At 37.5% G+C, this 57,671-nt stretch carries 48 protein-coding genes and 1 tRNA gene (2 of these 49 only partly in view); 32 read left to right on the top strand and 17 right to left on the bottom strand.

Annotation, left to right across the window (positions count from 1 at the left end; genetic code table 11):
- The 3 genes in view from L2586_RS08955 to L2586_RS08945 are tightly spaced (each overlapping or abutting the next) and all read left to right on the top strand, a layout consistent with a single transcriptional unit that may run on beyond the window.
- Positions 1-946: the final stretch of a T9SS type B sorting domain-containing protein gene (locus L2586_RS08955; protein WP_235292541.1), read on the top strand. Its footprint begins 3,239 nt before the window's first position; 946 of the gene's 4,185 nt are visible here — the last part of the coding sequence; its start codon lies beyond the left edge, outside the window; the stop codon is at positions 944-946.
- On the top strand, positions 947-1,849 hold the full coding sequence (locus L2586_RS08950; RefSeq protein ID WP_235292540.1) for a histone deacetylase family protein: 903 nt from the start codon (positions 947-949) through the stop codon (positions 1,847-1,849).
- A complete protein-coding gene (locus L2586_RS08945; RefSeq protein WP_235292539.1) occupies positions 1,849-2,415 on the top strand; it encodes a pseudouridine synthase in 567 nt (188 codons plus the stop codon). Before L2586_RS08950 ends, L2586_RS08945 begins: the two co-directional genes overlap by 1 nt.
- A 237-nt stretch (positions 2,416-2,652) precedes the next feature.
- Here the strand turns inward: L2586_RS08945 and L2586_RS08940 are convergent, their stop codons facing one another.
- On the bottom strand, positions 2,653-3,660 hold the full coding sequence (locus tag L2586_RS08940) for a glycine-rich protein (protein ID WP_235292538.1): 1,008 nt from the start codon (positions 3,658-3,660) through the stop codon (positions 2,653-2,655).
- A 296-nt stretch (positions 3,661-3,956) separates the two neighbouring features.
- Between L2586_RS08940 and L2586_RS08935 the strand changes: the two genes are divergently transcribed.
- From L2586_RS08935 to L2586_RS08925, 3 genes are read left to right on the top strand one after another with little or no spacing between them, the layout of a single operon-like run.
- The gene (locus L2586_RS08935) at positions 3,957-5,441 is read left to right on the top strand and encodes an alpha-L-fucosidase (protein WP_235292537.1); all 1,485 of its coding nucleotides are present in this window, start codon (positions 3,957-3,959) and stop codon (positions 5,439-5,441) included.
- Positions 5,442-5,464: 23 nt separating this feature from the next.
- Entirely contained in the window at positions 5,465-8,140 is a 2,676-nt protein-coding gene (locus L2586_RS08930) for a glycoside hydrolase family 3 N-terminal domain-containing protein (protein ID WP_235292536.1), read from the top strand.
- Between the two features lie 36 nt (positions 8,141-8,176).
- Positions 8,177-8,827, top strand: a complete 651-nt coding sequence (locus L2586_RS08925) for a class I SAM-dependent methyltransferase (RefSeq protein ID WP_235292535.1) — start codon at positions 8,177-8,179, stop codon at positions 8,825-8,827.
- Positions 8,828-9,058: 231 nt separating this feature from the next.
- On the opposite strand, the gene L2586_RS08920 is transcribed toward L2586_RS08925, so the two are convergent.
- Both L2586_RS08920 and L2586_RS08915 read right to left on the bottom strand, forming a co-directional pair.
- The gene (locus L2586_RS08920) at positions 9,059-9,535 is read right to left on the bottom strand and encodes a nucleoside deaminase (protein ID WP_284283279.1); all 477 of its coding nucleotides are present in this window, start codon (positions 9,533-9,535) and stop codon (positions 9,059-9,061) included.
- 96 nt (positions 9,536-9,631) lie between these two features.
- Positions 9,632-10,405, bottom strand: a complete 774-nt coding sequence (locus L2586_RS08915; RefSeq protein WP_235292534.1) for a BRcat domain-containing protein — start codon at positions 10,403-10,405, stop codon at positions 9,632-9,634.
- Between the two features lie 290 nt (positions 10,406-10,695).
- Here L2586_RS08915 and priA point away from each other — a divergent pair, with 290 nt between their 5' ends.
- The 4 genes from priA to rimK all read left to right on the top strand — a co-directional run bounded on the left by priA (position 10,696) and on the right by rimK (position 14,982).
- Positions 10,696-13,158, top strand: a complete 2,463-nt coding sequence (priA, locus tag L2586_RS08910; protein ID WP_235292533.1) for a replication restart helicase PriA — start codon at positions 10,696-10,698, stop codon at positions 13,156-13,158.
- A 9-nt stretch (positions 13,159-13,167) separates the two neighbouring features.
- On the top strand, positions 13,168-13,482 hold the full coding sequence (locus L2586_RS08905) for a DUF6787 family protein (protein WP_235292532.1): 315 nt from the start codon (positions 13,168-13,170) through the stop codon (positions 13,480-13,482).
- A 161-nt stretch (positions 13,483-13,643) separates the two neighbouring features.
- A complete protein-coding gene (locus L2586_RS08900) occupies positions 13,644-14,102 on the top strand; it encodes an ATP-dependent zinc protease family protein (protein ID WP_235292531.1) in 459 nt (152 codons plus the stop codon).
- Position 14,103: 1 nt separating this feature from the next.
- Positions 14,104-14,982, top strand: coding sequence for a 30S ribosomal protein S6--L-glutamate ligase (gene rimK / locus L2586_RS08895; protein WP_235292530.1), 879 nt, complete (start codon positions 14,104-14,106; stop codon positions 14,980-14,982).
- Between the two features lie 56 nt (positions 14,983-15,038).
- On the opposite strand, the gene truA is transcribed toward rimK, so the two are convergent.
- From truA to L2586_RS08870, 6 genes are all read right to left on the bottom strand, one after another.
- Complete coding sequence (truA, locus tag L2586_RS08890; RefSeq protein ID WP_235292529.1) at positions 15,039-15,791, bottom strand: tRNA pseudouridine(38-40) synthase TruA; 753 nt, start codon at positions 15,789-15,791, stop codon at positions 15,039-15,041.
- 882 nt (positions 15,792-16,673) lie between these two features.
- Complete coding sequence (locus L2586_RS08885) at positions 16,674-17,015, bottom strand: PadR family transcriptional regulator (protein WP_235292528.1); 342 nt, start codon at positions 17,013-17,015, stop codon at positions 16,674-16,676.
- Positions 17,015-17,710, bottom strand: a complete 696-nt coding sequence (locus tag L2586_RS08880; protein WP_235292527.1) for a hypothetical protein — start codon at positions 17,708-17,710, stop codon at positions 17,015-17,017. The genes L2586_RS08885 and L2586_RS08880 overlap by 1 nt, the downstream gene beginning before the upstream one ends.
- Before the next feature lie 1,045 nt (positions 17,711-18,755).
- Positions 18,756-18,965 carry a PadR family transcriptional regulator gene (locus L2586_RS24810; protein ID WP_394804399.1) on the bottom strand — a complete coding sequence of 70 codons (210 nt, stop codon included), beginning with the start codon at positions 18,963-18,965 and terminating at the stop codon, positions 18,756-18,758.
- Positions 18,966-19,132: 167 nt separating this feature from the next.
- Complete coding sequence (locus tag L2586_RS08875; protein WP_235292526.1) at positions 19,133-19,906, bottom strand: enoyl-CoA hydratase/isomerase family protein; 774 nt, start codon at positions 19,904-19,906, stop codon at positions 19,133-19,135.
- A gap of 10 nt (positions 19,907-19,916) precedes the next feature.
- On the bottom strand, positions 19,917-21,941 hold the full coding sequence (locus L2586_RS08870; protein ID WP_235292525.1) for an NADPH-dependent 2,4-dienoyl-CoA reductase: 2,025 nt from the start codon (positions 21,939-21,941) through the stop codon (positions 19,917-19,919).
- Positions 21,942-22,088: 147 nt separating this feature from the next.
- Here L2586_RS08870 and L2586_RS08865 point away from each other — a divergent pair, with 147 nt between their 5' ends.
- Genes L2586_RS08865 through L2586_RS08850 form a run of 4 tightly spaced genes read left to right on the top strand, consistent with a single transcriptional unit; the run spans position 22,089 to position 26,540 of the window.
- Positions 22,089-23,297, top strand: a complete 1,209-nt coding sequence (locus tag L2586_RS08865; RefSeq protein ID WP_235292524.1) for a T9SS type A sorting domain-containing protein — start codon at positions 22,089-22,091, stop codon at positions 23,295-23,297.
- 32 nt (positions 23,298-23,329) lie between these two features.
- On the top strand, positions 23,330-23,914 hold the full coding sequence (locus tag L2586_RS08860) for a hypothetical protein (RefSeq protein ID WP_235292523.1): 585 nt from the start codon (positions 23,330-23,332) through the stop codon (positions 23,912-23,914).
- Positions 23,911-24,378 carry a (2Fe-2S)-binding protein gene (locus L2586_RS08855; RefSeq protein ID WP_235292522.1) on the top strand — a complete coding sequence of 156 codons (468 nt, stop codon included), beginning with the start codon at positions 23,911-23,913 and terminating at the stop codon, positions 24,376-24,378. The genes L2586_RS08860 and L2586_RS08855 overlap by 4 nt, the downstream gene beginning before the upstream one ends.
- Positions 24,375-26,540: a xanthine dehydrogenase family protein molybdopterin-binding subunit gene (locus L2586_RS08850; RefSeq protein WP_235292521.1), complete on the top strand. Its 2,166-nt coding sequence runs from the start codon at positions 24,375-24,377 to the stop codon at positions 26,538-26,540. Before L2586_RS08855 ends, L2586_RS08850 begins: the two co-directional genes overlap by 4 nt.
- Before the next feature lie 313 nt (positions 26,541-26,853).
- On the opposite strand, the gene L2586_RS08845 is transcribed toward L2586_RS08850, so the two are convergent.
- The 3 genes from L2586_RS08845 to L2586_RS08835 form a co-directional block, all read right to left on the bottom strand.
- On the bottom strand, positions 26,854-27,342 hold the full coding sequence (locus L2586_RS08845; RefSeq protein ID WP_235292520.1) for a cupin domain-containing protein: 489 nt from the start codon (positions 27,340-27,342) through the stop codon (positions 26,854-26,856).
- Positions 27,343-27,455: 113 nt separating this feature from the next.
- Positions 27,456-28,004, bottom strand: a complete 549-nt coding sequence (locus L2586_RS08840; protein WP_235292519.1) for a hypothetical protein — start codon at positions 28,002-28,004, stop codon at positions 27,456-27,458.
- Between the two features lie 94 nt (positions 28,005-28,098).
- Positions 28,099-28,458, bottom strand: coding sequence for a hypothetical protein (locus L2586_RS08835; protein WP_235292518.1), 360 nt, complete (start codon positions 28,456-28,458; stop codon positions 28,099-28,101).
- Positions 28,459-28,557: 99 nt separating this feature from the next.
- Here L2586_RS08835 and L2586_RS08830 point away from each other — a divergent pair, with 99 nt between their 5' ends.
- On the top strand, positions 28,558-29,460 hold the full coding sequence (locus L2586_RS08830) for an oxidoreductase (protein WP_235292517.1): 903 nt from the start codon (positions 28,558-28,560) through the stop codon (positions 29,458-29,460).
- 673 nt (positions 29,461-30,133) lie between these two features.
- Here the strand turns inward: L2586_RS08830 and L2586_RS08825 are convergent.
- Positions 30,134-33,397: a S41 family peptidase gene (locus L2586_RS08825; RefSeq protein WP_235292516.1), complete on the bottom strand. Its 3,264-nt coding sequence runs from the start codon at positions 33,395-33,397 to the stop codon at positions 30,134-30,136.
- Positions 33,398-33,650: 253 nt separating this feature from the next.
- On the opposite strand from L2586_RS08825, the gene L2586_RS08820 reads away from it, so the two are divergent.
- On the top strand, positions 33,651-34,079 hold the full coding sequence (locus L2586_RS08820; protein ID WP_235292515.1) for a hypothetical protein: 429 nt from the start codon (positions 33,651-33,653) through the stop codon (positions 34,077-34,079).
- A gap of 120 nt (positions 34,080-34,199) precedes the next feature.
- Here L2586_RS08820 and L2586_RS08815 read toward each other — a convergent pair whose 3' ends face one another.
- Positions 34,200-34,916 (bottom strand): hypothetical protein, encoded by a 717-nt coding sequence (locus tag L2586_RS08815; RefSeq protein ID WP_235292514.1) that lies wholly within the window; start codon positions 34,914-34,916, stop codon positions 34,200-34,202.
- A 295-nt stretch (positions 34,917-35,211) separates the two neighbouring features.
- Between L2586_RS08815 and L2586_RS08810 the strand changes: the two genes are divergently transcribed.
- The 13 genes from L2586_RS08810 (at position 35,212) to L2586_RS08750 (ending at position 51,205) form a co-directional block, all read left to right on the top strand.
- A complete protein-coding gene (locus L2586_RS08810) occupies positions 35,212-35,718 on the top strand; it encodes a pyridoxamine 5'-phosphate oxidase family protein (protein WP_235292513.1) in 507 nt (168 codons plus the stop codon).
- A 295-nt stretch (positions 35,719-36,013) separates the two neighbouring features.
- Positions 36,014-37,543 carry a tetratricopeptide repeat protein gene (locus tag L2586_RS08805; protein ID WP_235292512.1) on the top strand — a complete coding sequence of 510 codons (1,530 nt, stop codon included), beginning with the start codon at positions 36,014-36,016 and terminating at the stop codon, positions 37,541-37,543.
- Between the two features lie 349 nt (positions 37,544-37,892).
- The gene (locus L2586_RS08800; protein WP_235292511.1) at positions 37,893-40,781 is read left to right on the top strand and encodes a T9SS type A sorting domain-containing protein; all 2,889 of its coding nucleotides are present in this window, start codon (positions 37,893-37,895) and stop codon (positions 40,779-40,781) included.
- Positions 40,782-41,048: 267 nt separating this feature from the next.
- Complete coding sequence (locus L2586_RS08795) at positions 41,049-41,198, top strand: DUF2256 domain-containing protein (RefSeq protein ID WP_317218953.1); 150 nt, start codon at positions 41,049-41,051, stop codon at positions 41,196-41,198.
- Entirely contained in the window at positions 41,195-42,676 is a 1,482-nt protein-coding gene (locus L2586_RS08790; protein WP_235292509.1) for a cryptochrome/photolyase family protein, read from the top strand. Before L2586_RS08795 ends, L2586_RS08790 begins: the two co-directional genes overlap by 4 nt.
- 471 nt (positions 42,677-43,147) lie before the next feature.
- Positions 43,148-46,153 carry a SusC/RagA family TonB-linked outer membrane protein gene (locus tag L2586_RS08785; RefSeq protein WP_235292508.1) on the top strand — a complete coding sequence of 1,002 codons (3,006 nt, stop codon included), beginning with the start codon at positions 43,148-43,150 and terminating at the stop codon, positions 46,151-46,153.
- Between the two features lie 23 nt (positions 46,154-46,176).
- Positions 46,177-47,583, top strand: a complete 1,407-nt coding sequence (locus tag L2586_RS08780; protein ID WP_235292507.1) for a RagB/SusD family nutrient uptake outer membrane protein — start codon at positions 46,177-46,179, stop codon at positions 47,581-47,583.
- A gap of 203 nt (positions 47,584-47,786) precedes the next feature.
- Positions 47,787-47,860, top strand: a tRNA-Ala gene (locus L2586_RS08775).
- Positions 47,861-47,904: 44 nt separating this feature from the next.
- A complete protein-coding gene (locus tag L2586_RS08770) occupies positions 47,905-48,291 on the top strand; it encodes a DoxX-like family protein (protein WP_317218952.1) in 387 nt (128 codons plus the stop codon).
- Positions 48,278-49,012 carry a DUF2071 domain-containing protein gene (locus L2586_RS08765; protein ID WP_235292505.1) on the top strand — a complete coding sequence of 245 codons (735 nt, stop codon included), beginning with the start codon at positions 48,278-48,280 and terminating at the stop codon, positions 49,010-49,012. Before L2586_RS08770 ends, L2586_RS08765 begins: the two co-directional genes overlap by 14 nt.
- Positions 49,003-49,755 (top strand): class I SAM-dependent methyltransferase, encoded by a 753-nt coding sequence (locus tag L2586_RS08760; protein WP_348535532.1) that lies wholly within the window; start codon positions 49,003-49,005, stop codon positions 49,753-49,755. Before L2586_RS08765 ends, L2586_RS08760 begins: the two co-directional genes overlap by 10 nt.
- A gap of 8 nt (positions 49,756-49,763) precedes the next feature.
- On the top strand, positions 49,764-50,159 hold the full coding sequence (locus L2586_RS24805) for a hypothetical protein (protein WP_348535529.1): 396 nt from the start codon (positions 49,764-49,766) through the stop codon (positions 50,157-50,159).
- A gap of 107 nt (positions 50,160-50,266) precedes the next feature.
- Positions 50,267-51,205: an alpha/beta hydrolase gene (locus L2586_RS08750; RefSeq protein WP_235292502.1), complete on the top strand. Its 939-nt coding sequence runs from the start codon at positions 50,267-50,269 to the stop codon at positions 51,203-51,205.
- A 125-nt stretch (positions 51,206-51,330) separates the two neighbouring features.
- Here the strand turns inward: L2586_RS08750 and L2586_RS08745 are convergent, their stop codons facing one another.
- Entirely contained in the window at positions 51,331-52,698 is a 1,368-nt protein-coding gene (locus tag L2586_RS08745) for a fasciclin domain-containing protein (RefSeq protein WP_235292501.1), read from the bottom strand.
- Positions 52,699-52,875: 177 nt separating this feature from the next.
- On the opposite strand from L2586_RS08745, the gene L2586_RS08740 reads away from it, so the two are divergent.
- A complete protein-coding gene (locus L2586_RS08740; RefSeq protein WP_235292500.1) occupies positions 52,876-53,748 on the top strand; it encodes a MerR family transcriptional regulator in 873 nt (290 codons plus the stop codon).
- A gap of 130 nt (positions 53,749-53,878) precedes the next feature.
- Here the strand turns inward: L2586_RS08740 and L2586_RS08735 are convergent, their stop codons facing one another.
- Positions 53,879-55,054, bottom strand: a complete 1,176-nt coding sequence (locus L2586_RS08735; protein WP_235292498.1) for a hypothetical protein — start codon at positions 55,052-55,054, stop codon at positions 53,879-53,881.
- Positions 55,055-55,424: 370 nt separating this feature from the next.
- Here L2586_RS08735 and L2586_RS08730 point away from each other — a divergent pair, with 370 nt between their 5' ends.
- Together L2586_RS08730 and L2586_RS08725 are read left to right on the top strand one after the other, a co-directional pair.
- Entirely contained in the window at positions 55,425-56,225 is an 801-nt protein-coding gene (locus tag L2586_RS08730; RefSeq protein WP_235292497.1) for a DUF1853 family protein, read from the top strand.
- A 223-nt stretch (positions 56,226-56,448) separates the two neighbouring features.
- A complete protein-coding gene (locus L2586_RS08725) occupies positions 56,449-56,937 on the top strand; it encodes a mechanosensitive ion channel domain-containing protein (RefSeq protein ID WP_235292496.1) in 489 nt (162 codons plus the stop codon).
- Between the two features lie 39 nt (positions 56,938-56,976).
- Here L2586_RS08725 and L2586_RS08720 read toward each other — a convergent pair whose 3' ends face one another.
- Positions 56,977-57,671, bottom strand: the 3' portion of a protein-coding gene (locus tag L2586_RS08720; RefSeq protein ID WP_235292495.1) for a TonB-dependent receptor. Its footprint extends 1,660 nt past the window's final position; only the last 695 of its 2,355 coding nucleotides appear in the window; the start codon falls outside the window, past its right edge; its stop codon occupies positions 56,977-56,979.

Here is a 57,671-nt window from a genome sequence, read left to right as displayed (position 1 = left end):
TAATGAATACATCTTTATAGACTTAGAATTTATAGATGGATTAGAAGTTACTTTAGAAGAAGAACTTTGTTTGGATGATTCAATAGTCGTGAATGACGTTGTATATAATGCAGCGAATCCTACTGGACAAGAAATGCTGCTGAGTTCAAATGGCTGTGACAGTTTAGTGAATATTAATTTGACTTTCCAAGGAATGGATGTAGCCATCATTTCGTCCCTACCTGACTGCGATTATGCAAGTCTAGGAGAGTTAGAAATCGATATAAATGAAGGGGCAGAATTTCTCATGGACATTCTGCTGAATGGTGTTTCCGTCCTAGAAGAATATCAAGCAAATACTCGATTGCTTAATTTGCAACCTGGAGATTATACAGTTGAATTCGTTGATATTAGGGGCTGCTCGCAAGAAAAGTATTTTACGATCTATAATGTTTCTATTTCAACATTATCGGTGGATGCTACAATAGTCAATGATTCTTATTATCAAATTTCGACCAATTTTACTGGGCAAATAGAAAGCATTAGGTGGACACCTTCTAGTGGGCTGAGTTGTGTAGACTGTGAAAACCCTGAAGCTATGCCAGATGAGGAAACAACTTATGTGGTGGAGATTGCAGATGAAAATGGTTGTACTTTTCAAGATAGTGTCACCTTGCAATTCATATTGAATTCGGTATTATATCAGCCTAATATTTTCAGTCCTAATGACGATGGTGTGAATGATATTTTCTTCATTGATTCTGATCAGGCGTTCGAATTTTCGTCTTTTACAATTTTCGATCGGTGGGGAAATATGATGTTCAAGGAACAAAATGGTGTAACTGGTGATGCGTCAGTAGGGTGGGACGGTTATCAAAACCTTCAAGGAGTCTATATTTATGTGATGATCGTAGAATTTCCAGATGGTCCTGAAACCATTACAGGTGAATTCAGTTTAGTTAGGTAGATGTTGAAAATTGCCTATTCTCCAGTATATAAGTATGAATTGCCGAAAGGACATCGATTCCCAATGGATAAATACGAGCTGATTCCAGAACAGTTACTTTACGAAGGAAGTATCACTACAGATCAATTTTTTCATCCAGATCAATTATCAGAAGCTGACATTTTACTGACTCATACCAATGAATATTGGCAAAAATTGGCTACGAATTCGTTGTCGAAAAAAGAAATTCGAAAAATTGGATTTCCAGTACGACCAGAATTGATAGATAGAGGACGATATATTGCGAAAGGAACCGTGGATTGTGTTAAGTATGCACTGGAAGATGGTGTGTCAATGAATGTTGCTGGGGGCACGCATCATGCTTTTGCAGATTCAGGGGAGGGCTTTTGTATTTTCAATGATTTTGCGATTGCTGCGAATTACTATTTAAGTAGAGGGGTGTTGCAAAAGATTCTAATTGTTGATCTAGATGTGCACCAAGGGAATGGAACGGCTAAAATTTTCGAAGAGGAGCCGCGGGTTTTTACATTTAGTATGCACGGCGAAAAAAATTATCCCTTGCGAAAGGAGAAGTCAGACTTAGATATTGGTGTTCCAGATAAAATAGAAGACGCGGATTACTTGAAGATATTGAAAGATACTCTGCCAAAATTACTGGATCAGGTTCAGCCAGAAATAGTTTTTTATCTGAGTGGAGTAGATGTATTATCTACGGATAAATTAGGGCGATTAGGCATGACGAAAGAGGGTTGCAAACAAAGAGATCAATTTGTTTTCGAGTCGTGTTATCATGAAAATATTCCTGTTGTCGTGAGCATGGGAGGAGGATATTCTGAACGAATAGCGGATATTGTAGATGCACATGCGAACACTTTTAGATTAGCTCAAGAAATTTGGTTTTAATGAAACACAGACACTTTATAATACATAAACCTTTCGGTATGATTTCTCAGTTTGTAAAGATGCAAAGGAGGAAGAAGCCAGTGTTAGGAGATTTGCATGATTTTCCGGAAGGAACGATGGCGATTGGGCGGCTAGATGTAAAGTCAGAAGGGTTACTTTTTTTGACAACAGATGGGAAGGTGAGTCATGCTGTTCGATCTAAGAAGGTGGAGAAAGAGTATTATGTTCAGGTAGATGGAGAAATAACGGAGGAAGCCATTGATAAGATGAAGAAAGGTGTGGAAATAGGTTTTGATGGAATAAAATACATGACTTTACCTTGTAAAGCGTTTAAATTGGAAGAGCCTCCAGGGTTTCCAGAACGTACGATCAAGGTTCGGGATGATCGGCATGGACCTACTTCATGGGTTTCTGTAATTATCTCGGAAGGGAAATATAGGCAGGTTCGAAAAATGACTGCTGCTGTTGGCTTTCCAACATTGCGCTTGGTTAGAGTTCGAATCGGAAATATTAGAATAGATCAGTTGATATCTGGATATGTAGAGGAGGTTGAAGGATTCTTGTGATCTACAAAAGGTATAGGAATGCTTCTTTTTAGTCTTGCGTTGTGATAAAGCATAAAGGTTTAAGGTCTTTGGAGTAAATTGGCTTGTATTGTGCTGGTAACAAGAGAAGCGGAAACTTTGAAGAAAAACAATCATAAGTTCACTTATAGAGATAATGAAAGTCTTTTCGTGTGCCTAGGTGCAAAAAGTTTTAATAATAAGAAAGTTTAGCTTTCTGAAAAAAATGAACTTTAGAGTTTACGTAGCTTGAAAGTATTTTTCCTTGCCCATTACCACACTAAAAATAAAGATAATTAAGCAAAGTGAAATGAGTCCCCATTGACCTAAAGTTGGTACTTGTGCTGGTTGTGTGTATGAAATAACAATTTCTCCATTTCCTGCTCTTATGTTTGATTGAGTCGATGAATTCGTAAGACTAGGATCAAGGTAACTAGAGCCACCTCCGCCACCTCCCGCGCCGACACCACTTCCATCATCTGCACCACCTCCGCCACCACCTCCATAGTAACCACCACCGCCGCCACCGCCTGCAACGTCATATAGTCCATCAGTTCCATTTCCACCAATTCCCAATACTCCTGAACTACCCATATTAATGCCACCTGCATCTGGAGGACCTCCCATTCCGCCTGCTGTCTGACTGGCCCCCATTCCAAAGTTTATTCCATTTCCAGGATAGCCTTCTCCACAATTATAAGCTGCAAAGCCATCTCCACCCATAAGACCACCACCGCCTCCAGCTCCACCACCGCAACCACATGGTTGACAAACTCCGTTGCAATAGTCCCTTGCACCACCACCGCCGCCACCAGCCACGATAATTCTATCCGACAAGGTATTTCCATTAATTCTTATATCGGAAGCACCGCCACCACCGCCAGCATTACCTCCAGAGCATGAACCTCCAGCTGTTCCAAATCCACCGTTTCCTCCTCCATTAAAGCCACCGCTTCCATCGGTTCCACCTGCTCCACCAACATTAATATACAAAGTTTGACCGGGTGTAACAGCAAGCGTTCCGGTAGCATTTCCACCACCACCTCCTTCACCATTAGTCATCACTCGATCTATCGCCTGTGCTCCTGCACCACCTGAAATATCTAAATCAATGGAAAAAACTCCTGCAGGAACAACCCATGTTTCTGTTGCTCCGGTATAGACATAGATGTCTGAAGTTTGACTGTTTAATTGGAATGAAAGTAAAAGAGTAGCGCAAAATATGTAACTCCTGTAAATTATGTTCATTGTGAATTGGGGTTAAAGGTTTTTACTTATTAAGATGCAATTAAATGATTTATGCTCAAAAAGAAAAATATTTTTAAATCAATGTAAATATAAAAAAACATATATGTTAAATTCATTATAAACTGATTTAATTTGACTCGGGATTCTATCTATTACTACTTTTCCAGAATTCTACAGAAAGAAAATCCCCTCTGATACTTACAATTTTCTTAGATTTGACTATACTTGTTCTGTTTGCGTGTATGTACACACAAATAATTTTGAACACTATTATTTTCTTTATAAACGGTAGAATCATGAAGTTTAAATACATTTTCCTACTTGCATTCCTTGTTGGAATCCAAGCATCCATTATTTCTCAAGCCATCTATGAGGATGAAAGATATGTGCCAGAGACAGATCCACTAGTACTTGAAAAATTAGATGAGTGGCAGGATATTAAATTCGGTTTATTAATGCACTGGGGAACATATAGCCAGTGGGGCATCGTGGAGTCATGGTCTTTGTGTCCTGAAGAATACGGATGGTGTGAACGAAAGATGGGAAGTAATCCAGATGATTACAATACGTATAAAGCAGAATATGAAGGGCTTCAGAAAACATTTAACCCGACTAAATTTAATCCGGATCAATGGGCGAAAGCTGCTAATAACGCAGGAATGAAATATGTTATTTTTACCACGAAACATCATGATGGTTTCTGCATGTTTGATTCGAAGTATACGGATTACAAAATAACTTCTGATGACTGCCCATTTGCAACGAATCCACGAAGCAATGTTACGAAGGAAATCTTCGAAGCTTTTCGTAAGAAGGATATGTGGACAGGTGCTTACTTCTCGAAGCCAGACTGGAATGTAGAAAGTTACTGGGATCCTAAGTATCCTCCAAAAGATAGAAATGTAAATTACGAGCCAGAAGCCAATCCAGAAAGATGGCAGGAATATGTTGATTTTACGCAAAACCAGATGTTGGAATTACTAACGGACTATGGAAAAGTGGATATTTTATGGTTAGATGGTGGTTGGGTTTCTAAGAAGCCTAAAAGTGTGCTAACGAGCTGGTATGATGATCAGTTAAAAAATTCTGAAAGTGGCTATATCAAAACAAGAGAGATTAACCAAGACATAAAAATTGACGAATTCGTAAAGAAAGCAAGAGCAAAACAGCCTGGCTTATTGGTGGTAGATCGAGCCGTTCATGGTAAAAACCAGAACTACCTTACTCCTGAAAATCGAATTCCAGAGAAAGCATTACCATATCCTTGGGAATCGTGTATCATTTCAGGTGGTGGATGGTCGCATACGAAGAACGCGAAATATATGTCCGGTAGAGAAGGTGTTCAGACGCTTGTAGATATTGTGGCTAAAGGTGGAAATTTACTTTTAAATATTGCACCAACACCAGAAGGAGAATGGCAGCAAGGTGCCTATGACTTATTGGCGGAATTCGGTAAATGGATGGATGTCAATAGTGAAGGAATATATGAAAGTAATACGCTTGCACCCTTTAAAGAAAAGAACATTTGCATGACTCAAAAAGAGAATGGAAATACATACTTTTTCTATATGGCAGAAGAGGATGAGAAAAATATGCCTTCTAAAATTAGTGTCGAATCTCACCAACCTGCAGCAGGAAGTGAGGTTACTTTATTGGGTTATGATCAACCATTGAAATGGATGAAAGAAAAAGCTGGGTTTAGTGTTGAAATTCCTACTACGTTACAAGAAAATCCACCTGCTGATTATGTATGGACCATTAAAGTTTCAGCATTAAAATAAAATTGAACTTTAAATTATCGCTTATGTCAAAATTAATTTCTTTTGTATTACTTAGCTTTTTTGCTACAGTAGGTTTTGCTTCGGTTACGAACGATACATTGGACTATAAAAATCCAAAATTACCTATCGAAGAAAGAGTAGATGATTTGTTATCCAGAATGACGCTAGAAGAAAAATTTTGGCAGATGTTTATGATTCCAAGTGGACAAGCAACAGATCTGTCAAAGTACAAACATGGCATTTTTGGTTTTCAGGTGGCGACGAAAAGTAAGTCAGGAAATTCTGCAGAGCAATTACTTGATTATTCCGGTGGAGGAACGGCTCTGCAAACTGTACTCGCGATCAATGAAATGCAAGAATATTTCGTGAATAAAACGCGTCTCGGGATTCCAATTATACCATTTGACGAGGCACTTCATGGACTTGTGCGACCTGGCGCGACGAAGTTTCCACAGGCGATCGCATTAGCGGCGACTTGGAATACCAACTTAATGGACGATGTTGCTGGTGCTATTGCGAAAGAAGTAAAAGCAAGAGGCATTCGTCAGATCTTATCACCAGTGATTAATATCTCAAGGGATGTGCGATGGGGTAGAGTAGAAGAGACATATGGAGAAGATCCTTTTCTTACTTCTCAGATGGCAGTCTCATTTATTACCCAATTTGAACAGTCGGGAATTATCACGACTCCAAAGCATTTTGTGGCTAATGTGGGTGATGGCGGTCGTGATAGTTATCCAATTCACATGAACGAAAGATTATTAGAAGAAATATATTTCCCAGCTTTCAAAGCTTCCTTCCAAAAAGCAAAAGCTTGGTCGGTGATGACTTCTTATAATTCATTAGATGGAAGACCAGCAACGGCTAACGACTGGCTATTAAATCAAAAACTAAAGAAAGAATGGGGCTTTGATGGATTTGTGATTTCTGATGCTGGTGCAACTGGTGGAGCTAACGTATTGCATTTTACAGCAAAAAATTATGCGGAATCAACGGAGCAAGCGATCGAAGCGGGACTTGATGTTATTTTCCAAACTTCCTATGATCATTATCCTTTATTTTTCGAAGCGTTCGAAAAAGGGATGATCGATGAAGCTGCCATTGATGAAGCAGTTAGGAGAGTGCTTCGCGCCAAATTTAAACTAGGACTTTTCGAAAATCCATACGTGAAAACGGATAATATCGCTGACGGAAGTACGTCACCTGCGCATAGAGCATTGGCGAGAAAAGCAGCTGAAGAATCTATTGTTTTACTGAAAAACAAAGACCAAGTTCTTCCTTTAAGTAAAAAATTGAAATCAATCGCGATCATCGGTGAAGATGCTGATGAGGCGAGACCGGGAGGATACTCTGGGGAAGCAAATAACCCCATTTCTATTTTAGCTGGATTAAAAACTAAACTAGTAGATGGTGTAGAGGTCAACTATATCGCAGGGCCTGGAAGAACCTCTCATTCCTACAAGACCGTTCCAGGAAATGTACTCTTCCAAAAGGACGGAAGGAGTGCTGGATTAGAAGCCGAATATTTCAATAATATTACGATGTCTGGAGCGCCCGCATTAAAAAGAATCGATAGGAGAATTGATTTTGGATGGACGTTGTTTTCTCCAGATGAAGCTAAGATTAACTATGATTATTATTCGGCTCGATGGACAGGGAAACTTGTAGCGCCAGAATCTGGTGATTTTGAAATCGGAATAGAAGGTGATGATGGATATAGATTATACATTGATAATGAATTGATTATTGATAATTGGCGAAAGCAGACCTTTCAGACCATTACAGAGACCTATTCTTTTGAAAAGGGAAAAGCTTATTATATTAAAATTGAATACTATGAGACCGTGGGAAATGTTAGGTTTAAGCTGATATGGAATGTTGGAGTGGAGAACAATTGGGAGGCAGAAATAGAAGAAGCGGTTCATGCAGCTCGAAATAGTGACTTGGCAATTGTATGTGTAGGAATCGAAGAGGGCGAGTTTAATGATCGCGCCTATTTATCCCTTCCAGGGCATCAAGAAGAATTGATTAATGCTGTTTCGGAAGTTGGCAAGCCAGTGGTGGTTTTATTAGTAGGCGGAAGTGCGATCACGATGGATAAGTGGATGCATAATGCGGATGCTATTGTGGATGTTTGGTATCCAGGAGATGAAGGAGGAAGTGCTGTTGCAAATGTTCTGATGGGAGATTACAATCCAGCAGGAAGATTACCGATTACCTTTCCGATCCATGAATCTCAAGTACCTTTATATTATAACCATAAGCCAACAGGCAGAGGGGATAATTACAATAATCTAACAGGGAAAGCTCTGTTTCCATTCGGATATGGAATGAGTTATACCGAATTCGAATACAGTGATCTACGATTAGATAAGGAAGTAATTGCCGCTGATGAAAACACAAAGGTTCGAATTAAAGTTACAAATAAGGGAAACTATGACGGTGATGAAGTTGTCCAATTTTACATCAGGGATTTATTTGCATCCGTAGCCCGTCCAGTTTTAGAGTTGAAAGGATTTCAGCGAATTCATTTGAAAAAAGGAGAAACAAAGGAGGTGGTTTTCGAAATCACGCCAGCATTATTGACGATGTTGAATCTGGAAATGGAGAGAGTGGTAGAGCCAGGAGATTTTAGAATTTTAATAGGAGCAGCATCGAATGATATTCGATTACGTGGCACGTTAAATGTTAAGGAATAAAGACAGAAGGCTTGACCTTTTATATAAATAGACGAAATGACAGAATTTTGGGAATCTAGTTTCAAAGATAAGCAGGCCATGTGGGGATTAGATCCCGCAGATTCAGTTTTTGCTGTTGCAGAGTTTTTTAAGAAAAAAGAACTTAAAGAGGTCCTTATCCCAGGCTACGGTTATGGAAGAAATGCTAAAGTATTTTCCGACTTGGGATTAAATGTTACGGGAATAGAAATTTCAGAAACAGCCATTCAGCTTGCTAAAGATCATTACGGAGATCAAATAAATGTATTTCATGGCAGTGTTAGTGAAATGCCCTTTGATGACAAAAAGTACGATGGGATTTTCTGCTATGCCTTAATTCATTTGTTAAATGAAGAGGAGCGAAGGCAACTTATTCAAGATTGTTATGATCAACTTGCACCTGAGGGTTATATGGTATTTACAGCCATTTCAAGCAGCAGTCCTAATTATGGTCAAGGTGAAGAATTGAGCAAAGATAGGTTTAAGACTAGTCACGGTGTTAACCTTTTCTTTTATGATAGCGAAACTGTTCAAGCAGCTTTTCTTGATTACGGGTTGGTAGATGCTGAAGAAGTTACGGAGCCAGGTGAGATAGTAGAAGGGAAGCCTTACCAAGTGTTTTGGAAGATTGTGTGTAGGAAGGAAGAAGAAATAGATGGGAATCGCTAACATCAGAAAAGTGATCTGATGGTATGACATGGAGTCATGCTATCAAATGATCACGGGACTTCGAAAAGGAAATTGATGTCATCGCGGAAAAAAGCACTAACATCAGAAGAGTGATCTGATGGTATGACATGGAGTCATGCTATCAAATGATCACGGGATTTCGAGAAGGAAACTGATTTCATCGCCGAAAAAGCGCTAACATCAGGAGTTTCATTAACATCAAGTGTGGAATTAGTACTCCGTTCGATCTTGTTTCTTAGTCCAATTTTCAAATGCTTTCACACCTTCTTCTCTGAGGACGGAAGTGAATTCGATCTGACGCTCCGCCATATTCTTAGCAATTTCATCATAGATCATCTGATCATCAAAATCAATTGCTGCAGCATCTTCTCTCTGACATGCATAAAATACTTTCTTAGGTCTAGCCCAGTAAATTGCTCCAAGGCACATTGGGCAGGGTTCACATGAAGTGTAGATGATGCAATCGTCCAACTGGAACGTACCTAGTTTCTCACATGCGTTTCGAATAGCAACAACTTCCGCATGGGCTGTCGGATCATTAGAAGAAGTTACTCGATTATAACCTTCAGAGATGATTTCTCCATCCTTTACGATCACAGCTCCGAAAGGGCCACCAGCATTAGCGTTCATTCCTTCATTCGCAAGTTCAATTGCCCGCCTCATAAATTTTTTATCTTGATCCGTCATCTTATCCTTTTTATGGCTAAAGTAATACAGTTTAGTATTCTATTACAGTTATTTTGAATAGTCCTCTTCAACAAGTTCATTCAGAAATTGGTTCACCTAAGTTTCTCCAATCACTTTCCTATCTTTAATTCCAAGATGTCTTTCAATCTCTTGCTCTAGATACTTAGCTTTTGCTAGACTATTCACTTGTTTAACTAGTTTCACATGCTTCTGCCCTTTAGGTCCATTTACAATCATGAATATTTGTGCAACAGAAGTAGCACTTGCAGAAGGAACACTCTTAATATACACTTGATCTATTTCTTCAATCGAATATATTTCATCCTTAATAAATTTTCTAGGTCTTCTTTCTATGTATAGATTTTCCTTGTCAATGTGAATATAAATCTTATGTTTCTTCCGAATAAAAAAGTAGGAGATATAGGCAATTGTTGCAGTGATTAAAATGGCCAGCAGAATTGTTTTTGAAAATCCAGTGGAATCGACCATTTTTATAAATATAAGTGAAGTTATCATTAACAATAGTGGAAAAAAGGCAACAATTGCACTCTCTAAATTTCCCCAAGGTTGTTCATTAAGAGTAATATCCAGATGTTCACCGAAGTAATTAAGTTCTACTCCTTCTGGCTTTATAATTTCTTGGGAAATTTTATCATGAACTAGAACTTCATCTACATCTTCACGAAACGAAAAAATTGAATTACATGCAGAACACTTGGCAGCATATGAGTGAATATTAAGATTTTCAGCTGGTACAGGTTCTGAACAAGAAGGACAGTAAACTTTCTTGCCCTTTTCTGAATCGGAACTTAGGTCTTCTAATTCTAGCTTTTCTTTGTATTTATATTCTTCTGAATAATCCTTATTCATAGATAGGTTTTCTAAAATTGCATTGTTAAAGATAACATTGGCAAGCTAAAAAGAAATACTGAATGAATAAAGTCAACCATGATAATTAACAAGCTTCCTGAACTTAGAAGTATAATTGAAATGAAGTTTAAAGCTTGTTATTTAAAGAAGTTGAACTTTATATGCTGAATTTCATTTTAATTAAACTTTAATTCAATTTTGGACTTTTAAAGTATTTACGGATCATCTTTGATAATCCTTATGCCAGTCCATGTTTTGTTGATTATTATTGCTTTTATTTGCAGTCTAGAATGACAGATCAAACTTCAGATACCGTTTACGTAGATGTAATTCTTCCTTTGGCATTGCCGAGGCAGTATACTTATACCGTACCGAAAGAGCTGGAAGGAGAAGTTGGTTTCGGAAAAAGGGTCGAAGTCCCTTTAAGGAATAAGCGTTATTCTGGGTTAATAGTTGGAATAAGCAAAGGGTTAAAGCTCGAATACAAAACGAAGGATATCCTTGGTGTTATCGATGATATGCCGATCATCACGGAAATTCAATTTAAGTTTTGGGAGTGGATAGCCAAGTATTATTGCTGTACGATCGGAGAAGTGATGTTAGTTGCCTTACCAGCAGGTCTAAAATTGACAAGTGAAACGAAAATAGTCTTAAAGGATGGTGTGGATGTCTATAAATATGAGCTCACCGATGACGAATTTTTGATTTCAGAAGCAATCGAGATTCAGAATGAATTGACCATAGAACAAATTCGCGGAATCCTAGGAAAGAAGACCGTCTATCCAGTGATTAAATCGTTGATGGAGAAGGGTATTGCTTTTGTCAAAGAAGAATTGCAATACAAATTTAAGCCCAAAACCATCAAGATTCTGCGTCTCTCCCCACAATTGGAAGAAGATGAAGCAAAATTAAGTGAAACCTTTGACCAAGTGCAACGGTCAGATCTACAAACCAAGGCGCTTCTAGCTTATATTCAGCTCAGGAGAAGTAATAAGTGGGTTCCGCAAACCGCAATATATCATCTGTCAGGTGTAACGAGTTCTGTGATCAATGCCTTAATCAAGAAAGATATCTTTATTCAAGAGGAAAGGGAAGTGAGCCGACTAGATAATGGATTAGATGAGGTTGTGCCAAAGCAAATTCTAACGCCGATTCAAGAAAATGCGATTCGACAAATCAAGGAAATATACGAGGAGAAAGACGTGGTACTATTGCACGGTGTCACGGGAAGTGGAAAGACAAATATCTACATAGAACTAATTGAAGAGGCAATAGCACGAGACGAACAAGTCTTGTTTTTACTTCCTGAAATTGCGCTTACCGCTCAGATTGTAGCTAGAATCAAGAAGGTGTTCGGTGATGATGTCGGACTCTATCACTCGAAGATGTCAGATAATGAACGAGTGGAATTGTTCAAGGCGAGCATGTATAAGAAAAAGGTAATCGTTTCTGCAAGGTCTGGTATCTTTCTGCCCTTCCAAAAGCTAGGATTGATCATTGTAGATGAAGAGCACGATGCATCTTATAAGCAGAATGATCCTAATCCTAGGTATCACGGTAGAGATGTTGCGATATACCTTGCGACATCACTAGGAGCTAAGGTCTTGCTTGGTTCAGCAACTCCTTCGCTTGAGTCGTATTATAATTGTAAGCAAGAGAAATATGGTCTAGTGAAACTGAGTGAACGATTCGGCGATGTTGCGATGCCTGAATTAGAATTAGTCGATCTGAAATATATGTATAAGACGAATCGAATGCAGTCGATTTTTTCTTTGCATTTGCTCGAAAATATCAAGGAAACCTTAGCGAGAAAAGAGCAAGTGTTAATCTTTCAGAACCGCCGTGGATATGCACCGACAGTGAATTGTGAATTGTGCGGATGGACAACGGAATGCGTGAATTGTGACGTTACACTGACGCTGCATAAGTATATGGAAGAGTTGCGATGTCACTATTGTGGGTATCGTATAAAAATGCCACCTTCTTGTCCTGCATGTGGAAATCCTAATCTTAATAAGAAAGGCTATGGGACGGAGAAAATAGAATTAGAGCTGAAAGAATTGCTGCCTGAAGCCAATATAAAGCGGATGGATTATGATACGGCAAAAACGAAGAATCAGCAAGAACACCTCATCACGGATTTCGAAGAGCGCAAATTTGATATCCTGATTGGAACCCAGATGATTACTAAGGGATTAGATTTCGAGAATTTAAAATTAGTTGGTGTAGTCAATGCGGATTCAAGTATCCATTTTCCGGATTTCAGAGCGCATGAACGCGCTTATCAGATGCTTACTCAAGTAAGTGGTCGTGCTGGAAGGAAGGGGACACAAGGAAAGGTGATTTTGCAGAGTTTTATGCCGAATCATCAGGTGTTAAAGGACGTTGTCATGGATAATTACGATAGTTTCTATGCTCGAGAAATCATGGAACGAGAGCAATTCTTGTATCCGCCATTTTTCAGGACGCTCAATATTACCCTGCGCCATAAGAAATTTAATGTGGTAGAAGAAGCATCGAGGATCATGGCTTCTAACTTGAAAAAGAACATCGGTTCTCGATTAATGGGGCCTGCACAGCCATCCGTTGCCCGAGTGAGAGGGATGTACATTATGAACATTTTTATTAAAATGGAGAAAAATCCTAAACTTATTCGTTGGATAAAGGATTTAGTTTTGAAAGAAAAGTATATATTTTCGGATACAAAAGGTTTTCAATCCGTCAGGGTCAAAATAGATGTAGATCCTTATTAAATTTAAGTTATGTCAGAAAGCAAGCAAGGTTGGGTTAGTCGGTTAGAAAAAAGGTGGAAGGTTACACGAACTCAAGTCTTTATTATTCTGCTAGTTTTTGCTTGTACAGGATTTACAGTGATGTTTCTTAAGCGTCCGATCGTTGCATTGTTTACCGATAATGGCGAACAACCTATCTTATTTTCTATTCTGTATTATATCCTTATTTTACCTGTGTATAATCTTATTTTGTTGGTATATGGTTTTATTTTCGGTCAATTTCAGTTCTTCTGGGAGTTTGAAAAGCGATTTTTCAATAGGATGACTGGACGTAAAAATGGATGACTTGGGTACCAGTATCCACTGACGATTAATAATAAATAGTATAGTTCTCAATTATTTATCTATCTTTTAGCGGCTTATCATAGAAGCTCTGCTGGCAGCTTTAAAACCTGAACTGTCAGTCTATCTTATAAGAGCAATATTTACATTTAACAAGGACGAACTTGAAAAAGAAACTTACAATAGGGAGGAAGGATAAGGGTGATCTTCCTGATTTAGATTTGAAAAACATTGACCTAAAAATTGATACTGGGGCTTACACTTCAGCTATTCATTGTCGTAAAATTGCAATTAAAATTGTCGATGGGAAAGAAGTGCTAACCTTCACCCTTTTGGATCCATCTCATAATCAATATGATGAAAAGGAATTTTCGACGGATGACTTTACAGAGAAGCGGATCAAAAGCTCATTTGGTAGCTCTGAAAAGCGATATATCATCAAAACAACCATCAGACTTTTCGCAATTAGATATAAAATTGAACTGTCCTTAAGTGAACGGGGTGAAATGCGATTTCCCATTTTGATTGGCCGGAAATTCTTGATGGGAAGATTTATAATCAATCCATCAAAGTACGATCTCTCCTACAAATTGAAACTTAGTAAACGAAAAAAAACAGAATAGAATGAAAATCATAATATTGTCACGCCAACCTCAACTGTATTCTACCAAGAGACTTTTCGAGGCTGGAGAGGCTTTGGGGCATGAAATGTTAATAGTTGATCACCTGAAATGCAACATTGAACTAGAAAAGAAGAAACCTAAGATTTATTATAAGGGCGAATACTTGGAAAATGTGGATGCGATCATTCCTAGAATCGGTGCTTCGGTTACGTTTTACGGGACGGCTGTCGTTCGTCAATTCGAAATGATGAAAGTATTTTCAGCTGTTGAGTCACAAGCATTGGTTCGTTCTAGGGATAAATTGAGGAGTCTTCAGTTGCTAGCAAGGGCTGGGGTAGGCATGCCGAAAACGGTGTTTACTAATTTCACGAAGGATGTGAAACATGTGGTCGATACAGTGGGCGGCGCGCCTGTGATTCTGAAATTATTAGAAGGGACACAAGGGCTGGGAGTTATTCTTGCCGAATCGCAAAATGCGGCAGGTTCAGTGATGGAGGCTTTTAATGGATTAGAGGCGAGAATAATCGTACAAGAATTTATAGAAGAAGCTGGAGGTGCTGATATCAGGGCATTTGTGGTGGACGGTGAGGTAATCGGAGCGATGAAGCGACAAGGAAAAGAGGGCGAATTTCGTTCGAATCTACATAGAGGTGGAAGTGCCAATATTATTGAGCTTACGGAGGAAGAGGAATCTACGGCTTTGATTTCAGCGAAGGCGATGGGTCTAGGAGTCGCGGGTGTTGATATGCTTCAGTCGAAAAGTGGTCCATTGGTATTAGAAGTGAATTCTTCTCCAGGATTAGAAGGTATAGAGAAAGCGACAGGTGCGGATATTGCTGGGAAAATTATTCGGTATGTGGAGCGAAATGTAAAGAAGTAATGATCGTTTTCAGAAGTCTTTCATTAGACTTTTAGTGGAAGTCTAGGATGATTTTATTAATCCAAATTTAGGTTAATAGAATCATATTCAATTTTGGTAAGGGTTAATCCTTGAGCAGGCGCTAATTCGAAGTGTTTTGGTTTGTTTTTCAGGTCAATGTAGTCTTTGAATTCGTCGATATGAAGACTTTCATTACCGATTTTGATTAAGTTTCCGACTAATAATCTCATCATATGATGCAGGAATCTACTGCCACGAACGGTAATGATGATGGTTTGACTTTCTTCTTCGAGCATTACAGATGCATTGAAAATCGTGCACATCGTATTGTTCATCAACTTTGGTCTCTTGCAAAAGTTTTCAAAGTCCTTATTGCCAATAATATAGGAGATGGCTTCGTCCATTTTTAGGTGGTCTAGTTTTGTAAGGACAGCAGTTGTATATTGATTGGTAAATGGATTTTTCAAATGAGATAATCGGTATTGATAAGTACGTGCTGTCGCATATTTTTGTGCATTGGCTTTCTCCGAAACGGCAGTGAATCCTAGCATCGCAATATCTCTAGGAAGCATTCTATTCATCTTAAATGTTAGGTTAGTTGGGTCAATTTCCAAGTCTACATGGAAGAAGTACTGACTTGCATGCACACCAGCGTCGGTCCTTCCGCAACCATGAATGATTACTTTTCTTTGTAAAATGGTGGCGAATGCATCTTCGATGGTTTGTTGAACACTCGGTGCTGTTTTCTGCCGCTGCCAACCAGAATAGTTGCTACCGTTAAAGGAGATTTCGAAGAAGTAGCGGATCATGTTTGTTTTTAATGCAAATATAATGAATAGCTGTTAGCTGTTAGCGATAAGCTGTTAGCTTTCAGCAGAAAATTATGTTGATGAATAGATCGGTAAGCCGAGTAGAGTAGTGAGCGCGAGCAAGGATTGCCGAGCTGTGATCGTTGAAGCTTTTAGTTTCTTGTTTTTAGTTTTCAGGAAAACAGATTCATTAAAGTTTCTACTTAATCAGCTAAAAAACATTCAGCTTCTCGCTAAAGCAAGACAGGTCGCAGTCCTAGCCTGGCCCAATTTCCACCCGCTGGCTTCTCGCTATAGCAAGACAAGTTCGAGTCTTCATGTTTTTATAATGATCTGATGGTCTGACATTCAGTTCAGGCTATCAAGATCATGGATTGCGTGAAAACATTTGATGAATAGATCGGTAAGCCGGATAGAGTGATGAGCTATGAGCACTTAGCTATTAGCTTTAAGCAGAACAGGACCGAGTGTTCCTTTCACAAAACTTAAAGTTAATGATCTGATGGTCTGACATTCAGTTCAGGCTATCAAGATCATGGATTGCGTGAAAACAATTGATGAATAGATCGGTAAGCCTAGTAGAGTGATGAGCTATGAGCGGTTAGCTTTTAGCTTTAAGCAGAACAGGACCGAGTCAATATGTTATTTTAATCTTCGATCTTCGCTAAATCATAAAATTAATGATCTGATGGTCTGACCTCCAGTTCAGGCTATCAGGATCATGGATTGCGTGAAAACATTTGATGAATAGATCGGTAAGCCGGATAGAGTGATGAGCTATGAGCACTTAGCTATTAGTTTTAAGCAGAACAGGACCGAGTCAATATGTTATTTTAATCTGCGTTCTTTGCGAAATCAGCGGGAAACTTTATCCACTAATACCTATCCAGTGACCTGACTTGGTTTAACCTTGAAAAAGTTATTCATTGTCATCATATATCTTGTAAAATCCTCCAGAAGAGCACTCGTTTCTTGATGCCCTTTCTCAGTGAGACGATAATATTTTCTACCTCTATTTTTTACCATTTTTATAGAAGATTCAATAGTGTCGTTGGCTTCCAACTTATGAAGTAAAGGATATAGCGAGCCTTCTTTGATTTCAATTTCACCTTGCGTACTTTCTTTAATCAGTTTCGTGATTTGATATCCATACATTTCCCCGTGTTCGGATAATAGTTTCAATAAAATAGGCTCAATGCTTCCCTTGTATAATTTTGGATCCATCAGTTTAGGGCATATTTTTTATACTGTTCATTGAATTTTTTCAAAAGACCGTTAGGGATCTTATATGCTAGGATATACAGGCTAATTAAGAAGAATGTTAAGTAGAAAGAAGTAAACCAAATTAAAGGAGTCGTTAATTCGATTATTTCATTACCATTAAAATTAACCGCTGAACTTGGAAATATATATCCGAAGGTGAATAGGATAGAACCGCTTAGTCCATAATAGGAATCTAAATAGAGATACTTATTCATTATGTCTTCCTTCATATGTAATTTAAAACTTAAAGAAATTGCCAATGCAAATACCATTATTGCTATGTATGGAGTATGATTCCAAAAATTAAAGGAATAGAATGTTTGTATTAAATAAGTTGTCGAGAAAATTAGAATAGCAATAAATATCAATGGCGGTTTAAGAAAATCAAGGAAAAGTTTAATAATGTGCTTTTGCCAAAATTTGCGCATGGCTTTTTCTTTCTCCTTCACCACTTGAGAGAAACCTAACGTACCGAAACCTTTATAAACTTCTTGAAGAGCATCTTCAAATTTCAGGTCAGGTTTCTTAGATTGCTTCTCCTCAATTCCGCTTGCAAGGTGATCCACGAGTTCTAGCTGAACATCTTCATATCTCACGTAATGCTGAACTAAAAATCGTTTGAGATAATTTATTTCTTGTGTGGTTAATTCTGCCATGAAGTAAATATACATAGGAATACTATGTATAGCAAATTTCTTTTTATTTTTTTTAACCTACTCAACTAGATCGGTCAGCCTAGTAGAATGATGAGCTATGAGCACTTAGCTATTAGCTTTAAGCAGTAAGCTGTTAGCGATGAGCAATGAGCTATTAGCTGTTAGCTTTTAGCAGAAAAGTATGTTGATGAATAGATCGGTAAGCCGAGCAGAGGACTGAGCGCGAGCAAGGATTGCCGAGCTGGGATCGTTGAAGTTTTTAGTTATTTGTTTTTAGTTTTCTGGAAAAAGAAATAACGTAACAAAATAAGGTGTCGCACCTCTGGCGCTTATATTTTTTTGAGTGTATTTGATGTTACAAAGGTATCGTCCCTCTGGGACTAGTCAGAATCGTAAGCTGAGTAGAATTAGCGATGAGCTGTTAGCTTTTAGCTGAAAAGTATGTTGATGAATAGATCGGTAAGCCGAGTAGAGTAGTGAGCGCGAGCAAGGATTGCCGAGCTGGCATCGTTGAAGTTTTTAGTTATTTGTTTTTAGTTTTCATGAAAACAGATTCATGAAAGTTTCTACTTAATCAGCTGATAAAACATTCAGCTTCGCAGTCCTAGCCTGGCCCAATTTCCACCCGCTGGCTTCTCGCTATAGCAAGACAAGTTCGAGTCTTCATGTTTTTTTAATGATCTGATGGTCTGACATTCAGTTCAGGCTATCAGGATCATGGATTGCGAGATAGCATTTGATGAATAGATCGGTAAGCCGGATAGAGCGATGAGCTGTGAGCTGTGAGCGGTTAGCTTTAAGCAGAACAGGTCAGAGTGTTCCTTTCACAAAACTTAAAGTTAATGATCTGATGGTCTGACATTCAGTTCAGGCTATCAAGATCATGGATTGCGTGAAAACACTTAAAAACATTCAGCTTCGCAGTCCTAGCCTGGCTCAATTTCCACCCGCTGGCTTCTCGCTATAGCAAGACAAGTTCGAGTCTTCATGTTTTTATAATCTGCGTTCTTTGCGAGATCAGCGGGAAACTTTATCCACTCAATACCTATCCAGTGACCTGACTTATTTTAACCTTGAAAAAGTTATTCATTGTCATCATGTACCTTGCGAAATCCTCAAGAAGAGCACTCGTTTCTTGATGCCCTTTCTCAGTGAGACGATAATATTTTCTACCTCTATTTTTTACCATTTTTATAGAAGATTCAATAGTGTCGTTGGCTTCCAGCTTATGAAGTAAAGGCCTTGCAAGACACATTTTCCACCCGCTGGCTTCTCGCTATACCAAGACAAGTTCGAGTCTAAATATTATTTTAATTTGCGTTCTTTGCGATATCAGCGGGAAACTTTTTCATCTATCCACTAAAAAAACATTCATAGCATCACTCTATGTGATACCATGAGTTTTTTCTATCCACTAATAACCTACTTTCTCTTCGCACTCAACTCCATCAACTTCTTCATCAAAATCGACTTCCCATCATTCTTAACAAAATGATCGATTGTCGAAATATGCCCATTCGTATGGTCATTTTCCATCGTAGAAATCAAATTCAACCTTAGGTTACTTTTCATTCCACACCATGTCTTGTAATCATAACTCAAGTACTCCTTCATCTTTAATTCCGCAGTTTCAAGTACTTGATCTAAAGGAACCAATTCATCAACTAATCCCATTGTTTTCGCTTCGAGCGGATCCATTAAGCGACCAGTCAATAAATTCTGATATGCCCTTCTTCTTCCGATCCAGAAACTGTACAACTCAAATATAGCCGGTGTCGGCATCACACCTACAGGCAATTCATTTAAGCCAATTTTATACTTATCATCATCAGCCATTACTCGGTAATCCGAAGCAATCGCAAGCACACAACCACCAGCAGGACTATGTCCATTAATGGCTGAAACAACCGGAAATTCTGCCTTCACAATATTTAAAGTCAAATCAAAAAATGCCTTGAAGAAAATTTCAGTCTCTGCTTCAGATTGACCAATCAATTCCTTCATATCCAGACCAACGGAAAAGATGGAGCCTTGACCATTTAATATGACTCCTTTCGCGCTTTTCTCGTGAAAACTACTAAAATATTGACCTAAATCCGAAATCAATTCCAGATTTAATGCACTTGCTTTCCCATTGTTAAATTGACAAATCTCAAATTCTCCTTTATCAATTATATTTAGTGTTTTAAAACTCATAATTTCTATTTTATAATTGTGCTGCTAAATGAGACGCCTCATGTATTGCTCTCTTCGCGTCCAATTCTGCCGCTAATTTTGCCCCGCCAATCAAGTGAACTGATTTTCCACCTTCTGATAATTCATCATATAGATTTCTAAGTGGTTCTTGGCCAGCGCATACAACAACAGTATCTACTGGTAAAATTTTCGTTTCTCCATCATGTGTGATATGCAAACCTTCATCATCGATTTTGTCATACTGCACATTAGCCAACATCTTTACTTTTTTCATTTTCAATGAAGCTCTATGAATCCAGCCAGTCGTCTTTCCTAGATCTTTTCCATGCTTTCCACCTGATCGCTTTAGTAGATAAAGCTCTCGAGCCGCAAGTTCAATTTCTGGTTGTTTTAATGCGCCAGCTGACTTATATTCCATATCAACTCCCCATTCATCCATATATTCTTTCGTATGAAGACTCGGCAATATGCCCTGGTGCGCCAAATATTCTGAAACATCGAATCCAATACCTCCAGCACCGATTACCGCCACAGAAGCACCCACTGTTTTCATTCCACTCAATACTTCATCATAGATGACCACTTTTTCATGATCGATGCCTGGAATTTTCGGCACTCGAGGACTTACTCCAGTTGAAATAATGATATCATCATAACCTCCAGCTTTTAAATTTTCATGCGTCGCCTTAGTTTCTAACCTAACGTCAACATTGTATTTCTTAAGCATGACATCATAATATCTAATCGTCTCCGCATATTCCTCTTTCCCAGGAATTACCTTCGCAAGATTAAACTGTCCACCGATAGAATCACTACTTTCGAATAAAGTAACATAGTGACCTCTTAAAGCTGATATCGTTGCTGCCGCCATTCCTGCTGGTCCTGCACCTACAACCGCAATCTTCTTAGCAAGAGCTGCAGGCTCATAATTTAGTTCCGTTTCATGACAAGCTCTTGGATTCACTAGGCAAGAGGAAATTTGCATAGTGAAGGTATGATCGAGACATGCTTGATTACACGCAATGCAGGTGTTAATTTCTTCCGCTCGATCCTCAGCTGCCTTTAAAACAAACTCAGCATCAGCAAGGAAAGGACGTGCTAGTGAAACCATATTGGCTTTTCCAGAAGCAATAATTTCCTCTGCAATTTCAGGCGTGTTGATTCTATTTACCGCAACTAATGGAATATTTACTTCGCCCATTAACCGCTCCGTTACCCAAGAAAAACCGCCTCTTGGAACGACCGTCGCAATCGTTGGAATCCGTGCTTCATGCCACCCGATTCCTGTATTGATAATGGTTGCGCCCGCTTTTTCAATTTCTTTCGCAAGTAATACAACCTCTTCCCAAGATGATCCTCCTTCTACCAAGTCTAACATTGACAATCGATAAACGATGATGAAATCTTCACCTAAAGCCTCCCTTGTTTTACGCACTATATCCAATGCGAAACGGATTCTATTTTCATAAGAACCACCGAATTCGTCCGTTCTGTGATTCGTTCTTTTTGCTATAAATTGGTTAATTAAATAACCTTCTGAACCCATGATTTCTACACCATCATATCCTGCTTCTCTAGCTAACTGGGCACATTTTACAAAATCCTCGATCGTCTGATGGATCTCAGGAATACTTAATGCCTTGGGTGTGAAAAAATTGATAGGTGCCTGAATGGCGGAAGGTGCTACCAGTTCTTGATTATAAGAATAACGGCCTGTGTGCAGAATCTGCATACATATTTTCCCTTCCTCCTTGTGAACAGCTTCTGTAATTAGTCGATGCTGGGCAACTTCTTCCTTATTTGTCAATTTTGCTCCATGAGGCGCGACAACTCCTGCTGGATTAGGTGCAATTCCACCTGTAATGATGAGGCCAACTTGCCCTTTCGCTCTTTCTGCATAGTAAACTGCAGCTCGCTCGAACCCGTTAGGAACTTCCTCTAACATCGTGTGCATAGAGCCCATAATCACTCTATTCTTCAATTTTGTAAATCCTAAGTCAAGGGATTCTAATAAATGTGCGTATTTTTCCGACATAATTCAATTCTAAATGTGGTTCAAGATAACAGAAAAATGTTAATGAAACATTAGATTTTTAAAAATTTGACCCAAAGTCAAATAAATTTAGGCAAACAAAATATAATTCGTCTAAGGTCTGCATTTAAAATACTAATTTAAGAAAATATGCTATTACGATTTTTTATTGTTCTGTATTTATTGACTGGCTCGGTTCTGATCACTGCCCAAAATAAGGATATATCTATGTTTATTTTTGGACATAGTTTAATTGATCACAGACCACCAGCGACGGAAACTCCAAGTGATGAAACAACGGTTCCTCATTGGATCTATTTGCTAGCTCAACATGCTAATCATAATTATGCTGCTGGAGGTCAGTACGGTTTTCTGCAACAACATGCTAATCTGCCTCCTTTTTCTCAATGGGGCTACGATATTGTGCCTGGTGTATGGGATTCAGATTTCATGTCTTTTCAAGAAGCAAAGATCAATTCCACTATGATTACAGCTGGTAATTTTATCCAATATCAAGGTCCTGAATTACCATATGAAGATCCCAATAATACAGATCAGTTTAGTCCGATTTCAGCGACTGAGATAATAGTGGATTGGTTGGGAGAGAATACGGTCGATGGTAATATTTATATCTATGAGAACTGGCCAGACATGGCTGGTTTTATTGCAGGAGAAGGATTTCCTGCGTCCGCTTCGGAATTTACAGCGTATAACGATTATACGAGAAATGCCTTCCATGAATGGTGGATTGCCTATCAAGATGCATTGTTGGAATCTAGGTCTGAGGCGAATGTTCGCATGATTCCAGTGGGACCGATTCTTGCGGATTTATTAGATGGACTATTGGCGGACATTCCTTTTGAGGATTTATATGAAGATAATGCACCGCATGGCAAGCCCAATATCTATTTCCTAGCAGGACTGATTAGTTATATGGCCGTCTACGAAGAGAAAGCGCCTGCTGATTTCGAAGTTCCTGATTTAATCCATTCTGAGATAAGTGAGCATTATGTTAAGGTGGTCAATTTTATTTGGGATTATTTAATTGCATTTAATACGGGTTCGGGAGAAAGCAGAGTATTTACATCTGTGCCTAGTTCTTTACAAGATTGGCCTCAACATGAAATGGAGCGAATGGTTATTTTTCCTAATCCTTCAATTGATAAAATTCATATCGAAATTGACGAGGAAATCATGAATGTGGAGGTTAGAAATACATTAGGACAATTGTTAATTGAACAAAATGGGCTGCAATTGAATTTAGTAAATGTTAAGTCACTTCAGGCTGGTCAATATTTGATATTAGTTCAGACAAAAAGCGGCCACATTCATAATGCTTCCTTTATCAAGTTGGAATAGGAAGATGGAGAAATAAAACGTACATAAATAATATGAAATTCAGATCTATCTTACTCATGATTACGCTGCTCACAGTGGTAATGGTGAGCTATAATTTTAATGAGGTAGCTGAAGTTCAGCTGGAAGAGCAAAGTATGGAGGCGTTCGGGACTATGATGGAAGTAGTCATGCATAAACGCTGTATGAATTGTCATCCGAAAGGTGATCAACCACGTCAGGGAGAAGATAGTCATTTGCATTATTTCGGAGTTCAGCGTGGCGAAGATGGACACGGAATTGCAGCTTTGAAATGTGAGACGTGTCATCAGAAAGAGAATAATTTGAATTCAGGAGTACCAGGAGCGCCGCACTGGCATCTTGCTCCTAGAAGCATGGCTTGGGAAGGTTTGAGCAGAACAGAAGTTGCTTCAGTTTTTATGAATCCAGAGACGAATGGTGGTAAATCACCTGAAGAAATAGAGAAGCATATGACGGAGGATGATCTAGTACTCTGGGCATTCGAGCCTGGGATTGGGCTAGATGGAGTCCCGAGAGAAAAACCACCAGTTTCTAAAGAAGAATTTATAGAAGCTGTTAAAATATGGATTGCTAATGGCGCTAAAATACCATCTGAATGAAAGTAGATTTTAAATTAAATCAAAAAGAGGTCAACGTAGATGTAGATGAAAACACGCCACTTTTATGGGTGATAAGAGATGTTCTGGACATGAAGGGAACGAAGTTTGGCTGCGGTAAAGCGGCCTGCGGAGCTTGCACGGTTCATGTGGATGGCGAAGCTGTTCGATCATGCTCATTTGCAGTGAAATTTGCAAGCGGGAAGTCGATTAGAACAATAGAAGGACTGTCTAATGGCGAGGACTTACATCCTGTTCAGCAAGCATGGAAGGAGGAGATTGTGCCTCAATGCGGTTATTGCCAACCTGGTTTTATGATGGCCACAGCTGCTTTGCTCGATAAAATTCCGAATCCTACTGATGAAGATATTGATAAAAATATCGTCAATATTTGTCGATGTGGCACCTATTATAGAATGAGAAAAGCAATTCACAGAGCTGCTGAGTTGAAAAATGAAGCATCATGAGTAAAAAGAAAATTTCTAGAAGAAAGTTTTTAGTTCGAACTTCAGCAACTGGCGGAGTTCTTCTTGGTGCGATGTATTTCGGAGGATGTGGAGTGGTGAAACGCAAGATTGCAGGGATTGCGAATACGGCAGAGGCGCCATATACTGGAAATACAGATGATCCAATGATTTGGTTCGAAGTAAGTCCTGATAATAAGATCACACTGAGTTCTCCGAAAGTTGAGATGGGGCAAGGGACTTTCACCGGAATGGCTCAATTAGCTGCTGATGAATTAGGCGTTGATATAGAAAATATAGAAGTAAAACATGCTGCTTCCGACTCTGGAAATATCGATAGTTTTGCAACTGGAGGGAGTACCTCCATTATGAGTTTGTGGGTTCCATTGAGAGAATTGTCAGCTACGATGAGGCAAATGTTAGTGAATCATGGAGCTGAATTACTTGGGGCAGAACCTGCTGATGTCGAAGTGACTAAAGGTAATATTACGGCTAAGGGTAAAACATTGACCTATGGAGAAATTGCTCAGAAAGTTACTGAATGGAAGGTGCCTAAGACTCCGAAGCTAAAAAACATCAATGATTATAAATATATAGGGAAACCAGTTCCAAGGGTAGATCTTCATGATAAAGTAGTCGGTGCTTCGATCTATGGAATAGATGCAACAATGCCTGATATGCTGCATGGTGCTGTCGTTCGATCTACTCATATCGGTTCGAAATATAAACGTGCGGATATTAGCAAGGCTGAAAAGATGCCAGGTGTTGTAAAAATTGTGGTGGAGGATGATTTTGTCGGAGTAATCGCGAATTCATATACAGAAGCGCACAATGCTAAAGATGCAATCCAGGTAGAATGGGAAACAGACCGCGAATGGCAGACGGAAGATATTGAGAAAATGGTGGAGGTGGGTCAAGGTAAACCGGTCACCATTCAGAAAGAAGGAAGTGCTAAGCGAGTTTTAGCGAACAGTGATGATGTTATTTCCTTAGCATATAAAAGTCCTATTGGTGGTCATGCGCAACTAGAACCTAATGGAGCACTTGCTTACGTAGATGGTGAAAAGGCCACCGTTATGTTGTCTACTCAAGTGGTGAAAATTACACGTGGAGAAGTGGCTGATCGACTTGGCATCTCTAAGAAAAATGTCAATATCATTCCTACTTTTCTCGGTGGGGGGTTCGGTAGAAGACTTCATACACCGAATGCAGTTCAAGCGGCTATTTTATCCAAAGCGGTCGGAAAACCTGTAAAATGTTATTTCAGTAGGAAGGAGGAATTCCAGCAAGATACTTTTAGACCACCGACGCACCATGTGCTTAAAGCGAAGATGGATGAAAGTGGCAAGTTGATAGAAGCAATAGAACATAATGTATCCAGTGGAGATGTGATGTATGGATCTCCTTTAGTTCCGAGAATTGCACAACCTTTAATTGGTTCTGATGTGGGAGCATGGAGAGGTGGAATGATTCAGTACAGCAAAATACCTCATTATAGAGCGGTATCGTGGAGAGTGAAGTTGCCATTTGCGACAAGTTGGTGGCGCGCATTGGGTTTGCTAGCGAATACATTTGCCATAGAAAGTTTCATGGATGAATTAGCGGTGAAAGCTGAAATGAATCCAGTAGAATTTAGATTAGCCCAGATTAATGATGATGAACGAGGAAGTAGGCTGAAAAAGGTAATCGAAAAAGCAGCTGAGGAGTCTGGTTTTCAAGATGGTGTTATGGCTAATGGAAGAGCTATGGGATTTGCAGCATCTACGGATGCGAATACACCAGTTGCACAAGTTGTGGAAGTGTCTATTGAAAACAATGAAATAAAAGTACATAAAGTTACTTGTGTCATAGATCCAGGTCTAGCTGTGAACCCTGACCAAATCAGAGCGCAATGTGAAGGTGCTATTATCATGGGTATGAGTGCGTCGATGTATGAGAAGATGCAAGTGGTGAATGGTCAGTTAACGCCTACGATTTATGGTCCATATCGAATGGCATTGATGAAGAATGCACCGAAAGAAATTAATGTACACATCCTTGAAAATGCAGAAACGCCTGGTGCAGTAGGGGAGCCACCATTAGGGCCGATCGGAGCAGCAGTTGCTAATGCGGTATATAGGATTACAGGAAAAAGGTTACGGGAGATGCCGTTGAGTTTAGGGTAGAATTATTGGGAAAAAGTTATTCTTCGAACTTAAGTTCTTACCTATATTGGATTTCGTACTTCATTGCGAGAAGAAAATCTCGGGATAAATCCCAAGGTCCTTTGAGCATACAGTATTCAAGTTAAAGTATAAATGAAACTCGTAGTCTATTGCCAGAAAGATAATTTCAGATCCAAGTCCAGGTATAATAGGACCTCGTACTTCATTGCACGAAGAAATTAATCTCAGGATAAATTATAAGAACACATCTCAGTATAAACCTAAGGTCCTTTAAACTATAAACTTTAACCTCTAAACTAAAAAAAACTATCCCTTAAGTTCTCTTGAAATCATCTTGAAGCCTAACAATATCATCTTCGTCTGAAGGATGATCAGGATCTGTATGTTGCCAAATTTCTGCAACTTTTCCCCAGTCATCAAGACCTACAAGGCGGTGCCTTTCACCTTTTTGTAGGGTAATAATATCACCAACTTTATATTCTTTTAGCTCTGTTTCTTCATCTGTATCACTTTTCACAACACCGACCGTTCCTTCGACAACCGTCCATACTTCCGATCTTCTATGATGGTACTGCCATGAAAGTCTTTTATGAGGAGCAACAAGAAGAATCTTAGGACTTACTTTTTTGTTTTTGGTCAATGTATTTACCTCGAATTCAGGAAAAAATTCATTGATAAACTGTTCTGTATGTTTTTCATCTATAACAAAGAAGCCACCCCAAGGACGATTAAAATCGGTTCTTTCGAATGTGTAATGCTTTGCTTCTAGTTCTTCGTTGGTTGTTTTGAAAATTTGCTCCATTTGCTTTTAATTAATTGTGTAAAAGAAGACTCTATAGAATCATCCATCATATACAAGTCAAACTTCAGAAATAAAGTTTAAAAAGTACTTATTTTATCGATGATTTCTAAAATTTATTTCTTTTTCAGCTCAAATCGATGAATAATAGAAAGAGCTACATTCGATGCATTTATTCCTCCTTCAACATAAACGTTATCTAATGCTTCAAATTCGGAAGCTTGTATAGAAAGACCCAGCGATGGTATGGTTTCAATACTAACATAGAATTGTTGATTAATATCATAGGAGAGACCAAGTACATAACCTATACCTACTCCCACATTTGCTGTTGGGCCTGTGCTGCTTCGATATGCAAGATTTAAAAAGGGCTCGAAACCTCTGTAGAAAACTAATTTATCAGAAATTTTCTTTCGGATCTCAACACCAATGGCCAGATCACTTCTAAATTGAAATGATGAATTATCATTGACCAAGCCTAGTTGAAATATTCCTGTTGCGCCTCTAAGTCTAAAATAATCTCCATTCCTCATTTCCTTCTTGTATATCGCTCCGAAGGATTGGAAATTAGATAGTCGTAGACCAATTTCCGTATTGGTGTTTTGGGCACTTAATGTGGTAATGGATATCGTAATAGCTATAAATAAAAATAGAGGTTTTTTCATAAGATTGTTTTAATCAAACTTATAAAAAAACCTCTCTTAAACTCTTTTGAATAGTAGATTTAACGGTAAATTAACCAGAGCTGTTAGCGTCTAGTTAATTTTTAATTTTCTTTATTACCGACCTGTCATTGGCTTTAATGACAATAAAATAATTTTCATTTTCTTTGGTAACTGGGTAATCAAAATTGTAAGTTTTAACTCCAGATTGCACAAATTGCTTTCTAAATAATTCATCTATTTTATCTCCACTTTCGTCGATGAGATACATTTCCATGGTTTGATCCTTTGGTAACAGGAACTGAACCATGATTTTAGATTTTGCAAAATCAGGATAAACCGTAAATTCAATTTCACCCATAGATAATAATTCTGTGGACGATGTTTCTTGAGCTTTTAGCTGAGTTGCTGAGAAGCAAAATAGTAAAGCAATGATGGCACAATTTAGTATTTTCATTTTCTTATTTTTCAGTTGTAAGTAACATATTACAAATAATCATAATTCGTGCCATAATTGAAACCATCCCCATTTATTTCTGTTTATTAAAAAAAAGATATGTTTAGACTTTCTGAAATGCCTGATCAAAAGGGAAAAATTGCTATTGTTACAGGTGCAAATATTGGCCTAGGATATGAGACAGCCAAGGCTTTAGCGATGAAAGGAGCGAAAGTGATTATGGCGTGCAGAAACAGAGATAAAGCTGATTCGGCTATGAAAGCTATTTTGAATGAATGGCCAGATGCAGATCTGGAATTTATTTCACTTGACCTTTCTTCGAAAAAATCGATTAAGAGTTTCGCAGATTCTTACAAAGCAAAATACTCAAATCTTGATTTGCTAATAAATAATGCGGGGATAATGATTCCTCCATATCGAGAAACAGAAGATGGATTCGAATCACAGTGGGGAGTCAATTATTTAGGTCATTTTTACCTTACAGGAATGTTGATGGAAACGATAGAGAATAGTGACCATGGAAGGGTGGTGACCTTAAGTAGTCTTGCTCATATCAATGGAAAAATCAATTTTGATAATCCGAATATGAAGGATTCTTATAAGCCAATGGTCTCTTATCGACAAAGTAAATTGGCATGTTTGATATTTGCTTTTGAACTTCAGAGAAGATTGGAGGCAAAGGATTCAAAGGTCATTTCAGTAGGTGTTCATCCAGGTGTAGCATTGACAAATTTATTCGCTGCTGGTCCAAAGTGGATGAGGCTGATCGCGCCATTATTCAAAGGGATGTTTAATACCGTGGAGGGAGGTGCTAAGCCTTCGATTATGGGAGCCATTGATCCGACCATGAAAGGTGGAGAATATCTAGGACCGACGGGAAAAAGAGGTATGAAAGGAGAACCAGGCATTGTAGAATCTAATGAGATTTCTAAAGATAAAGCTGTTGGAGATAAACTTTGGACGCTTTCAGAAAACCTGCTGGACTATAAGTTTGATGTCTAGGCCCATGAAATTAGATTTATTGCTTATTGAACCAAGAAATTTAGTGGTAGGAAATTTTAATTGAAAGACAAATGCATTTAGCTTCGCAGTCCTTGCCCTCGCTGTTATTGCTAAGCACGGCTTACGAGTCTAAATGCTAACTCAAGTAATTATTGACACACGAAATTTAGTGGTAGGAAATTTTAATTGAAAGACAGATGCATTTAGCTTCGCAGTCCTTGCCTTCGCTACTATTGCAAGGCACGGCTTACGAGTCTAAATGCTAACTCAAGTAATTTATTGAACCAAGAAATTTAGTGGTAGGAAATTTTAATTGAAAGACAAATGCATTTAGCTTCGCAGTCCTTGCCCTCGCTGCTACTGCTAAGCACGGCTTACGAGTCTAAATGCTAACTCAAGTAATTTTGTTGAACCAAGAAATTTAGTGGTAGGAAATTTTAATTGAAAGACAAATGCATTTAGCTTCGCAGTCCTTGCCCTCGCTGCTACTGCTAAGCACGGCTTACGAGTCTAATTGCTAACTCAAGTAATTTATTGAACCACGATATTTAGTGGTAGGAAATTTTAATTGAAAGACAAATGCATTTAGCTTCGCAGTCCTTGCCCTCGCTGCTACTGCTAAGCACGGCTTACGAGTCTAAATGGTCAATTAGTGGTTCATTGAAATATGGTTCTATTTTAAATCATTAATCATAATTTCGATTGCTTTTTCCAGTTGCTGATCCACTCCTTTGTCTACCATTCCAGGCATATTTTTCACCTTTACATCAGGTTCAGTCTGTAGATTCTCCATCCAGTTTCCATTTATATCTTTAGCACTGACAGGAACCACGCCCCATACAGAGCCATCTGGAAGTCCTTCCCATCCAGCAAAACTACAAGTACCTGGTGTAGGCATACCTACCGTTTTTCCTATTTTTAAATCAGTGTATCCTTGAGAAAAACAATGACCGTCAGAGTATTGAGCCTCACCGATTAAGGCAAGCGTAGGTTTCGTCCATCGAGAAGTAGGTTCACCTCCTACGACTTTTGCTTCTGTAGCGTAAGTGATGAATGGAACACCAGTGAAAAACATCGCTAAGTCAGCTACTAAATCACCTCCACCATTAAAACGAGTATCGACAATCATACCTTCTTTCTCGAAATATTTCCCCATCATATCTTCATAGATACTTCTATACGGTCCATCTCCCATTCCAGGAATATGAACATAGCCAAGTTTGCCTCCGCTTAATCTTTCTACTTCATCTTCATTTATTTCCACCCATCGCTTATACAATAACGCAGACTCTTCTCGAAGGGTAATTGGTTTTACGGTAATGACTTCACGCTTTTGAGTCTTAGGATCAAGAATTTCTAGTAATGTGAATTTGCCAGCAATTCTATTCAAGTATGCTGCAATATCTTTATCCGCGGTGACGAGTTCACCATTTATCTTTTCGATAATCATCCCTGCTTTCACATTTAATCCTGATTTATCAAGCGGGCCTCCTGATATGATTTCTTCTATCAAGGTTCCATTGCCGCTATGATCATAAGCCATGAAGATTCCCAAAGATGCCGTTTCGTCTGCATTATCAACTTTCAGCCCACGATACCTTGCACCTGCATGGGAAACATTTAATTCTCCTAACATTTCTGAAAGCAACTCTGTGAATTCATATGAATTAGATATAGATGGTAAATGCTTCTCATATTCCTTCTTCATCAATGGCCAGTCAACACCATGGAAATCAGGGTGGTAGAAGATAGCATTGGTTCTGATCCACACATGATTAAACATAGCAACTCGCTCTGCATCTGCATCATAAGCCATTTCACCATCGATTTTTACGGCCTCTTTTTTAGATTTGGCAACATCAATTTTTGAAATTTTTCCTCCACTAAGAAGAAACAAGTTTTTCATTTCATCATCCCACATTAAGGATCCTCTAGTAGCATCTAACTTAAGTGCCATTTTGGTTTCCTTAGTTCTTAGGTTAGTACTCCATAAATTGGATTTCCCTTCGAATCGAGATAAGTAATACAAGGTTTCACCATCCTTAGACAATACTGCGTCACTAAGACTTGACGAGTGTATAGTCAATCTTGACGTCCAATCTTCCATTTTGTCCCATTCAAAAGTTAGCAGCGTATCTTTTTTTACTGCCTTCTCTTCCTCTTTCTTTTTGCCTTTTTTCTTTTCATCCGATTCCTTCTCCTTCGCTTCTTTAGCCTTTTTTTCTTTCTCCTCTTTTTTCTTTAAGGCTTCAATGGCTTTTTGCAATTTGTAATCTTCTTCGCTTAGATTAAATTTATCCCATTCATCTTGATTGAAAAACATGGTATATACGTCGGATTGTGATTGGCCGCTTGTTGCATAAGACTTCAGTCCATTTCTATTACTAAACCAAAGCATTTGCTTTCCTTTATTCACCCACAGCGGAGAGCTATCAGAATATCCACTTTCGGTCAGATTGACTCTTTTCGAACCATCGGCTGCCATCAATAAAATTTCATCATTGCTTAGCGTTTTTCCCCAGTCAACCAGTAACCACTTACTATCGGGACTCCATTTAAAATTCTGATCACCATCTGACATGTGAAACAGGTCATCTGGCGTTAGAAGTGTAACCTCATTACCTGTACTGTCTTTCACTTTAAGTGTTCTTCGATCTTCTATAAACGCGAGACTTTTGCCATCTGGAGAATAGTTAGGAAGGTAATTGTCTTTGTCATTTGAAATAACGACGCTTTCCTTCAGCAGGGTAGAGGCGTAGAAAAAAGGCTCCTCCTCTCTTACTTTCTCTGTTTTGAATATGCTCCACTTACCATCTCTTTCACTGCTATACACGACGGATTTCCCTTTCGGTCCCCAAGTCACAAATCGCTCGTTTTCAGGAGTATTCGTTAATCGTTTGGTAAATGATTCCTCGACAGAAGTAACGAATACTTCTCCTCTCGAAATAAAGGCTATTTCCTTTCCACTAGGTGAAATGGCCATTTCTGCAACACTTCCATTTATACTGATAAATTTATCGGTATTCGTACTGGACTGTGTTCGGATAGAAACTGGAACTTTAACAGGCTCTTCTCCTATCTTCATAGTATATAACTCCCCATCGAATCCAAAACAAAGTGTTCCATTACCAATACTCAAGAACCTAACAGGGTGCAATTTGAAATTCGTAATTTTTTCAGATAGTTCTGGATTTGTGAAGGTACTTTGATGTACATTGAAACTTCCGTCGATTTCCTTCAGAAAGTAGAATGACTTTTCATCTTCACTGAAAACAGGGGTTCTATCTTCACCTTCGTAGGTTGTTAATTGGGTATGTACATTATTCGTAACATCATATTTCCATATATTTCTTGTAACAGCGGATTTGTGATGTTTTCTCATGGGATCTTCACCACCTACTCGGTCATGATAAACCATGAAACTTCCGTCTTTACTTACCTGCACATCTTCAGCAGGAAAGGTCAATAATTGATCAACTCTGCCACCAGCTATCGGGACACTGTAAAGCTCAGACTGCGAGCGATGTGGGAATTGTCTATGCTGAGCATCATCTTGACGAATAGCGTCGAAAATGATGTTTTTATTATCATGGCTAAAAGTGTACGGAATTTCATTGTTAGAATGAAAGGTGACTCTTGTTGCTGGTCCGCCCATAGCATCCATAACGTAGACATCAAAATTTCCATACCGATTAGATGCAAAGGCTAGTTTTTCTCCATCTTTACTCCATGTAGCTGCATAATCATGCGCTTCGTGAAAAGTTAGTTGTTGTGCCTGTCCACCTGTTACAGGGATGCGATATAAATCTCCTTTGTAGGTGAATGCAATTTGTGTTCCGTCAGGAGAAATAACTTGGTTTCGAATCCAATTTGGGTTTTCTTGTGCAAATAGTGAAGTGGCTATTAAAAGAAATAGCGGCAGTAATCTCAATTTCATTTTATGTGGCTTTAAGTTATAACCCCGAAAATAATCAAATTAATGATTCTTCCCAGCTAATTTTCTTTCTAGGAGCACTTATGCTTTTTCTAATAATAAAATTGATTTCCGGTAGGAGCGTAATACTGCAATTATAAATAAAAAAAGTTTCAGCCAACCATTTTGAAAGAAGGAGCGTCTATACAAAATGAAGATTAGTTTGTCCTGATGAAATTGGGAAAACATTGACATAAAATATTAAAATTTAGAAGCTATGAAAAATCTGTATGTATTCCTTATTATATCTATATTAAGTATCGTTTCTTGCGAGAAAGAAATGGCCACCCCACCTTTACCTAACTGCGATGAAAACACAGAAATAAATGCTGACGAATACCAAAATGCGATGACAGAAGGGGTAGAGATTATGAAAGTGGAGATTGTTGATCAATGTTTGAATATAACCTATAGTGCAAGTGGTTGTAGCGGTGATTCTTGGAAAGTAAGCCTCATAGACTCGGGCGATATTCTAGAATCAATGCCACCGCAGAGAAATCTAAAGTTTTCACTAGAAAACCAGGAAGTATGCTTAGCTTTTATTACTAAAACCACCTCTTTTGATATCTCTAATCTCCAGATAGAAGGAAATAGTGTTGTGCTTAATATTAATGACTCGGACGAAAATATTTTATTCGAATATTAAAAATTAAAGTAAGTAGCGTTCGCAAACTAACAATTTCAATACACATTTATCTTTGGCTGAATTTCCACAGGGATATTAATTGCCCAATGACTAAATTAGCTCATATTAGTGAAGGTCTGTCTAATTACAAAGTGCAAGAATTTCATTGGCGACTTTTTTTGCAACGTCAAAACTATCATTGACATCGTCACTAATATTGACAATAACTGAAAAGATTACATCTCCGTGCAATACATGCAGGTGTCCGTCAGTACCCATAGTGCTAGTTTCCCAAGATGCTCTATCACCGATTCCGGATACGCTTTTATAATTGAAATTGAGTGACATTTTAGATATTGATGTACCGATTTTCTTAGCTGTTTCTGATTCTTCAGCTAATTCTTCTTGGAGTTTTTTATCAAATTTTTCTGCATCTTCTGCGGTAACATTTTTATAGTATCCGTCAAAGTATTCTGGAAATGGTTGTTTTATTTTTTCTGAATCGAGAAGTTTAAAACTCCCAATTTGTATTTGGTTATCTTGAGCTACTTCCATAGCACCTAGTGCAGTTTTTACAGTTGTTGTTCGGTCAGAATCCCACCTAAATGTGCAAGTTAAATATAATGGGTTTTTCATCTTTACTGGTTCCTTAACCGTTACTAATTCAGGATCTATATTTGCAATACTAGCAGCTTTTTCTTTCGTAAGTAAAGCACACGGATCCATTGCATACTTGCTCAGGCAGGATTTAGTCTTACTCGATGATTTGACGGAAGCATCTGCAGTCGATGTTTGACTATTGCCACTACAAGAAAATAGGGATAGCAGAACGATAATGGTATAAATAAGAAGTCTCATATAGTTTTTTTTCTTTAGTCGGAGTTAGTGCTACTAAGTTAACTTTAATTACACATATTTTTTTAGGTCAATTTTAGAGTGATACATTAATTGCAGCTTTATAAAAGGTCTGCTTGATTTTATTCTAGTTGAATGTATAAGTTAAGATTTGTTTATCTTTTAGGCAAGTATGATCTGCTTTAATCTTTGAATTAGGTTTTAGGAGTCAGAGGAATCTCAAGAATAGAAAGTTATCTATTCTGATCTAAAAGTGAACATTTAGTGTCTTAAATTGATAAGAAAAGCAAAAAAGAGAATGGGAGATACTAAGAATTTATTTAACAAAGAAGCAGTTGAGAAAATACAGGATATGACCGGCGGAGGAACAATGATGATGTTCTGCTGTGACTTAGATGCGAAACCTTTTCATGCCACGCCGATGTCTACACAGAAAGTGGAGGATAATGGAGTGATTTGGTTTTTTAGTTCCGGAAATAGTGAGCGTAACAAAAAGCTGAAAAAGGATTCGCGCGTCCAATTATTAATAACGGATGATGGCTCTAGTAATTACATGAGTATATATGGCGATGCAATTTTCGTGCACGACCAAGAGAAGGTCAAAGAATTATGGTCGCCATTTGTGAAAGCATGGTTTCCTGAAGGTCCCTCAGATCCGAACTTAACCCTCTTAAAATTTACACCCAAAGAAGGATTTTACTGGGACACAAAGCACGGTAAACTTGTATCTATGGCTAAAATGATGGCTTCTGTTGTGACAGGAAAAGCAATGGATGATAGTGTGGAAGGGGAGCTGAAGTTATAAGAGTATATTTAATTGATAAAAAAATTAATCCTCACCATATATTTAAAAATAAATTAATGTGATATGATCTTCAGTCTAGATCATTCATGAAAAAAGATAACTACTTAGGAGCCTGATTATTATAAATAGTTGGGCTTTTTTTAGGTGTCAATTTTATAGTTGTAATTTTCAATTTTCATTGCTAAAATTAGAATTTTTTGAAAAGTAAAATTTTCTAATTCGTTTCATTTTTTACCTTTGCGATGATGAAATAATGTAAAGATGCCTTATCTAATTGAATATTGAATTTTTTTGTATGAAACTGTGTACAGGCTCTATTTTTCTTATTTTCTTATTGTTCAATTTACAATTGAACGCTCAGTATAATTTTAATTCTGGTTTCGAAACAGCCGATCCTACTAATGATTTCGAAGAAGTAGAATTAGTCGATAAGATGGCTATTCACGAAGCATTTTTGACTAAAGCTTTAGCGGATACAAGTGCGCTAACTAAAGTCTATGCCTATGTATATCTATATTATGACTATTTAAGAGCGAATGACTTTTCAACTGCAGCTGATTATTTAATAAAAGCTGAACATATAGTAGAAGATTCAGGGAAGCCGGGATGGAAAGGTTGGATTAGGCAGCGAAGAGCGATTTTAGAAGTGATACTGGATAATAGGGAAAACGCCTTGGAAGTATACAAAGAATCGATTCTATTATGTCGCCAATCGGGGGATAGTTTATGTGTTGCTAAAGGTTTAGAACAAATGGGCTCCATGTATGCACAAATGGATAGTTTTGATATTTCGAAAGTCTATTTCGAGAGAGCGTTCCCACTTCTAGAAACTTATGCCCCAACATTGACAAAAGGAATTTCTTACAACAACTATGGAATACTGCTATCTAGACAAGGTCAACCTAGAGAAGCAATCGAATATATGGACAGAGCGGTAGATATATTCACAGAGGAAAAAGAGTATCTGAAAGCAGGGAAAGCTATGAATAATCTGGCAGATGCGCATCGGAGATTAGGAGAATATTTAGAAGCCGAAGATGGTTTTCTGAAAACCATTGAATTCAATAAGTCACATGGGTTAGACGAGAATTTAATTCGAAATTATCTAGGTTTATCTGAAACGTATGATGAATCAGGTAATTATAAAGCGTCTAAACAATATCTGGAAAGATTCTATGACTTAAAAGACAGTCTTGTAGGAGCAGAGACAAAGTTGAAAATTGAAAAATTAGAGTCTGACTATGAACTGCAAGAAAAGGAGCTGGAGTTAAGTAAAAGTAAAGAAGAATTGATCCTTGCGAATAGAGCTGTAGAGCGTTTTTTCGGTTATGGAACGCTGATCTTATTACTTGGTGCATTCTTAATATGGAGATGGTATTTGCAACGAAAACAAACAAAAGAAGCATTAGAAGAAAACAAGAGGAACTTAAAAGAGTTAACTAATTTGCTGCTCGAAAAAAATTCAAAAATCATTGAATTTGAGGAGAAATTAGAAAAATCGAATGTTTCTAAATCCAAATCTAACAGTGACGATGTTCCATTTTATAATGAAAGAGTTTTAACAGAAGACGACTGGACATCTTTTAAATTGAAATTTGACAGATCTTATCCCAATTATAGAAAAAGACTTAGACAGCAACATCCTAATTTAACAGATGGTGAAGAAAGATTGTATCTCTTCATAAAGCTAAATCTTAGCACTGCTGAAACAGCTACTATTTTAGGTATTTCTAAGGAGAGTGTGAAGAAGAATAGATATCGACTTAGGAAGAAACTTGAGTTAACTACTGAGGATTCTCTTGAGGATTTAGTACAAACATTTTAGCCAAAATATAGACCATTCATAAGGAGCTTTATATATTATAAGAATTTGTAATGTATTATTTATTTAATGATGGATATTTCCTGAGGAATTATATGAATCGGGACCAGTTATTTTAAATAATTATACTTATTAAGTATGCTTATCCACATTTTTCTAAAAAAAATATTTAGCCCTTATCCTTAACTATACTAGTGTTTTCGGCTTGTCCACCTCTTTGTCCACCCCTGAAATTAGACATCACTTGCTTCACAGACTATATTCGTAAGGAATATACAAATTCAATACTTTGAAGCAGTTCAAAGAATACTAATTATTATTATCTAATTATACTAAAGGAAAATTTTAAACGATGAAAGTATTTCAACGATTACTCGCGTTGTGCTTTTGTGTGTGTATCTCATTAATCGGGAATGCACAGGCTCAGAATGAGCACACCAAAACACAAAATCTTAAAGAAACCAATTTTTACAAAATCCAGAAAGAATTCAATTCGAAATGGTCTGGTAGGTCTCCTGTAAAAGGACAGGGATTTAATGTATTTAGAAGATGGGAGGCACTCATGGAGCCAAGAGTTTTTCCTTCTGGAGATATCACGCTTCCATCTACAACTTATGCTAATTATAAAGAATGGGAAAAGGAAAACTTAAGTGTAACCACTCGTTCAGCTCCTAACAACTGGACTGGTCTTGGTCCATTCGCTAAGCCATCAGGTTATGATGCTGGGGTAGGCCGGGTAGATTTTTTAAAATTTGATCCGAATAACAGTCAGATCATGTACGTAGGAACGCCAGATGGAGGCTTATGGAAGTCAATTAATGGTGGTGCTTCTTGGTCAACAAATTCAGATTTTCTGTCAGTTATAGGATGTTCAGATTTAGTAATCAATCCTAAGAATACACAAGAAATGTATCTGGCAACAGGTAATTGGGAAGATGATAGAAGAAGTATGGGGGTCTTAAAATCAACAAACGGAGGCTCATCTTGGTCTACTACAAGTTTATCCTGGAATGCAACGGATAACTATAAAATTAGAAGGATGATCATGGATCCTGATCATCCAGACACTATGATGGTTGCTACAGATGGAGGAATTTTCAGAACGACAGATGGTTGGGCTAGTTCTCCTGATAATTCTGGATTAGATGGAAATTATAACTTATACGATGTGAAATATAAGCCAGGGGATTTTAGTACAGTCTATGCTTCTGGAGTTTCTGGTAGTGAAGTGTTTTGGAAATCAACAGATTATGGTGAAACCTGGTCAGCGGTTACAAGTGGTCTTCCTGCTGGTAGTGGTGTTTCAAGAATAATTATAGGTACATCAGCAGATGAAACAGATTATGTGTATTTGTTAGCTGGAGATACGAATAATGGATATAAAGGTCTTTACCGATCTACAAATAGTGGTACAAGTTTTTCAACGAGATCCACAACACCTAATATTTTACATAGTAATAGCAATGCGGTTGGATCTGGCGGCCAAGCTAATCATGATTTAGCCATTGCAGTTGCCCCTGATAATGCGAATAAAGTCACCATTGGTGGAATTAATCAGTGGAGATCCACAGATGGTGGCTCAACCTGGAATCTATTTACATATTGGTTAGGGATTGATACTGATCATCCAGGGGAAGGTTCATTGGTTCCTTATACCCATGCAGATATCCAAGATATTCAGTATTTGCCTGGAAGTTCTTCGACAATATTCGCGACTTCCGATGGAGGAATCTATAAATCAACTGATGATGGTGCATCTTTTACAGATATTTCTAATAATCTGAGTATTGCACAACAGACGAATGTTGCACATCATGCGATAAATCCAGTACTAATCGTCACTGGGTTGCAAGATATTGGAACAATTAAAAAATCCGGAAATAATTATTCAGTTATTAATGGTGGTGATGGGGAATCTGCATTCATAGACAGAACTGCAGAAAATGTGATCGTAACTTCAAATCCATACGGTGCTCATGATATATCGTATAACGGTGGAGTTGATAAAGATCCGATGACTGGAATTCCTGCTTCTTCGGAATTTTATGCTCCAATTAGCCAAGATCCAAGCAACGCTGATATCATGTATGCTGGAGGTAGAACTGCACTATACAAGAATATTGATTTTTATAATCATCCGAATACGTGGACTACAGCTGGAACACCTCCTGGATCTGGAAGCATTCTAGAATATGTAGTTGCTCCTAGTAACAATCAAGTGATCTATACAATAAAAGCAGATGCAATAGGAAAGACAACGAATGGAGGTGGAGCTTGGACAAATGTGACTGGTACCCTGCCTTTAGGATCTGCGCTTCCCACTCAGATTACTGTTTCAAATGTAGATGCCGATAAAGCATGGATTACATTTTCTGGTTATAGTGCTAGTAATAAGGTTTGGAGAACTACAGACGGTGGTGCAACATGGTCTAATATATCTTCGGGATTACCGAATCTTCCATTTAACACGGTAGTTCACGTCAATGATACTCCTAATGATGTTATTTATGTCGGTGGAGATGTCGGTGTATACCAATATGAAAATGCAGCAGCGAATAGAGGTCCTGGCAGTTGGACTTTGTTCAATTCAGGATTACCGAATGCTAAAGTAACTGATTTAGAAATATTCTATCCGGATACAGGTGCTCCTAAGTTAAGAGCTTCGACTTACGGAAGAGGTACATGGGAAACTGAAATCCAAGGTGCTATTGTACCAGTTGAATTAGTTTCGTTTACTGGTGAAGCATTTGAGAGTGAAAATATTCTGAATTGGGAAACAGCAATTGAAATTAACCTAGATGAATATCAGATAGAACGAAGTTCAGATGGAGATCACTTCCAAATGATCGGAAAAGTAATTCCTGGTAATTTAGAGTTTGATAATCAATATCAATTTTTGGACAGAGACAGAACAGATGGGATTAGCTTTTACAGATTGAAAATAATAGATCTGGATGGCTCTTTCGAGTACTCTAATACAGTTGTTCTATATCATAAAGGTCGTGATCATGGGATCAAAGTATCTCCTAATCCAGCCACTTCATTTGTTATGGTAACAGGGCTTTCAGAAGAAAATTCGAATGCTGTGCTACGTGATCAAATGGGACGAATCATTGCAAAACAAAGCGTTATCAATAACAGTCAGATACTTTTAAGTTATCTGCCTAACGGTACTTATTATATTTCGTTTTCGAATCAAATGGGAGGTGAGGAAACTACTTTGAAAATTATTAAGATTTAGTATAATTTGTATAATTAGTACGTGCGGCTGATTCCTATTCCTTGGAATTGGCCGCCTTTTTTTTGTGCCAATTTTCGTTCTTTAGTTGTATACTAAGCCTATTTACAATAATGAAGCATCTTTCAATTTTCATCAGATTCCTACTTTTCTAAAGTATTTTCTAACCTCAGCTTAGTCTGCCCTTGATCTAAGAAAATATTAATTTTCCTAATTCTTACTTCATTCTTAAAACAAATTCAGTGATTCTGTTTTTAATATTCAATTAGAATGCAGAAATCAATGAAGATGAAATTAGAAACCAAAGTCTGTGCTGTTTGTGGAAGAGATTTCGAATGGCGGAAAAAGTGGAAAACAGTATGGAATGAAGTAAAATACTGTAGTAAGAGATGTCGTGGCGAAAAAAATAAAACGATATGAAAAGTGTGAATCTTGTTTTCCCGCACCAACTTGATTATAAAGGCCTTGTCATAAATTCAGATCGTCCAGTTTACATCATCGAGGAGTTTCTGTTTTTCAACCAATACAAATTTCATAAACAAAAAATTGCGTTTCACCGCGCCTCTATGAAAGCTTATGCTAAGTTTTTAGAGGACAGAAATATTGAAGTGGAATACATAGATGCACAATCTAAGAAATCTGATATTCGAAACCTGATTCCTTCATTGGCCAAAGATGGAATTAAACAAATACGCTTTATCGATCCTACAGATGATTATTTGCGTCAAAGAATTATTGAGAAAGCTAAGGCAGAAGAGATTGAGTTGATAGAAGAAAAGTCAGGACTATTTATGAATACATTGGAAGAAATCCAAGCGTATTTCAAGCCTGAAAGGAAGAAATTTAATCAGGGCCAATTCTACATTCAGCAAAGGAAGAAATTGGATATTTTAATGGATCCAGCTGGTGAGCCGATAGGAGGGAAGTGGAGTTTTGATGATCAGAATAGGAAGAAATACCCAAAAGGTAAGGAAGCCCCAGAAATCCGTTTTCCCGCAAACAATGATTTCTATGAAGAAGCTGTAAGCTACGTTGAAAAGTACTATTCTTCTAATCCTGGAAGATTAACAGAAAACCCATTATATGCTATAGATCCATCCAGCGCAGAGGCATGGTTTGATCAGTTTTTAAAGGAAAGATTTAAAGAATTCGGTGCCTACGAAGATGCATTAATGACTAAGGAAGCCATTTTGAATCATAGTGTCCTCAGTCCATTGATTAATGTAGGCTTGTTAAATCCTAAAACGGTGGTAGAAACAGCGGTAGATTTCGCTCAGAAAAATGATGTGCCGATTAATTCTGTGGAAGGATTTGTTAGGCAGATCATCGGGTGGCGTGAATTTATAAGAGGCATATATGAAGTAAAAGGTAGAGAAGAAAGAACGAAAAATTTCTGGGGTTTTAAGCGCAAGATACCAGCATCATTTTACGATGGAACGACAGGGATAGATCCGATAGATATCGTCATTAGAAAGGTTGTCGATACAGGTTATTGTCATCATATAGAACGGCTCATGGTGTTAGGTAATTTCATGATCTTATGTGAGTTTGACCCTGATGAAGTCTATCGATGGTTTATGGAGTTATTTATTGATGCTTATGACTGGGTGATGGTTCCTAATATCTATGGCATGAGCCAGTTTGCTGATGGGGGAATTTTTGCGACTAAACCATACATCAGTGGAAGTAATTATTTGAAAAAGATGAGTGATTATAAAAATGGAGATTGGCAAGAGGTGTGGGATTCGCTTTTTTGGAGATTTATGAATGTTCATCGAGATTTCTTTCAGCAGAATCCCAGATTATCTATGTTGCTAAGCACGTATGATCGCTTCGATAGAGAAAAGCAAACGAAGCTCATGGATAGAGCAGAGGAATACTTAAAGACTTTAGATTAACTAACTTCTGATGTTTTTAGTTTTTCTTAAGGATCAATTATGCTCCTTAAAACGAGTATGAAGTTCTGTCAAAAAGATAATAGGTTACAACTTTTATAAAAATGATGTTTCGCCATTTTTTATTTGGTTCTTCAAGAGGTTTCTGGCTTTTCAGCATTCTTTAAAATAACATTAAAATACAGTGATTCTTTAATCCGTATTTGCTATCTCATATACATATAGTAAGTTGATTATTTCTCATTTATCAATAAGTAGCATATTTAACCATCTGCTAATATGGTGGTTATTGAAATGGAGTAAGTTCTGGTGAATTGTTTTTTTGATGACAATCTTCACTTTGGAAATAACAATTCCTTAATAAATTGTTAAAAAAAAATTGCCGCAAAGTCGACATTTGAAAATTCAGGACGTTTTAATACAGAATAAAATTTCCTTACCAATGGAAACTTCATTAATCTCTAAATTTTTCAAATGAAAAAACTTTTTTACAAACTCAAGTATTTATTGTTTTTGACTTCCATGTGCTTTTCATCTATGATGATCGGACAAAAGTCAATTACAGGTACAGTCACAGAGGCTTCCTCGGGAGAAGCTCTAATTGGTGTTACTGTTCTTATTAAAGGCGATCAAGCGAGAGGAACCATTACTGATTTTAATGGTGAATTCGAAATCGTTGCATCAGAAGGCGAAACGCTGGTTTTTTCGTACGCAGGTATGGAAGAACAAGAAGTGGAGGTGGGACCGACAGATGTCCTGAATGTCCAAATGTCATCTAATATTCTTTTAGATGAGGTCGTTATTACTGGTTATGGTGAGCAATTGAGGTCATCTTTTACGGGTTCAGTTTCGAAACCTAAAATCGAAGATATTCAACAAGCTCCTAGAACGAATTTCCAAGAAAGTTTAACTGGAAACGTCTCTGGTCTTCAAGTTAATCAAGGAAGTGGTCAGCCTGGTGCTTTTCAAAATGTTAGAATAAGAGGACTTGGTTCTATTAATGCTGGTACGAATCCACTTTATGTGATCGATGGTATTCCAGTAATCAATGGAAACATTGGAAACGAATCAACAACTAGTACTCCGATGTCTGGAATAAATCCTAATGACATAGAAAGTATTAATGTTTTAAAAGATGCTTCCGCAACTTCATTATATGGATCCAGAGGAGCGAATGGTGTAATCATCATCACAACTAAGAAAGGTAAGTCTGGTAAACCTAAATTTAACTTCGGTGTACAAACGGGTGTATCTAATGTTTCTTTGGCTGATAAATTAAGACCACTAAACAGTGCAGAATATGTGGAATTAATGAAAGAAGGCTTGATTAACAGAGGATTTGCTGAGAATGATGCAGAAGCACTTACTTATCTGACAGATAGAGGAATAGATCCGGCTGTGGATACAGACTGGTTCGATGCCATTACTCAGCAAGGAAGCTTTAGAAATACCAATTTATCTGTTTCAGGTGGAAATGATGCTACTAGATATTTTGTATCTGGTGGATATCAGCAGAATGAAGGTGTTGTGATTGGAACTGGTTTTACGAGAGCTTCCGCTAGAGTGAATTTAACCACAAAATTTGCTGATTGGATTACCGTTGATTTTAATAATAGTGCTTCGTATACTAGTCAGAACACAGCATTAGATGCAGGTGCATTTGCTAACCCAGTTCGATCTATATTTAGATTTATACCTACTGAACCAGTTTACAATGAAGACGGCTCTTATAATTTAGGAATCAATTCTGGTTTTCATCCAGTAGGAGAAATGTTAGAAAATAAAAGATTGTCGAATATCTTAAACCTCAATTCTTCAGTTACTGGAAAAATTGACCTAATGAAAGGATTAAGTTACCGACCTACGGTAAGCATTAATCGTATAGAAGGAGCTGATGAAACGTATTTTATCCCAGATTTTGGAACAGGAAATTCTAGAAACGGATATGCAGAAGCTGATTTCGATAACAATACGAACTGGATGGTTCGAAATCTAATTACTTATAATAATTACTTCAATGATGCGCATGGATTAGATATTACGCTAGGACATGAAGCTCAGAAGTTTTCGAGCTATTTCGTACAGACACTTATCGGAAACTTACCATTTCCTCAATTAAATACCTTGTCGAATGGTGCCAATCCGGAATCTATCAGCGGTTCGAAAACGGCTAATACCATCGAGTCATTTTTTCTTAACACAAGTTATAACTACCAAGGGTTAGTCTACTTGAATGGAACGATAAGAAGAGATGGATCTTCGAGATTCGGTTCTGATGTAAGATACGGTACGTTCTGGTCGGGAGGCGCGAGTGTGAACTTACACCGATTGTCTTTCCTTAACGGAAATAATGCGATATCTGCTCTTAGATTAAGAGCAAGTTATGGGGAAAATGGAAACGAAAGCATAAGCAACTTTGCTTCACTAGGGCTTTATTCTACTGGAGCTGATTACAATGGTAATCCAGGAATCTTTTTATCGCAACTTGCTAATCCAGGTTTAACTTGGGAGGTGAATAGACAACTAGACGTTGCTGTAGAGTTAGGATTATGGAACAGAGTAGACTTAGTGGTTGATTTCTATAACAGAAGAACTTCAAGTTTGATTTTTGATCTTCCAGTTTCGCTCACCAATGGTGTTTCTTCTGTAACAAGTAATATCGGTTCCCTTCAGAATCAAGGGGTCGAAATTGAACTAGAAACGCAGAACATTGAGAATAATAACAATGGTTTTAACTGGAGTACCAGTTTTAACATCACATTTAACAAAAACAAAGTCATATCCCTTCCTGAAGGAGATTTTGCAGACGGATCTAGATATAGAGAAGTAGGAAAACCATGGAGTACGTGGTACTTCCAAGGTTATGCTGGAGTGGACACCGAAACGGGTGAGGCCATGTGGTATACTGATGAAACAGAGTCAGAAACGACAACCTCATATAATGCAGCAGAGCCTTATCAGCAAGGGACTTCAGATCCTGACTTTTATGGCGGTTTGACTAACGTGTTCAGCTATAAAGGGATAAATCTAAGTGCTCAATTTGTTTATAATTATGGAGGTAAAATTCTTCACTCATGGCACAGTTTTACCCATACAGATGGCTCTAGATCGTTAAGTACAACGGGAAATTTAGCTCGTTCTATTTATGAAAGAAGGTGGCAGAATCCAGGTGATGTAACTGATACACCGCAGTTTATTTTTGGAAGAAATACAGGTTCTCGAAACAGATCTACTAGATTCTTGTACGATGGGACTTACATTTCGTTAAGAGATATCTCTTTATCCTATTCACTTCCTAAAGCTTTAACTCAAAGAGCAAGTATCGATGATACACAGTTGTTTGTTAGAGGAAGTAATATGTGGATATGGACTAAAGATGAAAGATTAGAAAGAGATCCTCGTACAGATGCAGGAGGATCGATAGATCAGGAAATTCCTATTCCTACTACATTCACTTTTGGTTTAAATGTATCTTTTTAATCATCGAAGAAAATTAAGAAAAAATGAAATTATATAAATATAGTATGCTGATTATGGCTTTTCTCGTGGTATCCTCATGTGGAAAAAGCTTTTTAGAATTAGAACCGCAGCAATCATTTGGGTTAGATGTTTCGATTGTAGATTTTAAAACATTAAATGCAGCGACATTAGGGGTATACAGTAATTTTCAATCAGAAAATGCTTATGGATGGGACTTTAATGTGATAGGTGATTTGCGAAGTGACAACACTTATATTTCTAGTAAAAATGCTGGAAGGTTTTTGGTTTTTGATGATTATGCGTTGACAGATCAGAGTGGAAGACCGCGAAATGAATGGTTAGAAATGTACCAAAATATTGTCAATGCATCAAATATCATTAACAAGTTTGCAGATGTAGAATTGTTAAGCTCTGAAGAGGAAGATGGACAAGACTTGCTAGGTCAGGCTCACGGCTTAAGAGCATTATCGTACTGGAATTTGGTGAGATTATTTGCAAAGCCTTATTCTGCTGATGGAGGAGCAAGTTTGGGAGTGCCTATAACTAATGAAGGCACAACAGGTACATTGGTCTCGCCTTCACGAGCTACTGTTGCGGAAGTTTATAACCAGATCATAAGTGATCTGACGATGGCGACAAGTAAAATTTCTACAACCGAAACAGGCAGATTTTCTAAAGCTGCAGCTCATGGATTATTAGCGAAAGTCTACCTTTACCAAGAAGATTGGTCGAATGCTGTCACCGTAGCAAATACGGCTATAGGTGAAGCTGGATATAGCTTGTATGGATCAGGTGATGAATGGTTGTCATCATGGGGCGCTAATGCTGGATCAGAAGATTTATTTACACTTGTGAATTTGCCTACGGATAATTTGGGTGTTAATTCAGTAGGAGGAATCTACGATCAGAATGGATATGGTGATATTTTGGCGACGGATGATTTGTACGGAATTTATAGCGAAACAGATGCGCGAAGAGACGTTATGTCTCGTGGAGATCGAGCTGACGGTGAGGTAAATGCTGTTTTTGCAGAAGGGAAGTATCCTAGAGGAGAAACAGGCCAAGACTATCTAAAGATTATTCGATTAGCGGATGTGTATCTTGTCAGAGCTGAGGCGAAAGCAAGAATGGGAGACGAAGCGGGAGCAATTGCTGACCTAACGGCAGTTGCAAGTCGTGTAGACCCTAATTACGCAGAGACCACCGCAACAGGTGATGACTTAATCGCAGAGATCTTAACAGAAAGAAGAAAGGAATTAGCTTTCGAGGGTGATCGAATTTATGATTTAACAAGGACGAAAAGCACATGGACAAAATTCAGAACATTTGACGATTTAACTGTTTCGTGGGATAACGATTTAGTGATAAATCCGATTCCATTAGATGAGATGAATGTTAATCCGAATATGGTTCAGAATTCAGGTTATTAGAATCTAATATCATCATAACATTATAGAGGCTATCTTGAAAGAGGTAGTCTCTTTTATTTAGGTCAATGTTGTCGCGGTTCGAAATTGGAAAAGCGTGTAAAGAAAGAGGATTTTCGGTTCGAGAAATAATTTGCTGGAATTTGGTAATTTATTTTACATTTACATAGTAAGCGGAAAGTAGCTTATTAAAAATTAAATTAAATGGGGGATTAGCTCAGTTGGCTAGAGCGTTTGACTGGCAGTCAAAAGGTCGCAGGTTCGATTCCTGTATCCTCCACTCCCGAAAATTATATCATCTCTGTTTTTCATAAATGATCTCCTTTGAATTTGAAATCCATCCATAAAATTCTATCTTTTTTCATTGCTGCTGTCTGGCTAGTTAATGGGCTGTTTTGTAAAGTCCTCAACTTGGTGCCTAGACATCAAGAAATTGTAGCCAGAATTCTAGGAAGTGAATATGCTCCGATCATAACTTTAATAATTGGTAGTTTAGAAATCTTAATGGTGGTCTGGATTCTCAGCGGTTATTATTCTAAATTAAATACCATAACCCAGATTAGTATTATTATCTTAATGAATATAATTGAGTTTATATTAGCTAGAGACTTATTGCTATTCGGTTATGCTAATATCCTATTCGCAATACTTTTTTCAGGGCTGATATATTATAACGAATACACATTAAAATCAAAACTTGTTCAATCTTAAAAACCATCCTTTTGCGGTAGAAACTTATTTCGAGAACTCGATTGTGCTTACTTATGCCATCGCTAAGGAAGAATTACAAGAACTGATCCCTGAATGTCTGACATTAGATACTTTCAATGATCAATGGGCTTTCGTTGCGCTCGCAATGGTAAATACAAAGAAACTGCGACCGAAAGGTTTTCCGGCTTTCTTAGGTAATGATTTCTTTTTGATTGGCTATCGAGTATTTGTCCGATACACGGATAAGAGAGGACGGAATTTGCGTGGATTGTATATTTTAAAGTCGGAAACCAATAAGAGAAAAATGTCTTTTTTCGGAAATATCTTTACACATTACAAGTACACTACGACGGATATCGCTTACAATAAGGATCAGCACAGCCTTAATATACATTCAGTTAAATCAGACTTGGACGTAACGGTCAATTCAGAAATGCAAGACGTCAATCTGCCTGAAGATTCAGTTTTTAATGATTGGAAGGAAGCTCGCAGATTTGCTGGGCCACTACCTTTTACATTTACCTATAATAAGGAAAAGAAAGAAGTATTGTTTATAGAAGGCGTACGACAGAATTGGATTCCGAATCCTATTCAGGTTGATAAAGCAGAAGTTGGCTTTATGAAGATGATGAAGTTTGATAATATTAAACTTTCGAATGCATTTGTTGTAAGTAATATTCCATATTATTGGAAAAAAGGAAGAATCGAGAAATGGTCATAAAGCGGCGAAAATTTCAAGGCGTTCTGAATATATTGAGTTTTAATAGACACTTTTATGTGATCGGTTTATTGGTTCTGGTAGTGATCATCATTGGTCTATTACTCTTTGAATCGCCGATGTCTTGGTTTATCATTATTGTAAGCGCTTTTTTATATGGACTTCTCATGCCTTTATTGGTCTCCGCGTATGTTTATGACTTTTCTGGATATTATGATTTTGATTGGTTAAAGAAACTGAATTTAATGGAATTGAAACCAAAAAACATTGTAAATATCAATGCTGGTTTTGATGAGACCAGCTTTATCTTGAAAGAAAAATTTCCAGAAGCAGGATTACAGGTCTATGATTTTTATGATTCCAATCAGCATACAGAACCAGCCATTGTCAGGGCTAGAAAAGTTAGCTTGGTCTATCCAAATACACTTCAAATAAAGTCAGATGAAATTCCTCTAAATGATCAGTCGATCGATATGATCTTTCTTCTTTCGGCAGCTCATGAGATTCGATCTCACGAAGAAAAAGTGTTGTTCTTAAAGGAATGTCATAGAATATGTAAGCTAGGCGGAAAGGTTATTACGGTAGAGCACTTGCGAGATGTGCCTAACTTTTTTGCGTTTTCCATTGGATTTACCCATTTTTTCTCAAGAAAAGCTTGGGAAAAAGCTTTCCAAGAAGCTGGTTTTTCTTCATTCGCGGAAAGTAAATTTACGCCGTTTATGTCTATATTTAGCTGTTCACCTTAACCCTTTAGATGCAGATACACTTTCAGATTATAGGAGTTTTACTAATGATATTGGCTTGGGTTCATGTTGTGTTTCCGAGATACTTTAACTGGAAAGAAAATCTCCAATCATTAAGCTTAATGAATCGGCAAATGATGATGGTGCATACTTTTTTTATCGCACTTACGGTCTTTCTGATGGGCCTACTGTGTTTTACTTCTGCCAATGAACTCGTGGAAACAAAATTGGGTAAATCCATTTCTCTCGGCCTTGGTATATTTTGGGTCATTAGGCTTTATTTTCAATTTTTCGTCTACTCGCCGAAATTATGGCGAGGGAAGGCGTTCGAAACTGCAGTCCACATTTTTTTTACTGGATTTTGGATATATTTAAGTGGTGTTTTTTGGTTGAATTTTCTGAGTTGAAATTGAAAGGACGCTTGTTGATCAATGAAGGCCCATAATAGATGCCATGAGTACAATGGCGTTATCCAGCAGGAAATTAATTACTTATAACCATTGAACTATTCTAAATGAAAACAAGGAATCGCTTATCAGTTGTCGTCCTTTTCTTAACATTTGTGTCTTGCACAAATAATAAAAATGTTGATCTAGCAATAAAAAATTCGCCTGAGGAACCGCGAGAAATTGTTTCGGATCATTATGAACTATTCCTCCCTAATACACAAGAAGGCTTACTGATACTTTTTCCATGTTTCCCTTGCAATGCAGAAAATACAAGAACAGAATTCAATATCATTGACCTAGCCATATCTAATCATATTGCGGTTTTACTAATGAACTTTAATCAACATCTATGGCTATCCTCACAGGAGAAAAAAGAGCTGGAAAATATAATAATGAATGCGATTAATAAAAACAGTATCAACGCTAGCAATACTTATATCGGAGGTTTTTCGAGCGGCGGCAATGTCTCACTACTTCTAGCGGATTATTTGAAATCATCCAAGTCGCCCATTCAACCACAAGGTGTTTTTATTGCCGACTCTCCCATAGACTTGTTGGCTTTATATGAAAATGCCCAAAAGACGATTAAGAAAAACTTTTCTGAGATTGCTGTGGGTGAGGCCAAGTGGATAGTGGAAATGCTAGAGACAGATATTGGCAGAGGAGATACTGCTTTGGTTAAATATAAGATGAAGTCTCCCTATCTATCTTGTATTAACGCGATTAATAACCTCTCAGCATTGAATGATTTAGAAATTAGATTATATTCAGAGCCAGACACCGCTTGGTGGAAGAAAAATCGTCAGGCAGAATATGAAGATATGAATGCTTATTATATAGAGCAATTTACCGATGATTTGACTGAAATGTATGGTGATGAGAACGTTACTTATATTAAAACTGAAAACAGAGGTTATCGATCCAATGGTGATCGGCATCCACATAGTTGGTCAATCATTGATGAAAATGGACTAGTAAATTGGATACTTTCAAAGCAGAAATAATCAGGCAGTAATCGAGTAGAGCGAATACATTATTTAAGTGATTAAAACATTGACCTAAAAAAAATAGCAACCCTTCATTACGAGGGGCTGCTAATTAACAACTTTATAATACGAAACTTACTAGCTTATTGTGGGAGTAATACAGTATCAATAGCGTGTATTACACCGTTTGTTGCACTTTGATTTACAACTATGATTTTAGAATTTCCATTGATGGTCAAGTTTTCCAAATCTAGAATGATTGGAACGCCCGCCGCTGTAGGTAATTCATTCTGTGCATTTACTGCACCTGCAATATCTTTGTCGAATGCTCTTGCTGGAACGACATGGTAAGTTAATACCGTAACCAATGTTCCTAATGGAATGTCAGATAACGTTGCCCAAGAATCATTGCTATCTAATAGTGCTTGGAATGCTGCATTTGTCGGAGCAAATACGGTAAATGGTCCATCACTTGATAAAACATTTAATAAGTTTTGCTCTGCTGTTCCTTCATCTGCAGTTCTCTGAAGTGCAGCAATTAAAGAAGTGAATTCACCATCTGCAGACAATGCGATTGCTTTCTCTACAACGTTTCCTGAAGCTGGTAATAATACACCATCTATAACATGGACTACACCACTTCCACTCTCTATATCAACAGCTGTGATTTCATAATCACCATTGATGAAGTTTCCGCTATCTACCAATGAAAAATAGATCATACCGCCATTTACTGTTCCTGCTTCTCTTGGTATTTCTCCACTTAATACTTTTGCTGGAACAACGTGGTAAGTTAACACACTAGCTAAAGTAGCAGCATCTAAATCAGCTGGAACGATTCCAGAAGTTGCGAATGCCTCATTATTAGGTGCGAAAATGGTCAAATTCGGTGTCGTTAATAACGTTTCTACTACACCAGCTTTTACAGCTGCTTCTATTAGTGTTGTGAAATTTGTATTGAAATATGCTGGTTCTAATACTGTGTTAACAAATTGTGCAATATCATTCGGTACAAGTACTGAACCGATTGTATGAATTACTCCATTTGTTGCTTCCACATCGAAAGGTGAAATTACTGCAACACCATTAACGGTAATCCCTGATGCTGTACTTAGCGCGATTGGTTCTCCAGCCGCTGTTTCGACACTGCCTGAAGATATATCTTTACTTAATACACTCCCAGGTACTACGTGGTATAATAATATTTTTTCTAATACACTATTCGGTACATCATCTATACTTGTTTGTCCTATTTCAGCAAGGAGAGTTGCAAATGCCTCGTCAGTAGGTGCAAATACAGTGTATTCCGTTGTTCCTGAAAGTGTTCCAATTAAATCTGTTTTTACGAGTGCAGCAGCAAGAGAATTAAACCCACTAGCTTGAGCAATCTCAACTATATTTTGGGTTGGTCCTACTGGCGTTATCGGATCTTCTTCGCTGTTACAGCTTGAACTTGTCATTGTAAGAAAGAAAAGACCAACAGCCATTAATGAATTTAAGAATATTTTCATGTCTAAAGTTTTATGTTTAAAAGTTGAACAAAATGATTTTCTAGTTAACGCTTCTTGTTCAATATTTGTTCATTGGAAATTGAACAAAAAAATAAATATTTTATATTTATCTTTATAAAACACTACCTTAACACCTGATTTTAATAAGTAAATATTAATAAACTAAGAGATGCTTTTATGAAATACACAATGTCTCAAGTAACTCAATTGACTGGAATTCAGGCTCATACGCTGAGGGTTTGGGAAAGGAGATATGATTTCATTAAAGCAAAAAGAAAGGAATCTAAGTTTAGATATTACACCGAAGAACAATTAAAAATTTTATTGAAAACTTCTATTCTTTTGCAAAATGGATTTAGAATTTCAACAATTGCCAACTTAGAATTAGACGAAATAAATTGGGAGGTAGAAGCGGTCTTCAATCAATCAACAGAAATCGAATCAGATAAAATACAGGCCCTGGTTTTAGCAATGCTTAATTTTGATGAGGCATTATTTAATAGAATTTTCGACCAGACCGTAGAATCAATAGGTGTATTAGAAGGGTTTACAAAGGTTTTTTATCCTTTTTTGAATTTGCTTGGTGGCATGTGGGTATATAATAAAGCAAATCCGGCTCATGAGCATTTTATCAGTAATCTCATTCGTCAAAAACTGATCGCACTCACAGATATCTTAGCTTCTCCAAAAGATAATGCTCAAACCATCGTTATGTTTTTGTTAGAGGGCGACGATCATGAACTGGCGTTACTATTGGCATATTATTTAGCAAAACAAGCAGGGTGGAAGGTTATTTATCTGGGTATTAGAGTGCCTGCAGCAGATCTTGAACCTATATTAATTCAAACTAAGGCGGAAACACTTTTCACCACTTTTACGATTCTTAATCCAGCGGAACAAGCTAAATTGACTGAATTTGCACAAAGGAATGGCAACATTAGCATCTTAATTTCAGGAAGCAAGACTGTGGTGGAGTCTATTCCAGATTACTCTTCTATGAAATATCTCCCAAGTCCATATGACTTTATTTCTTTTCTTGAAAAGAACTAATGGTCACTTCTCTTAATTAGTGGTAATGTTATTGCCATTTCCTCTGCACATAGGTTATATATTTGCTTCTTTTAGCTCAATATTTGATTTTCGGTTTACGATGAAATTCACCCATTGTTCGCTTATTCTTTTAATTGATGTGTTCGCCTATTTTCAATACTTCTAATTCTTGCTTGACCAATTTCCAAACCTCTTGATTATAATTGCCCATATTAATTCCAGTTAACTCATCTAGTTTCTTTAAATATGCCTCTTCTTCTTTAGCAAATAGCAAGTCCATTACTGCCGAAAAACCTTTTTCTGTCTCAATTTTTTTAACAAATAGTGCATTGATCATAAAATCACTAGGATTTCGATGACCATCTGTGATAAATGCCGCTTTTTCTGCTTTCAATTTCAGCCAGTCTGTGGATTCATTAAATTTTAATTGATCTTGAAATGCAATAAACATTTCCTTCCAGTTAAAACCCCAACTACCTCCGTACAATGTTGCAATTCCTTCGTCCACGGCGTGATTAACTTTATTTCTTGGCGTTACTTGTCTTAAGCGTGCATGCCATAAATCATGTGGATCAAATTCGGACAAGTATGATTTATGGACAAGATAGATATCTTGATTTTCGTTGATTACGCTCCAACTCATCCTCCCAGCTATGCCATTGTATCCTAATCTAAATGGTAGTCCCAAATACGGCTGCGTCCTTAGACCATCATCTAGTAAGTAGAAGGTTACCTCTTTGGATTTGATCTCGAGATTCGCATCATGGAATTTAGATTGCTTAATGTATTCCTTTGATTTCTCAACATTGATTGTTCCTTGATAATGGAAGGTGTAATTATCAATTGAGATGGTGTTCCAGTCTTTAGTATTTCGATTCAATGGAGAGGAAAACAAGAATGATTTATCGGCTTTGTGTGCGATCAATTCTATAATGGCTTTCAATTTCTGATCCGCCTTACTGACATAGGAAATCTGAATAAAATATTGATTTTCAGAGAGTGAGCTTAAGTCGATAAGCACAGGTTGGTAGGTATTCGTATTCTTGCTATCATCATCATTTTGAATGCCAACTATTTCGTCTAATAATAGGGAGGTCTGTAAATATTCTGGTGGATATACCCAATCATTTTCACGCGCATTGGCTTGGGCTGCGATTAAAAATTGATTCAGTGAAGTGATTAATTGTTCACTTTTGATGCTGTCCTTTGGCAGTCTAATTTCTGGTATTATTTCTAGCGTGGAAGATTGAGTATTTGCGGTATTTACACAAAATAGCAGTGCTAGTAGAATCAGTGTATTTTTCATTGATTACGTTTTATTGGTTAGGAAATAGCCATAGAAGTACTACCTTCCGTTGCGGAAAAGTGTATTAGACTATGCCTGAAATGAGGTGGATCTACAGTTAGCATAGTCATATATTCATTAGACTATAATGCTAATAGAGCCGAGATATTTAATATGGTAATTCTAGAATATGAATTAAAGATATTTCGATAGTTCAGTTAATTGCAATCATTATCAATTGTTAACATGTAGTTTGCATCGCATTAACAAATGAATTCCTGCATGTAATATGTAGTTAATTTCTTTGATAGGCTGCCATGGAAACTTTGTTATCCCCTTTGCCGTCAATTAGATTGGAAAAAGCGCTTTCATTCTTTTACCTTAGTGATTGATGATAAAAGAACAATGTATTGGATTTTTAAATACGCCGCCACTATGGGAAGATAATCTATTCGACATTGAGCAATTTGATTTTCCCGATTTGGATATGGAATCTTTCCAGCCAGCTGTCATTCCGAGAAATATACGCCTAGGGCATCAGATAGAATATGTATTTATGCAATTAGTGACGCATTCTCCAAACTTCGATGTGATGCTGCACAATCTTCCCATCTGTGATGAAATAAGGACTGTTGGAGAAATTGATTTCATTTTAAAAGATAGAAAACGTAACCAATTAATTCACGTAGAATTGACCTATAAGTTCTACATTGTCGATCCCGCAGTTGCTGAACCTTTACATCGATTAATTGGTCCTAATCGGCGAGATAAGTTCGTTACGAAATTGGAAAAGATTAAAAAAATACAATTTCCATTATTGCACACCGAAGCCGGTGCACAAGCGTTACTTGAAAGAAATATCGATCACCTAGACTTAGTGCATCAATGCTGTTTTAAGGGTCAATTATTTATGCCTTACCTTAATTCAGAAATCAAGATCGGAGGACTTAACCACGATTGTGTGGTGGGTTTTTGGTTGCGGTTTGCTGAATTTAATGACCCTGAATTTGCAGATGCTGAATATTATATACCCACGAAATCAGAATGGGTAATCGAACCGAGTAATCAAGTTCCTTATCAGTGCCATCTGGAAATTTTGAAGGAGGTCAATGCTAGACTTTTAGAAGGAAAAGCGCCCTTGATCTGGTCGAAGAGTAAGAACAATGTGTTTAAGAAATTCTTTGTGGTTTGATAGGAGAGAAAGTGAAATATGGTTTATGGAATTACTGAAGACTAGCTAATATGAGTCTATGATCAAGAAAAATTATTATTCCAAGCCGTGTGTAGAATGTCAATTTGATTTCGTTATTTTAAAGAATGAAATGCTTTATTAGAAATATCATTTTTTCAAACTAGTGGGCCAAATTTAGATTGTATTTTATGCATGTCTATTATGGTGTAAAATAGGAAAATCAATGGATGTTAAAATAATTGAAACAATTGTTGCAGTTGCGGTTTATTTCCTGTTGCGTATCCTGTCTAGTAAAGCAATAGACCGAAGAGTAGAAATGCATTTGATGCAAAAGACCAGAGGTAAGATTATCAAAAAAGCCTTCCACCTAATTGCCATACTAATCATCCTTATACTCATCTTAATTATTTGGGGTGTTGATCACTCAGAGTTAGCGATTTTTATTGGTTCTGTATTGACGGTATTGGGAATTGCCTTAGTCGCCCAATGGTCCATACTGTCGAACATTACTTCTGGAATTATTATATTTTTTAATCATCCGGTTAAGTTGGATAACACCATTTCCATCATAGACAAAGATTTTCAAGTAGAAGGAAGAGTCAGTGATATCAGCCTCTTTTTCGTTATTCTGAAAACCAAAGAAGGAGAACAGATTACCATTCCGAACAACGTCTTTGTCCAAAAAATGATTAAAAAGAATATTGTAGACTAAATTTGCCAGCAGTCATCTCCGCACGGGAAAGAAGGATTTCTAGAAATCCAATACAATACCGATACTTGGTAAGACGATCCCTTGTGATTCAGGAAGTAAAATCAAAGAACTCGGTAGAATAATTTCGCCAATTTCATTTCTGTCTAATCCATAGGATGGTGGAGTAGGGACGGCTTGTCCGAACACATTTTGGACTTCGAAATATAAGTTAAGCGCGAACATCTTAGCATTCCATTTTTTATCAAATCGGATATCGGTCTGATAGAAGGGTTCCAGATTATTAGCTCCGAGTTGATCATAATCTAGAATCGTCAGTGGATATTCATCAAGTGTTCTTTCTAAATCTACAGGTGCATAAGGTGTCTGACCTACTAGTCGACTTCTAACACTAAGTTCGTAGTTGTTTCCGAATTTCCATCCACCTGTAAATGATAGTAGGTGTCTGCTATCCCATGCGCTTGGCTTAAATTCACCGGTGATATCCGCAAACTCGCTGTGAAAATAGGTGTAGGCTAGAATCGCATATATTCCTTTGAATAATTTTTGCTGCACCAAAAACTCGCCTCCATATGTTCGTCCCTTTCCTGATGATATGATATCCTCATCTCCGAGAATAGAGAAATCACCACCTTGATTAGCAAGAGATACTCCGTCTTTGATAGAGATCGGATAGTTATTATACAATTTATAGAACCCTTCCACACTGAATTTTAGTGATGGATATGGATAGTGAG

Origin of the sequence: Portibacter lacus, assembly GCF_021533215.1 — a bacterium.
Classification (GTDB): Bacteria; Bacteroidota; Bacteroidia; order Chitinophagales; family Saprospiraceae; genus Portibacter; species Portibacter lacus.
This window is presented reverse-complemented; position numbering and strand designations above follow the sequence as displayed.

What these genes read in the sequence shown, in the direction of transcription:
- L2586_RS08905 (WP_235292532.1), top strand. Translation starts at nt 13,168, where the DNA reads ATGTCAGAAAGCAAGCAAGGTTGGGTTAGTCGGTTAGAAAAAAGGTGG.
- L2586_RS08925 (WP_235292535.1), top strand. Translation starts at nt 8,177, where the DNA reads ATGACAGAATTTTGGGAATCTAGTTTCAAAGATAAGCAGGCCATGTGG.
- L2586_RS08935 (WP_235292537.1), top strand. Translation starts at nt 3,957, where the DNA reads ATGAAGTTTAAATACATTTTCCTACTTGCATTCCTTGTTGGAATCCAA.
- L2586_RS08850 (WP_235292521.1), top strand. Translation starts at nt 24,375, where the DNA reads ATGAGTAAAAAGAAAATTTCTAGAAGAAAGTTTTTAGTTCGAACTTCA.
- L2586_RS08950 (WP_235292540.1), top strand. Translation starts at nt 947, where the DNA reads ATGTTGAAAATTGCCTATTCTCCAGTATATAAGTATGAATTGCCGAAA.
- L2586_RS08790 (WP_235292509.1), top strand. Translation starts at nt 41,195, where the DNA reads ATGAAAAGTGTGAATCTTGTTTTCCCGCACCAACTTGATTATAAAGGC.
- L2586_RS08795 (WP_317218953.1), top strand. Translation starts at nt 41,049, where the DNA reads ATGCAGAAATCAATGAAGATGAAATTAGAAACCAAAGTCTGTGCTGTT.
- L2586_RS08855 (WP_235292522.1), top strand. Translation starts at nt 23,911, where the DNA reads ATGAAAGTAGATTTTAAATTAAATCAAAAAGAGGTCAACGTAGATGTA.
- L2586_RS08740 (WP_235292500.1), top strand. Translation starts at nt 52,876, where the DNA reads ATGAAATACACAATGTCTCAAGTAACTCAATTGACTGGAATTCAGGCT.
- L2586_RS08885 (WP_235292528.1), bottom strand. Translation starts at nt 17,015, where the DNA reads ATGGATCCAAAATTATACAAGGGAAGCATTGAGCCTATTTTATTGAAA.
- L2586_RS24805 (WP_348535529.1), top strand. Translation starts at nt 49,764, where the DNA reads ATGCAGATACACTTTCAGATTATAGGAGTTTTACTAATGATATTGGCT.
- L2586_RS08730 (WP_235292497.1), top strand. Translation starts at nt 55,425, where the DNA reads ATGATAAAAGAACAATGTATTGGATTTTTAAATACGCCGCCACTATGG.
- L2586_RS08750 (WP_235292502.1), top strand. Translation starts at nt 50,267, where the DNA reads ATGAAAACAAGGAATCGCTTATCAGTTGTCGTCCTTTTCTTAACATTT.
- L2586_RS08780 (WP_235292507.1), top strand. Translation starts at nt 46,177, where the DNA reads ATGAAATTATATAAATATAGTATGCTGATTATGGCTTTTCTCGTGGTA.
- L2586_RS08845 (WP_235292520.1), bottom strand. Translation starts at nt 27,342, where the DNA reads ATGGAGCAAATTTTCAAAACAACCAACGAAGAACTAGAAGCAAAGCAT.
- L2586_RS08920 (WP_284283279.1), bottom strand. Translation starts at nt 9,535, where the DNA reads ATGACGGATCAAGATAAAAAATTTATGAGGCGGGCAATTGAACTTGCG.
- L2586_RS08745 (WP_235292501.1), bottom strand. Translation starts at nt 52,698, where the DNA reads ATGAAAATATTCTTAAATTCATTAATGGCTGTTGGTCTTTTCTTTCTT.
- L2586_RS08800 (WP_235292511.1), top strand. Translation starts at nt 37,893, where the DNA reads ATGAAAGTATTTCAACGATTACTCGCGTTGTGCTTTTGTGTGTGTATC.
- L2586_RS08930 (WP_235292536.1), top strand. Translation starts at nt 5,465, where the DNA reads ATGTCAAAATTAATTTCTTTTGTATTACTTAGCTTTTTTGCTACAGTA.
- L2586_RS08940 (WP_235292538.1), bottom strand. Translation starts at nt 3,660, where the DNA reads ATGAACATAATTTACAGGAGTTACATATTTTGCGCTACTCTTTTACTT.
- L2586_RS08815 (WP_235292514.1), bottom strand. Translation starts at nt 34,916, where the DNA reads ATGAGACTTCTTATTTATACCATTATCGTTCTGCTATCCCTATTTTCT.
- L2586_RS08915 (WP_235292534.1), bottom strand. Translation starts at nt 10,405, where the DNA reads ATGAATAAGGATTATTCAGAAGAATATAAATACAAAGAAAAGCTAGAA.
- L2586_RS08725 (WP_235292496.1), top strand. Translation starts at nt 56,449, where the DNA reads ATGGATGTTAAAATAATTGAAACAATTGTTGCAGTTGCGGTTTATTTC.
- truA (WP_235292529.1), bottom strand. Translation starts at nt 15,791, where the DNA reads ATGATCCGCTACTTCTTCGAAATCTCCTTTAACGGTAGCAACTATTCT.
- L2586_RS08945 (WP_235292539.1), top strand. Translation starts at nt 1,849, where the DNA reads ATGAAACACAGACACTTTATAATACATAAACCTTTCGGTATGATTTCT.
- rimK (WP_235292530.1), top strand. Translation starts at nt 14,104, where the DNA reads ATGAAAATCATAATATTGTCACGCCAACCTCAACTGTATTCTACCAAG.
- L2586_RS08870 (WP_235292525.1), bottom strand. Translation starts at nt 21,941, where the DNA reads ATGTCGGAAAAATACGCACATTTATTAGAATCCCTTGACTTAGGATTT.
- L2586_RS08840 (WP_235292519.1), bottom strand. Translation starts at nt 28,004, where the DNA reads ATGAAAAAACCTCTATTTTTATTTATAGCTATTACGATATCCATTACC.
- L2586_RS08805 (WP_235292512.1), top strand. Translation starts at nt 36,014, where the DNA reads ATGAAACTGTGTACAGGCTCTATTTTTCTTATTTTCTTATTGTTCAAT.
- L2586_RS08835 (WP_235292518.1), bottom strand. Translation starts at nt 28,458, where the DNA reads ATGAAAATACTAAATTGTGCCATCATTGCTTTACTATTTTGCTTCTCA.
- L2586_RS24810 (WP_394804399.1), bottom strand. Translation starts at nt 18,965, where the DNA reads ATGTGTCTTGCAAGGCCTTTACTTCATAAGCTGGAAGCCAACGACACT.
- L2586_RS08760 (WP_348535532.1), top strand. Translation starts at nt 49,003, where the DNA reads ATGGTCATAAAGCGGCGAAAATTTCAAGGCGTTCTGAATATATTGAGT.
- L2586_RS08825 (WP_235292516.1), bottom strand. Translation starts at nt 33,397, where the DNA reads ATGAAATTGAGATTACTGCCGCTATTTCTTTTAATAGCCACTTCACTA.
- L2586_RS08880 (WP_235292527.1), bottom strand. Translation starts at nt 17,710, where the DNA reads ATGGCAGAATTAACCACACAAGAAATAAATTATCTCAAACGATTTTTA.
- L2586_RS08785 (WP_235292508.1), top strand. Translation starts at nt 43,148, where the DNA reads ATGAAAAAACTTTTTTACAAACTCAAGTATTTATTGTTTTTGACTTCC.
- L2586_RS08865 (WP_235292524.1), top strand. Translation starts at nt 22,089, where the DNA reads ATGCTATTACGATTTTTTATTGTTCTGTATTTATTGACTGGCTCGGTT.
- L2586_RS08875 (WP_235292526.1), bottom strand. Translation starts at nt 19,906, where the DNA reads ATGAGTTTTAAAACACTAAATATAATTGATAAAGGAGAATTTGAGATT.
- L2586_RS08860 (WP_235292523.1), top strand. Translation starts at nt 23,330, where the DNA reads ATGAAATTCAGATCTATCTTACTCATGATTACGCTGCTCACAGTGGTA.
- priA (WP_235292533.1), top strand. Translation starts at nt 10,696, where the DNA reads ATGACAGATCAAACTTCAGATACCGTTTACGTAGATGTAATTCTTCCT.
- L2586_RS08820 (WP_235292515.1), top strand. Translation starts at nt 33,651, where the DNA reads ATGAAAAATCTGTATGTATTCCTTATTATATCTATATTAAGTATCGTT.
- L2586_RS08735 (WP_235292498.1), bottom strand. Translation starts at nt 55,054, where the DNA reads ATGAAAAATACACTGATTCTACTAGCACTGCTATTTTGTGTAAATACC.
- L2586_RS08830 (WP_235292517.1), top strand. Translation starts at nt 28,558, where the DNA reads ATGTTTAGACTTTCTGAAATGCCTGATCAAAAGGGAAAAATTGCTATT.
- L2586_RS08810 (WP_235292513.1), top strand. Translation starts at nt 35,212, where the DNA reads ATGGGAGATACTAAGAATTTATTTAACAAAGAAGCAGTTGAGAAAATA.